The sequence below is a fragment of the Aeromonas sp. 11P genome (genome assembly GCF_051920165.1).
In the GTDB taxonomy this organism is placed as follows: Bacteria; Pseudomonadota; Gammaproteobacteria; order Enterobacterales; family Aeromonadaceae; genus Aeromonas; species Aeromonas veronii.
Window position 1 is genome coordinate 3,089,095 of sequence record NZ_JBQBDJ010000004.1, and the last position, 48,406, is coordinate 3,137,500.

The 48,406-nt window shown below is 59.4% G+C and carries 60 protein-coding genes (2 of these 60 running past the window's edge); 46 read left to right on the top strand and 14 right to left on the bottom strand.

Features of this window, described 5'->3' with window-relative positions:
• Positions 1–36, bottom strand: the start of a protein-coding gene (locus tag ACTG1P_RS14205; RefSeq protein ID WP_440001542.1) for a hypothetical protein. 1,056 nt of this gene lie to the left of the window's left edge; only the first 36 of its 1,092 coding nucleotides appear in the window; it begins with the start codon at positions 34–36; its stop codon lies off the left edge, out of view.
• Between the two features lie 167 nt (positions 37–203).
• On the opposite strand from ACTG1P_RS14205, the gene ACTG1P_RS14210 reads away from it, so the two are divergent.
• From ACTG1P_RS14210 to dtd, 5 genes are all read left to right on the top strand, one after another.
• On the top strand, positions 204–1,637 hold the full coding sequence (locus ACTG1P_RS14210; protein WP_110304285.1) for a DUF2867 domain-containing protein: 1,434 nt from the start codon (positions 204–206) through the stop codon (positions 1,635–1,637).
• Positions 1,638–1,805: 168 nt separating this feature from the next.
• Positions 1,806–3,032, top strand: a complete 1,227-nt coding sequence (locus ACTG1P_RS14215; protein ID WP_440001543.1) for an aromatic amino acid transporter — start codon at positions 1,806–1,808, stop codon at positions 3,030–3,032.
• A gap of 254 nt (positions 3,033–3,286) precedes the next feature.
• Positions 3,287–4,528 (top strand): malic enzyme-like NAD(P)-binding protein, encoded by a 1,242-nt coding sequence (locus ACTG1P_RS14220; RefSeq protein ID WP_201902619.1) that lies wholly within the window; start codon positions 3,287–3,289, stop codon positions 4,526–4,528.
• A 176-nt stretch (positions 4,529–4,704) separates the two neighbouring features.
• The gene (locus ACTG1P_RS14225) at positions 4,705–5,577 is read left to right on the top strand and encodes a virulence factor BrkB family protein (protein ID WP_041209731.1); all 873 of its coding nucleotides are present in this window, start codon (positions 4,705–4,707) and stop codon (positions 5,575–5,577) included.
• 92 nt (positions 5,578–5,669) lie between these two features.
• The gene (dtd, locus tag ACTG1P_RS14230; RefSeq protein ID WP_440001544.1) at positions 5,670–6,107 is read left to right on the top strand and encodes a D-aminoacyl-tRNA deacylase; all 438 of its coding nucleotides are present in this window, start codon (positions 5,670–5,672) and stop codon (positions 6,105–6,107) included.
• Here dtd and ACTG1P_RS14235 read toward each other — a convergent pair.
• The gene (locus tag ACTG1P_RS14235; protein ID WP_440002308.1) at positions 6,096–6,776 is read right to left on the bottom strand and encodes a spermidine synthase; all 681 of its coding nucleotides are present in this window, start codon (positions 6,774–6,776) and stop codon (positions 6,096–6,098) included. The genes dtd and ACTG1P_RS14235 overlap by 12 nt on opposite strands.
• Before the next feature lie 51 nt (positions 6,777–6,827).
• On the opposite strand from ACTG1P_RS14235, the gene ACTG1P_RS14240 reads away from it, so the two are divergent.
• Positions 6,828–7,736 (top strand): bifunctional GNAT family N-acetyltransferase/hotdog fold thioesterase, encoded by a 909-nt coding sequence (locus tag ACTG1P_RS14240; RefSeq protein ID WP_440001545.1) that lies wholly within the window; start codon positions 6,828–6,830, stop codon positions 7,734–7,736.
• Positions 7,737–7,790: 54 nt separating this feature from the next.
• Here the strand turns inward: ACTG1P_RS14240 and ACTG1P_RS14245 are convergent, their stop codons facing one another.
• The 4 genes from ACTG1P_RS14245 to gntU form a co-directional block, all read right to left on the bottom strand.
• Entirely contained in the window at positions 7,791–9,908 is a 2,118-nt protein-coding gene (locus tag ACTG1P_RS14245) for an AsmA family protein (RefSeq protein ID WP_440001546.1), read from the bottom strand.
• Between the two features lie 142 nt (positions 9,909–10,050).
• Positions 10,051–12,120, bottom strand: a complete 2,070-nt coding sequence (recG, locus tag ACTG1P_RS14250) for an ATP-dependent DNA helicase RecG (RefSeq protein WP_440001547.1) — start codon at positions 12,118–12,120, stop codon at positions 10,051–10,053.
• Between the two features lie 190 nt (positions 12,121–12,310).
• Positions 12,311–13,660 carry a CDP-diacylglycerol--serine O-phosphatidyltransferase gene (gene pssA / locus ACTG1P_RS14255; protein WP_021230775.1) on the bottom strand — a complete coding sequence of 450 codons (1,350 nt, stop codon included), beginning with the start codon at positions 13,658–13,660 and terminating at the stop codon, positions 12,311–12,313.
• A gap of 150 nt (positions 13,661–13,810) precedes the next feature.
• Positions 13,811–15,151, bottom strand: coding sequence for a gluconate transporter (gntU, locus tag ACTG1P_RS14260; protein ID WP_069527617.1), 1,341 nt, complete (start codon positions 15,149–15,151; stop codon positions 13,811–13,813).
• A gap of 245 nt (positions 15,152–15,396) precedes the next feature.
• Here gntU and ACTG1P_RS14265 point away from each other — a divergent pair, with 245 nt between their 5' ends.
• The 3 genes from ACTG1P_RS14265 to ACTG1P_RS14275 are packed head-to-tail and all read left to right on the top strand — an operon-like array spanning position 15,397 to position 18,350.
• The gene (locus tag ACTG1P_RS14265; RefSeq protein ID WP_005340649.1) at positions 15,397–15,906 is read left to right on the top strand and encodes a gluconokinase; all 510 of its coding nucleotides are present in this window, start codon (positions 15,397–15,399) and stop codon (positions 15,904–15,906) included.
• The gene (gene edd, locus ACTG1P_RS14270; protein ID WP_440001548.1) at positions 15,903–17,699 is read left to right on the top strand and encodes a phosphogluconate dehydratase; all 1,797 of its coding nucleotides are present in this window, start codon (positions 15,903–15,905) and stop codon (positions 17,697–17,699) included. The genes ACTG1P_RS14265 and edd overlap by 4 nt, the downstream gene beginning before the upstream one ends.
• Positions 17,700–17,708: 9 nt before the next feature.
• Entirely contained in the window at positions 17,709–18,350 is a 642-nt protein-coding gene (locus ACTG1P_RS14275) for a bifunctional 4-hydroxy-2-oxoglutarate aldolase/2-dehydro-3-deoxy-phosphogluconate aldolase (RefSeq protein WP_440001549.1), read from the top strand.
• A gap of 84 nt (positions 18,351–18,434) precedes the next feature.
• Here ACTG1P_RS14275 and ACTG1P_RS14280 read toward each other — a convergent pair whose 3' ends face one another.
• The gene (locus ACTG1P_RS14280) at positions 18,435–19,442 is read right to left on the bottom strand and encodes a substrate-binding domain-containing protein (RefSeq protein ID WP_440001550.1); all 1,008 of its coding nucleotides are present in this window, start codon (positions 19,440–19,442) and stop codon (positions 18,435–18,437) included.
• An 89-nt stretch (positions 19,443–19,531) separates the two neighbouring features.
• Between ACTG1P_RS14280 and ACTG1P_RS14285 the strand changes: the two genes are divergently transcribed.
• Positions 19,532–20,182, top strand: a complete 651-nt coding sequence (locus ACTG1P_RS14285; RefSeq protein WP_440001551.1) for a Qnr family pentapeptide repeat protein — start codon at positions 19,532–19,534, stop codon at positions 20,180–20,182.
• A gap of 132 nt (positions 20,183–20,314) precedes the next feature.
• Here ACTG1P_RS14285 and envC read toward each other — a convergent pair whose 3' ends face one another.
• Together envC and gpmM are read right to left on the bottom strand one after the other, a co-directional pair.
• The gene (envC, locus tag ACTG1P_RS14290) at positions 20,315–21,667 is read right to left on the bottom strand and encodes a murein hydrolase activator EnvC (protein WP_440001552.1); all 1,353 of its coding nucleotides are present in this window, start codon (positions 21,665–21,667) and stop codon (positions 20,315–20,317) included.
• Between the two features lie 9 nt (positions 21,668–21,676).
• Complete coding sequence (gene gpmM, locus ACTG1P_RS14295; protein WP_440001553.1) at positions 21,677–23,206, bottom strand: 2,3-bisphosphoglycerate-independent phosphoglycerate mutase; 1,530 nt, start codon at positions 23,204–23,206, stop codon at positions 21,677–21,679.
• Between the two features lie 246 nt (positions 23,207–23,452).
• On the opposite strand from gpmM, the gene ACTG1P_RS14300 reads away from it, so the two are divergent.
• From ACTG1P_RS14300 to gpsA, 3 genes are read left to right on the top strand one after another with little or no spacing between them, the layout of a single operon-like run.
• A complete protein-coding gene (locus ACTG1P_RS14300; RefSeq protein WP_005340640.1) occupies positions 23,453–23,884 on the top strand; it encodes a rhodanese-like domain-containing protein in 432 nt (143 codons plus the stop codon).
• Positions 23,885–23,934: 50 nt separating this feature from the next.
• The gene (gene secB, locus ACTG1P_RS14305; protein ID WP_042054222.1) at positions 23,935–24,405 is read left to right on the top strand and encodes a protein-export chaperone SecB; all 471 of its coding nucleotides are present in this window, start codon (positions 23,935–23,937) and stop codon (positions 24,403–24,405) included.
• 2 nt (positions 24,406–24,407) lie between these two features.
• The gene (gene gpsA / locus ACTG1P_RS14310; protein WP_440001554.1) at positions 24,408–25,412 is read left to right on the top strand and encodes an NAD(P)H-dependent glycerol-3-phosphate dehydrogenase; all 1,005 of its coding nucleotides are present in this window, start codon (positions 24,408–24,410) and stop codon (positions 25,410–25,412) included.
• 69 nt (positions 25,413–25,481) lie between these two features.
• Here the strand turns inward: gpsA and nfuA are convergent, their stop codons facing one another.
• Together nfuA and ACTG1P_RS14320 are read right to left on the bottom strand one after the other, a co-directional pair.
• Positions 25,482–26,060: a Fe-S biogenesis protein NfuA gene (gene nfuA / locus ACTG1P_RS14315; protein ID WP_005340636.1), complete on the bottom strand. Its 579-nt coding sequence runs from the start codon at positions 26,058–26,060 to the stop codon at positions 25,482–25,484.
• Between the two features lie 80 nt (positions 26,061–26,140).
• On the bottom strand, positions 26,141–26,869 hold the full coding sequence (locus ACTG1P_RS14320; RefSeq protein WP_440001555.1) for a ComF family protein: 729 nt from the start codon (positions 26,867–26,869) through the stop codon (positions 26,141–26,143).
• 38 nt (positions 26,870–26,907) lie between these two features.
• Between ACTG1P_RS14320 and bioH the strand changes: the two genes are divergently transcribed.
• The 4 genes from bioH to ACTG1P_RS14340 all read left to right on the top strand — a co-directional run bounded on the left by bioH (position 26,908) and on the right by ACTG1P_RS14340 (position 29,110).
• Positions 26,908–27,672 carry a pimeloyl-ACP methyl ester esterase BioH gene (gene bioH, locus ACTG1P_RS14325; RefSeq protein ID WP_440001556.1) on the top strand — a complete coding sequence of 255 codons (765 nt, stop codon included), beginning with the start codon at positions 26,908–26,910 and terminating at the stop codon, positions 27,670–27,672.
• 71 nt (positions 27,673–27,743) lie between these two features.
• On the top strand, positions 27,744–27,977 hold the full coding sequence (locus tag ACTG1P_RS14330) for a flagellar basal body rod C-terminal domain-containing protein (protein ID WP_005340632.1): 234 nt from the start codon (positions 27,744–27,746) through the stop codon (positions 27,975–27,977).
• A 1-nt stretch (position 27,978) separates the two neighbouring features.
• On the top strand, positions 27,979–28,746 hold the full coding sequence (locus ACTG1P_RS14335) for a putative metalloprotease CJM1_0395 family protein (protein WP_201909257.1): 768 nt from the start codon (positions 27,979–27,981) through the stop codon (positions 28,744–28,746).
• Positions 28,747–28,831: 85 nt separating this feature from the next.
• On the top strand, positions 28,832–29,110 hold the full coding sequence (locus tag ACTG1P_RS14340) for a hypothetical protein (protein WP_005355353.1): 279 nt from the start codon (positions 28,832–28,834) through the stop codon (positions 29,108–29,110).
• A 70-nt stretch (positions 29,111–29,180) separates the two neighbouring features.
• Here ACTG1P_RS14340 and ACTG1P_RS14345 read toward each other — a convergent pair whose 3' ends face one another.
• Together ACTG1P_RS14345 and greB are read right to left on the bottom strand one after the other, a co-directional pair.
• Positions 29,181–31,490, bottom strand: a complete 2,310-nt coding sequence (locus ACTG1P_RS14345; RefSeq protein WP_440001557.1) for a Tex family protein — start codon at positions 31,488–31,490, stop codon at positions 29,181–29,183.
• Positions 31,491–31,692: 202 nt separating this feature from the next.
• Positions 31,693–32,166 (bottom strand): transcription elongation factor GreB, encoded by a 474-nt coding sequence (gene greB / locus ACTG1P_RS14350; RefSeq protein ID WP_139733563.1) that lies wholly within the window; start codon positions 32,164–32,166, stop codon positions 31,693–31,695.
• Between the two features lie 249 nt (positions 32,167–32,415).
• Here greB and ompR point away from each other — a divergent pair, with 249 nt between their 5' ends.
• Positions 32,416–33,138 (top strand): osmolarity response regulator transcription factor OmpR, encoded by a 723-nt coding sequence (gene ompR / locus ACTG1P_RS14355; protein ID WP_005340625.1) that lies wholly within the window; start codon positions 32,416–32,418, stop codon positions 33,136–33,138.
• Positions 33,135–34,445, top strand: a complete 1,311-nt coding sequence (gene envZ / locus ACTG1P_RS14360; protein WP_440001558.1) for a two-component system sensor histidine kinase EnvZ — start codon at positions 33,135–33,137, stop codon at positions 34,443–34,445. The genes ompR and envZ overlap by 4 nt, the downstream gene beginning before the upstream one ends.
• Positions 34,446–34,482: 37 nt before the next feature.
• On the opposite strand, the gene ACTG1P_RS14365 is transcribed toward envZ, so the two are convergent.
• Entirely contained in the window at positions 34,483–35,397 is a 915-nt protein-coding gene (locus tag ACTG1P_RS14365; RefSeq protein WP_440001559.1) for a DMT family transporter, read from the bottom strand.
• A gap of 356 nt (positions 35,398–35,753) precedes the next feature.
• Here ACTG1P_RS14365 and rpsJ point away from each other — a divergent pair, with 356 nt between their 5' ends.
• The 27 genes from rpsJ to ACTG1P_RS14500 all read left to right on the top strand — a co-directional run.
• Positions 35,754–36,065 carry a 30S ribosomal protein S10 gene (gene rpsJ, locus ACTG1P_RS14370; protein WP_005307944.1) on the top strand — a complete coding sequence of 104 codons (312 nt, stop codon included), beginning with the start codon at positions 35,754–35,756 and terminating at the stop codon, positions 36,063–36,065.
• Positions 36,066–36,087: 22 nt separating this feature from the next.
• Positions 36,088–36,720, top strand: a complete 633-nt coding sequence (rplC, locus tag ACTG1P_RS14375; protein WP_005340620.1) for a 50S ribosomal protein L3 — start codon at positions 36,088–36,090, stop codon at positions 36,718–36,720.
• Positions 36,721–36,737: 17 nt separating this feature from the next.
• Complete coding sequence (rplD, locus tag ACTG1P_RS14380) at positions 36,738–37,343, top strand: 50S ribosomal protein L4 (RefSeq protein ID WP_005340616.1); 606 nt, start codon at positions 36,738–36,740, stop codon at positions 37,341–37,343.
• A complete protein-coding gene (gene rplW, locus ACTG1P_RS14385) occupies positions 37,340–37,642 on the top strand; it encodes a 50S ribosomal protein L23 (protein ID WP_005307955.1) in 303 nt (100 codons plus the stop codon). Before rplD ends, rplW begins: the two co-directional genes overlap by 4 nt.
• Positions 37,643–37,657: 15 nt before the next feature.
• The gene (gene rplB / locus ACTG1P_RS14390; protein WP_005340614.1) at positions 37,658–38,479 is read left to right on the top strand and encodes a 50S ribosomal protein L2; all 822 of its coding nucleotides are present in this window, start codon (positions 37,658–37,660) and stop codon (positions 38,477–38,479) included.
• A gap of 22 nt (positions 38,480–38,501) precedes the next feature.
• Positions 38,502–38,780 carry a 30S ribosomal protein S19 gene (gene rpsS, locus ACTG1P_RS14395; protein WP_005307960.1) on the top strand — a complete coding sequence of 93 codons (279 nt, stop codon included), beginning with the start codon at positions 38,502–38,504 and terminating at the stop codon, positions 38,778–38,780.
• A gap of 10 nt (positions 38,781–38,790) precedes the next feature.
• Complete coding sequence (gene rplV / locus ACTG1P_RS14400; protein WP_005319741.1) at positions 38,791–39,135, top strand: 50S ribosomal protein L22; 345 nt, start codon at positions 38,791–38,793, stop codon at positions 39,133–39,135.
• A 3-nt stretch (positions 39,136–39,138) separates the two neighbouring features.
• Positions 39,139–39,852, top strand: coding sequence for a 30S ribosomal protein S3 (rpsC, locus tag ACTG1P_RS14405; RefSeq protein ID WP_005307962.1), 714 nt, complete (start codon positions 39,139–39,141; stop codon positions 39,850–39,852).
• 13 nt (positions 39,853–39,865) lie between these two features.
• The gene (gene rplP, locus ACTG1P_RS14410) at positions 39,866–40,279 is read left to right on the top strand and encodes a 50S ribosomal protein L16 (RefSeq protein WP_005340612.1); all 414 of its coding nucleotides are present in this window, start codon (positions 39,866–39,868) and stop codon (positions 40,277–40,279) included.
• The gene (gene rpmC / locus ACTG1P_RS14415; protein WP_005307965.1) at positions 40,279–40,470 is read left to right on the top strand and encodes a 50S ribosomal protein L29; all 192 of its coding nucleotides are present in this window, start codon (positions 40,279–40,281) and stop codon (positions 40,468–40,470) included. Before rplP ends, rpmC begins: the two co-directional genes overlap by 1 nt.
• Positions 40,470–40,718, top strand: coding sequence for a 30S ribosomal protein S17 (gene rpsQ, locus ACTG1P_RS14420; protein WP_005307966.1), 249 nt, complete (start codon positions 40,470–40,472; stop codon positions 40,716–40,718). Before rpmC ends, rpsQ begins: the two co-directional genes overlap by 1 nt.
• Positions 40,719–40,865: 147 nt before the next feature.
• Positions 40,866–41,234: a 50S ribosomal protein L14 gene (gene rplN / locus ACTG1P_RS14425; RefSeq protein ID WP_005307975.1), complete on the top strand. Its 369-nt coding sequence runs from the start codon at positions 40,866–40,868 to the stop codon at positions 41,232–41,234.
• Between the two features lie 11 nt (positions 41,235–41,245).
• Positions 41,246–41,563 (top strand): 50S ribosomal protein L24, encoded by a 318-nt coding sequence (gene rplX / locus ACTG1P_RS14430; protein ID WP_005307977.1) that lies wholly within the window; start codon positions 41,246–41,248, stop codon positions 41,561–41,563.
• A gap of 13 nt (positions 41,564–41,576) precedes the next feature.
• Complete coding sequence (gene rplE / locus ACTG1P_RS14435; protein ID WP_005331162.1) at positions 41,577–42,116, top strand: 50S ribosomal protein L5; 540 nt, start codon at positions 41,577–41,579, stop codon at positions 42,114–42,116.
• A 10-nt stretch (positions 42,117–42,126) separates the two neighbouring features.
• Positions 42,127–42,432 carry a 30S ribosomal protein S14 gene (gene rpsN, locus ACTG1P_RS14440; RefSeq protein ID WP_005340609.1) on the top strand — a complete coding sequence of 102 codons (306 nt, stop codon included), beginning with the start codon at positions 42,127–42,129 and terminating at the stop codon, positions 42,430–42,432.
• 21 nt (positions 42,433–42,453) lie between these two features.
• A complete protein-coding gene (gene rpsH / locus ACTG1P_RS14445; protein ID WP_005307980.1) occupies positions 42,454–42,846 on the top strand; it encodes a 30S ribosomal protein S8 in 393 nt (130 codons plus the stop codon).
• 13 nt (positions 42,847–42,859) lie between these two features.
• A complete protein-coding gene (gene rplF / locus ACTG1P_RS14450; RefSeq protein WP_005340607.1) occupies positions 42,860–43,393 on the top strand; it encodes a 50S ribosomal protein L6 in 534 nt (177 codons plus the stop codon).
• Positions 43,394–43,402: 9 nt separating this feature from the next.
• A complete protein-coding gene (gene rplR / locus ACTG1P_RS14455; RefSeq protein ID WP_005340606.1) occupies positions 43,403–43,756 on the top strand; it encodes a 50S ribosomal protein L18 in 354 nt (117 codons plus the stop codon).
• Positions 43,757–43,770: 14 nt separating this feature from the next.
• Positions 43,771–44,271, top strand: a complete 501-nt coding sequence (gene rpsE / locus ACTG1P_RS14460) for a 30S ribosomal protein S5 (protein ID WP_005340605.1) — start codon at positions 43,771–43,773, stop codon at positions 44,269–44,271.
• Positions 44,272–44,277: 6 nt separating this feature from the next.
• Positions 44,278–44,457, top strand: coding sequence for a 50S ribosomal protein L30 (gene rpmD / locus ACTG1P_RS14465; protein WP_005307985.1), 180 nt, complete (start codon positions 44,278–44,280; stop codon positions 44,455–44,457).
• Between the two features lie 2 nt (positions 44,458–44,459).
• A complete protein-coding gene (gene rplO / locus ACTG1P_RS14470) occupies positions 44,460–44,897 on the top strand; it encodes a 50S ribosomal protein L15 (protein WP_005340604.1) in 438 nt (145 codons plus the stop codon).
• Positions 44,898–44,905: 8 nt separating this feature from the next.
• Complete coding sequence (gene secY, locus ACTG1P_RS14475) at positions 44,906–46,234, top strand: preprotein translocase subunit SecY (RefSeq protein WP_005340602.1); 1,329 nt, start codon at positions 44,906–44,908, stop codon at positions 46,232–46,234.
• A gap of 27 nt (positions 46,235–46,261) precedes the next feature.
• A complete protein-coding gene (gene rpmJ, locus ACTG1P_RS14480) occupies positions 46,262–46,375 on the top strand; it encodes a 50S ribosomal protein L36 (protein WP_005319705.1) in 114 nt (37 codons plus the stop codon).
• Positions 46,376–46,514: 139 nt separating this feature from the next.
• Positions 46,515–46,871 (top strand): 30S ribosomal protein S13, encoded by a 357-nt coding sequence (gene rpsM, locus ACTG1P_RS14485; protein ID WP_005307991.1) that lies wholly within the window; start codon positions 46,515–46,517, stop codon positions 46,869–46,871.
• Positions 46,872–46,885: 14 nt separating this feature from the next.
• Positions 46,886–47,275 (top strand): 30S ribosomal protein S11, encoded by a 390-nt coding sequence (rpsK, locus tag ACTG1P_RS14490; protein ID WP_005307993.1) that lies wholly within the window; start codon positions 46,886–46,888, stop codon positions 47,273–47,275.
• 39 nt (positions 47,276–47,314) lie between these two features.
• Positions 47,315–47,935 (top strand): 30S ribosomal protein S4, encoded by a 621-nt coding sequence (gene rpsD / locus ACTG1P_RS14495; protein ID WP_005340600.1) that lies wholly within the window; start codon positions 47,315–47,317, stop codon positions 47,933–47,935.
• Positions 47,936–47,960: 25 nt separating this feature from the next.
• Positions 47,961–48,406, top strand: partial view of a DNA-directed RNA polymerase subunit alpha gene (locus tag ACTG1P_RS14500; protein ID WP_005307997.1) — the beginning only. The gene runs 544 nt beyond the window's last position; 446 of the gene's 990 nt are visible here — the first part of the coding sequence; it begins with the start codon at positions 47,961–47,963; the stop codon falls past the right edge of the window.

The window sequence follows — 48,406 nt, forward strand, 5'->3', positions numbered from 1 at the left end:
ATCGATGCGCATACGTTCGCCCTCGGCGCTATACATCTGGTCAGTTATCGACCAGGAAGTAAGCTGGGCTTAACACCAAATCGGACTAATCAGGGAGGTGGTTAGTACTAGGTTACAAGGTGGTGGCGTGGCAGGATGATGGGCATGCGGGGGCTAGCCCGTTTGCCCAAGCGCAGGGCGCAACATGTGAAGAGGAAGAGAGGATGAGAAATTGTCTGGTGATGGGGGCTGCGGGCTATATAGGCTCCTATCTGGTGCCTCACCTGCAAACGCTGGGCTACAGGGTGATTGCCGGGGCGCGCCGTCCCTGCCGCTTGCCTGAGGGGGTCGAGTTTCGCCTCGCCGACAGCCTCAAGCCCATCACCCTGCTGCCTGCGCTGGCGGGCATAGATACCGTCTTCTATCTGGTGCATGCCATGGGGGCGGGGGCCGATTTTCACCGGCTGGAGCAGCAGGGGGTGAAGAACTTCGCGGCCGCTGCCCGCGCCGCCGGGGTGCGCCGCATCATCTATCTGGGGGCGATCCAGCCCGAGCAGTGCAACAGCCGCCATCTCAACTCCCGCCGCCACTGTGGCGAGCTGTTTCGCGAATCTGGCGTGCCGACGGTTGAGCTACGTGCCGGCATCATCATCGGGCCCGGTTCGGCGGCGTTCGAGGTGATGCGGGATCTGGTATTCAACCTGCCAATGATGGTGACGCCGAAATGGGTGCGCTCGCGCACGCCGCCGATTGCGCTCTCCAACCTGCTGCACTATCTGGGCGGGCTGGTAGAGGCCGATGAGGTGGATGGCCGCATCTTCAATGCGGTCGGCCCCGAGCTGCTCAGCTATCAGCAGCAGTTGCAGAAGTTCGCCGCCCATATCGGCAAGCGCTGCCCCATCATTCCCATCCCGTTTCTGAGTCCGCGCCTCTCTGCCTGGTGGCTGCAGTTTGTCACCTCGGTGCCGCAGCCGGTGGCCAAGGCGCTGGTGGGGGGTCTCAAGCACGACATTCCAGCCGATGACGGCCCGCTGCGCGCCCTGCTGCCCCAGACCCTGCTCAGCTTCGACGAGGCGCTGGCGGAAAGTCTGGCGCTGGAGCAGAAGCTGGGTGCCGAACAGCAGGGGCAGGAGACCCCCCTCGGCCTGCGCTGGCGCCATCCCGAATATGGTTTTTACGATCGCACCGCCAGCGGCGAGGCCATCTGCCTCGCCTCTCCCGAGGTGGTGTGGCAGGTGTTGCAGCAGTTGGGGGGTGAGCAGCGCTACTTCTACATGAACGAGCTGTGGGTGGTGCGCGAATGGATGGATCATCTGATCGGCGGCCCGGCCCGCACCCGTGGCCGCACCAATCCGGATCGTTTCGTGAAGGGGGATATGCTCGACTCCTGGCAGATCCTCGGGGTGGATGAGGGGCGCAGGCTCGATCTCTTGTTCAACATGAAGGCCCCGGGCGTCGGGCGGCTGGAGTTCAACATCCTGCCGGAGGAGTCCGGGTTGACCCGCATCCGGGTCACCGCTCACTGGCACCCGCAGGGCGCTTGGGGGCTGGCCTACTGGCTCGCCATGCTGCCGTTCCACCTCTTTATCTTTCAGGGGATGACCGAGGCCATCGCCCGTCAGGCCGAGGCGAGGGCAGGTATCCCGGTGATGGATTAACCCTCTTCACATCATTCCCGCTGATAGAGTGCCCCGTTCGGGGCACTTTTTATGCGGCGGCCATGCCCGGTTATGGCAGATAGTGGTAGGCGTCTCATGGCAAAGGCTGGCATCATGCCGCGGTCTTGTTTACCGCGGATAGATAATCAGTCAGAAAAAGAAGGGATTATGAAGAAAAAACCGTCAATTTTGGGGGGCGCCTGCATCATTGCCAGCGTCTGCGTGGGAGCCGGCATGCTCGGTCTGCCGAGTTCGGGGGCGGGGGCGTGGACCCTCTGGTCGGTGCTGGCACTGACCGTCACCATGGTGATGATGACCCTCTCCGGCTGGATGCTGCTGGAATCCTTCCAGCACCACGACATGCGGGTCTCCTTCAATACCGTGACCCGCGAGCTGCTGGGGGAGAAGCTCAATCTCCTCAACAACCTCTCGGTCTACTTTGTTGGCGGCATTCTGCTCTACGCCTATATCACCTCCTCCGGTGCCATCCTGCAGGGGATTCTGGGGATCGACAGCAAGCTCGCGTCCGTGCTGTTCGTGGCACTCTTCTCTGCGGTGGTGTGGCACTCGACTCGCGCCGTTGACCGCATCTCTGTGGTGCTGATCGCCTTCATGATCCTCAGTTTCGCCCTCGGTGTGGCCGGTCTGCTCGGCAGTATCAAGCTGCCGACCCTGCTCGATCTGGCGGGCAGCGAGAGTCGCTATGCCCCTTATGCCATGGCGATGCTGCCGGTGGCGCTCACCTCGTTTGGTTATCACCACTCTGTTGCTTCCCTGCGTGCCTACTACCAGAACGAGCAGCAGGCCAGATGGGCCATTCTGGGGGGAACCCTGATCGCGCTGGCGCTCTACGTGCTCTGGCTGCTGGGGATCTTCGGCAACCTGCCTCGTCAGGATTTTGCTCCCGTGATTGCCAAGGGAGGTGACGTGAGTGTGCTGCTCTCCGCGCTTTCAGGGGTGATCGAATCGGAGAAGGTGGCCAGCGCCATTAACGGTTTCTCCATGGCGGCCATCCTCTCCTCCTTTATCGGGGTGGGGCTCGGGGTGTTCGACTATCTGGCTGATCTGTTCAAGTTCGATAACAGCCGCGCCGGTCGCTGCAAGACCTGGGCGGTCACCTTCCTGCCGCCGCTGCTGCTCTCCCTGCTCTTCCCGTTTGGCTTCCTGCTGGCCATCGGCTATGCCGGTGCCGCTGCCACCATCTGGACCTGCATCATCCCGGCACTGCTGGTGCTGCGCACCCGGGCGCGGGCCGAGCGGGGCGAAGTGACACCCCACTTCGTCACCCCGGGTGGCAAGCTGGTGGCCTGGTTGCTGATCCTGTTCGGATTGGCGACCGCGCTGTTCCACTTCCTGTCGATGGCAAATCTGTTGCCGGTCTATCTGGGCAACTGAGTCAGGTCTACAGCTCTGACAGAAAGGGCGGCAAGGCCAACTTGCCGCCTTTTTTGCGCCATTTTTACCCCACGCAGCAGGATCTATAACTAAAGTGGTAGGTATGGGCGGGGTAAGGTGCTGAGATAACTGGTCTGATCTGGCTGACGGCAGCATGATCTGCTGGGCATGCCCGCCGCTTTCTTTTATGATCCCCGCCCTTCTGCGTGCCCCCTGCCGGCACCTCATTTGCACCAACCACATCGGGGTCCCCCATGTCCGATCTGCGTCAAGAAGCACTCGATTACCACGCCCAGCCCGTACCGGGCAAAATTGCCATCGCCCTGACCAAGCCCGCCGAAACCGCCCGCGATCTGGCGCTGGCCTACAGCCCGGGTGTCGCCGAGCCGGTACGCGAGATCGCTGCCAATCCGGCCGATGCCTACCGCTATACCGGCAAAGGCAATCTGGTGGCCGTCATCTCCAACGGCACCGCCATTCTGGGTCTGGGCAATCTGGGGCCGCTCGCTTCCAAGCCGGTGATGGAGGGCAAGGCCCTGCTGTTCAAGCGCTTCGCCGGCATCGATGCTATCGACATCGAGGTGAAGCACGAGACCAGCCAGCAGTTCATCGACACGGTCGCAGCCATCGCCGATACCTTCGGCGGCATCAATCTGGAAGATATCAAGGCACCTGAGTGTTTCGAGATCGAGCAGGCGCTGATCGAGCGCTGCGATATTCCGGTGTTCCATGATGACCAGCACGGTACCGCCATCGTCACCGCTGCCGGTCTGCTCAATGCGCTGGAAGTGCAGGGCAAGCTCATCAGCGACAGCCGCATCGTCTGCATGGGGGCGGGGGCTGCCGCCACCGCCTGCATGGACCTGCTGATCAAGTGTGGCGCCAGAGCGCACAACATCTTCATGCTGGATCGTCAGGGCGTTATCCACACCGGCCGCAGCGATCTCAACAAGTACAAGCAGCGCTTCGCCAACGAGACCCCGCTGCGTACCCTGATGGATGTCATCGAAGGGGCGGATGTGTTTGTCGGTGTTTCCGGCCCCGATGTGCTGCCCGCCGAAGCGGTCGCCCTGATGGCGCCCAATCCGGTGATCTTCGCCTGTTCCAACCCGGATCCGGAGATCAAGCCGGCGCTGGCCCACGGGGTGCGCAGCGACCTAATCATGGGCACAGGTCGCTCCGACTACCCGAACCAGATCAACAACGTGCTCTGCTTCCCCTTCATCTTCCGCGGTGCCCTGGATGCCCGTGCCAGCCGCATCAACGATGCCATGAAGATTGCCGCGGTCGAGGCGATCCGTGCGCTGGCCAAGGAGCCGGTGCCGGCCGAGGTGCTGACCGCCGCCGGGGTCAGCGAGCTCGCCTTTGGCAAGGATTATGTCATTCCCAAGCCGATGGATGCCCGTCTGCTGCCGCGCGTAGCCCGCGCCGTAGCGCTGGCGGCGGTGGCCTCCGGCGTCGCCCGCATCGAGCTTCCTGCGGACTACATGCTGTAATCCGGCGTTGCAAATGGCCCCATAGCGGGGCCGTTTTTATCTCTGCTTCTGGCGACAGCCAGAGACGCCAGCCGGGTGACAGGTCGGGGGAGATGGGGGCAAATCGGGTTCAAAGGTGGTCAAACAGCGCTCTCCTCTGACACAATATTGCCACTATGACGCTAACGAGAATCAAGATGCAGCAGCCTGTCAGCGGCCGTTTGGCCCACGCCCTCTCCTTCTTGCGCCATGATGGTCGCCACTTTGCCCAGTTTGTCTGGGGCCGTTTCCAGCAGGACAGATTGACGGTCACTGCCGGTTATCTGGCCTATGTCACTCTGCTTTCACTGGTGCCGATGATCGCCGTGGTCTTTGGCATGATGTCAGCCTTCCCGGTTTTCCAGAGCCTCAAACAGGCGATGGAGCAGTTCGTCTACCACAACTTCGTACCGACGGCGGGAGAGGTGCTCAAGGAGTACATCGACGGCTTCGTCGCCAATGCCACCAACACCACTGCGGTGGGGATCGGGGCGCTGGTGGTGGTGGCGCTGATGCTGATCTCCGCCATCGACAAGAACCTCAACTACATCTGGCGTTCGACCCAGGGCCGCCCGCTGGCGCAGGCGTTTGCCATGTACTGGATGATCCTCACCCTGGGGCCCGTGCTTATCGGGGCCAGTATCGCCATCTCCTCCTACATCTTCTCGCTGCGGCTGTTTGGCGCCGAGAGCCTGTTCGGCATCGGCTATCTGCTGCTGCGCGGCTTGCCGTTCCTCTTCTCGGTGCTCACCTTCCTGCTGGTCTATACCGTGGTACCGAACTGCAAGGTGCGTCTGGCCCACGCCTTTATCGGCGCGCTGGTGGCGGCGACCCTGTTCGAGCTGGCCAAGCGCGGCTTTGCCATCTACATCACCAGCTTCCCATCCTATCAGGCCATCTACGGCGCGCTGGCCACCATCCCGATCCTGTTTGTCTGGGTCTATTTGAGTTGGCTGGTGGTGCTGCTTGGTGCGGAGACTACCGCCTGCCTCGGCGAGTACGAGAAGCCGGCGAGCGAGGAGCTTGGCTAAGCCATCGCCTTGGCCACCGGTTTATTGGTAGCATCGACGACCGCCCCTGCAATCGAGCTGGGGCGGTCGTTCTGTTTTGAGAGGAGAGGGATGTGATTGCACTGATTCAGCGGGTCAGCGAGGCCTGCGTGACCGTCGAGGGGGAGGTGACCGGCGCCATCGGTCAGGGGGTGTTGGTGCTGCTCGGGGTGGAGCAGGGGGATGATGAGGCCAAGGCCGACAAGCTGCTGCACAAGGTGAGCGGCTATCGGGTCTTCAGTGACGAGAATGGCAAGATGAACCTCAATGTCAGCCAGATCGGCGGCAGTCTGCTGGTGGTCTCACAGTTTACCCTGGCGGCCGACACCAAGAGCGGGATGCGCCCGAGCTTCTCCTGCGGTGCCCACCCGAGCGAGGCCGAACGCCTCTATGACTACTTCGTGGCCAAGGCCGCCGCCAGCGGCATCCCGACCGCAACCGGGCGTTTTGCCGCCGACATGAAGGTGGCGCTGGTCAACGACGGCCCGGTTACCTTCTGGCTACAGGTCTGAGAATGCCTGATCCCGCGGTATGACGTGGACAATCACGTTGATGAGCCCTGTGACCGGATAGGGGGTGGCTGGGCCAATCCACTGTTCTATCAGTGTCAGGGCGTGGGTTAGCTCAAGCGCGGTGCGCGGCAGCAGGTTGATCACCAGGGTGCCGCTGAGGCGGGGAGCCAGCGCTCGGTAGAGCCGCTCCTGAAACAGCAGCAGCGGGTTGCCATCCTGACTGAAGAGATCGAGCAGGATGAGATCGTACTGCTGTTCGCTCTGCTCCAGAAAGGCGAGGGCATCGGCCTGATGGAGTGCCGGAGCGGCGCGTTCATCGCTCTCCTGATGCTGGAAAAACTGCTGATAAACGGTCAGCACCTCTTCGTCGAGGTCGACGCATTCGTGGCGAGCATCGGGCCAGCGTTGGCAGAGATGGCGAGTGAGATCGCCGCCACCCAGACCCAGTTCTAGGATCCGGGTGGCCTGCTCCGGCAGCAGGCAGGCGATGACCCGTTGATGGGGCAGACAGAGGGCGGCGGGGTCGGCGAGCAACATGGCGGATTGCACCACGCCGTCTATCTCCAGCCAGCGGTGCTGGTCATTTTCCTGTACCGTGAGGCGGCGCTGGGGTTTGACGCTGAGGTGCAACAAGTGATCGGCTTGGTACGCTTGCAGATTGAAGTCCATGAATTTGCACGGCAAGATGGTTTCCGACCAGTGTAACTCAAGGATGAAACTATGTACCGGGTAGTCACCCCTCAGACAGTCGCCGAGCTGGATGCCTACTACCAGTTGCGCTGGGAACTTCTGCGTAAGCCCTTCAATCTGCCCGTCGGTTCCGAGCGGGACGAGTACGACACCGTCGCCATTCACCGGCTGATGCTGGCACCCGATGGCACTCCCATCGCGGTGGGCCGCCTCTTTATCGGCGGTGACGAGGCGCAGATCCGCTTTATGGCGCTGCGTCCCGAATATCGCGGTCAAGGGCTGGGCGCCAAAATGGTAGAGGATCTCGAGGAGCTGGCCCGCAGCGAGAAGGTGAAACGGCTGGTGATGAATGCCCGTCAGGAGGCGGTGGAGTTCTATCGCAAGTGCGGCTTTCTTGAAGTGGGGGGCGGCCCCGTCTCCTTCGGCCGGATTCCCCATCGCCAGATGATCAAATCCCTGAGCCCGTTGCAGACTATCCAGTACCGGCCGGAGTGGTGTCAGGATCTCACCACCCGCTGGTCGCGCGGGGTACCCATCAGCGAGAAGATGGGGATGCACATCAGCCACTACGATGGCCAGACTTTCCACCTCAAGGCCAATCTGGCGGCCAACTTCAACGTGCATGGCAGCATGTTCGCCGGCAGTGTCTACAGCCAGTGCGTGCTGGCGGGCTGGGGGCTGATCTGGCTGCAGCTTAAAGAGGAGGGGCTGGTGGGCGAGCCGGTGCTGACCGAGAGCACCATCAAATATCATGGCCCGGTCGATGAGGAGCCGGAGGCGCGGGTAGCCCGTGAGGGGATGCCCGCCGTGCTGCAGCCGCTCAAACGGGGGGAGCCTGCCACCTTCAGCCTCAAGATCCAGCTGTTCAGCGGCAGCAAGCTGGCGGTGGAGTTCTGCGGCCACTACGTGGTGCTGCCGCCGCGCCGTCCGGGCCAGTAACCGCGTCGTTTCCCCATCAAACAACAAGGCCTCATCATGAGGCCTTGTCTGTTTTTACCCTTGCTGACTGTCGCTTGTCTGCCCGGCTTGGGTCTGCACTTGGGCCTGGTTTTGGGCTTTCGGTGCGGGAGCCGGTCGCCAGAGCGGGGCGCTGTTGCCTTGCGGCGGATAGCGTACTCCCACTTCCCAGCCGCAGGCGTCCTGCTTCTGCGGGAAGCTCCAGGCCAACGTGGGTTCCGTCAGCGGTCCACGCCACTGGCCGAGCAGCTCGGCGCAGCGGTTGCCATTGAGCACCCCCAGATCGATCTGCCACTGCTCGTTGACCAGATCGATCCCCCCTTGCAGTGCCAGCAGATGGGTGATGGTGGAAGCGCCAGCCTGTTCGATCTGCAGTTGCCCCTTGTCGATCTTGCCCTGCAGCTTGATGCGGTAGAAGGGGGTGTCACCCTCCTGCATCGCCTGCCACAGCTGATCCGGCGTCAGGGTGGGCGGGGTCGCCCCCTTGAACCACTCATCCAGCAGCGGATCTATCTTCACCTTGTCCCAGAACGGCTCGTCGGCATCGAGGGCAAAGCTGCCCTGCAGGGTCTGGCGCCACTCGCCCGCCGTTTTGCCCTGTTCGGCTTGCAGATCGGCGCTCACGTCCGCCTTGCCAGCGAACGAGACCGGGGAGTGGAATATCTTGCCCCATTGCTGCAGATCCAGCTTGGTCGCCTGCAGTTGGAGGCGGCTGCTCTGGCCTGGTTCGCGGCCCCACTGGCCACTCAGACTGAGGGTGCCCTCATCCGGCAGCGAGCTGGTGAGTTTGCCCAGTTGCCAGGAGCTGGGGGTCAGCTCCCCATCCAGCTCGCCGTTACGGGCGCTGAGGCCATCCCACACCAGCTCGAACCACTTGCTCTCGATGCGGGCACGGCCGAGCAGCGGGCCGGGCTGGTTATCGCGCAGGGCGAGATCGCTCAGATAGAGCTGCCAGCCGGTCAGCGACAGGGGCAGGGTATCGTCGAAGGAGAGCACCTTGAGCTTGTCGAACGCCAGCTTGCGGATATCGACCTGCTGCGGGCGCCAGCTCTGCCAATCCTGCCACCACCCTTGTGGCAGGCTGATATCCATGCCGCTCAGCGCCACGTCTTTCAGGGTCAGCTTCTGCTGCTGGGTATCGAGGGAGAGCTCGACATTGAACGCCCCTTCATAGGCCTTGCCCTGCAGTTCGCCGTCAATCTGCTGGGGCGAGAAGGCGAGCTTGCCCTTGATCTCCTCCAGTTGGAACAGGCCGCGGCCCATGTCCCCCAGGGTGCCGCTCAGATAGCCGGTGGGCTGGTTGCCCGCCTGCCAGTTGAAGGCGGTGAGCTGGCCGCTGAAGTTGTTGAAGGAGAGCTCCTGATTGATGTCGTTGAGGCTGACGCCGTCCAGCTGGCCGCGATCCAGCGACACCCTTTGCAACGGGAAGCGCTGCGGGAAGCCTTGTTGTGTCAGATCCCCCAGCTCCACCCGCATGCCGCGTGCCTTGAGGTCATGCAGTTGCAGGGTGCGGGCGGGCCAGTCCAGCACCATGCCGGTCTCCAGCAGACCGTCGAACAGGTTGGTCACCAGCTTGTCGGTGTGCAGCACTTCCCCCTCCAGCCGTCCTTGCAGGTTGAGGCGGGCGAAGGTGAATTGCGGGGTCTCCAGCTGACCGATATTGAGGCTCAGGTTGGCCTGTGGTTGCCGTTTCGGGTCGATCAGCTCCCAGTCGCTCAGGGTGGCATTGAGGCCGCGCAGGGTCAGCTCGGGGCTCTCCAGACTGAGCCGGTCTATGGTGCTGTCGGCGATGGTGAGGGAGTGCACCGGCAGGCTCGGCAGCTGGTTGGGCAGCGGCAGCTTGATGGCCGGGCGGATGAGGTCGAGATGGGCGATGCGCACGTCCCGGTTCAGCCAGTCGATGCTCTCTATCTCGAGATAGATCTTGTCGAGGGTCACGGCGTTGCCGTAACTCACCTGCTCCGCCAGCAGGGTGTAGGGGTGGAGCGGGTTGAACACCAGCCGGCCTATGGTGACAGGCACGCCGGTCTGCTGGCTGAGCCAGCCGGCGATGGGCCCCTTGGCCCGCTCGGCATCGAACAGGCCAAGCCCGACCCAGACAAAGAGCAACAGGAAGGCAAGGGTGTAGAGCAGACCGCGCAGCCAGGAATTCATCAGTGCTTTCCTCCTGTTTCTGTTGCTTGGTCAGGCATTGGAGTAGTGATCCCGCAGACCGAGCCAGCGCCGTATCAAGGGTTCGACATGGTTTGGGTGCCTATCCATCAGGCAATGTGACCATCTTCTGCATCTGCCTTGGTCAAGCATTCGAGTAGTGATCCCGCAGGCCGAGCCAGCGTCGTATCAAGGGCTCGACATGGTTTGGGTGGCGGTCCATCAGGAAGCGCGCCATCTTCTGCACCTGCGGGATGAGCGATTGGTCGCGTACCAGATCGGCGATCTTGAGGTCGGCCAGACCGGTCTGGCGGGTGCCGAGCAACTCGCCCGGGCCGCGCAGCTCCAGATCGCGCTGGGCGATGAGGAAGCCGTCGTTGGTCTCCCGCAACACCCCGAGCCGGCTCTGGGCCGTCTTGGACAAGGGGGCATGATAGAGCAGCACGCAGTGAGAGGCTACCGCACCACGGCCAACCCGCCCGCGCAGCTGGTGCAGCTGGGCCAGCCCCAGTCGCTCCGGGTTCTCGATGATCATCAGGCTGGCGTTGGGCACATCCACCCCCACCTCGATGACGGTGGTAGCGACCAGCAGTTGCAGTATGCCCGCCTTGAACTCCTCCATCACCCGCTGTTTCTCCACCGGCCGCATCCGGCCGTGCACCAGCCCGATATGCAGGCCGGGCAGCAGGTTCTGCAGCTCGGCGGCGGTATCCTCGGCAGCCTGACACTCCAGCACCTCCGACTCCTCGATCAGGGTGCAGACCCAGTAGGCCTGCTTGCCCTCGGTGCAGGCGAGCTTGACCCGCTCGATCACATCGCCGCGACGGCTGTCGGGCAGCGCGACTGTGGTGATGGGGGTTCGGCCCGGCGGCAGCTCGTCGATGACCGAGGTGTCGAGATCGGCATAGGCGGTCATCGCCAGGGTGCGGGGGATGGGGGTGGCGGTCATGATGAGCTGATGGGGATGTACCCCTTCCCGCTCCCCTTTCTCGCGCAGGGCGAGGCGCTGATGCACCCCGAATCTGTGCTGTTCATCGATGATGACCAGCGCCAGACGCTGGAACACCACCTGCTCCTGAAAGATGGCGTGGGTGCCCACCACCATCTTGACGCTGCCATCTTTGATCGCGGCCAGCGCCTCCTCCCGCGCCTTGCCTTTCTGCTTACCCGCCAGCCAGCCGACTCCGATGCCGAGCGGCTCCAGCCACTTGGCGAAGTTGATGGCGTGCTGTTCCGCCAGCAGCTCGGTCGGCGCCATCAAGCCCACCTGACAGCCGTTGCCGATAGCCTGCAGGGCCGCCAGCGCTGCGACCAGCGTCTTGCCGGAGCCCACATCCCCCTGCACCAGCCGCATCATGGGGTGGCTCTGTTGCAGATCCCGGCCGATCTCCGCCACCACCCGGTTCTGGGCGCCGGTGGGGGTGAACGGTAGGGCGCCGAGCAGCTGCTCCACCAGGGCAGGTGCCGGTTTGAGGGCGCGGGCCAGCTGGGTTTGTGCCTGAGCGCGCACTTTCAAGACCGAGAGGTTGTGGGCCAGCAGCTCCTCCAGCACCAGCCGCTGCTGGGCCGGGTGCTGGCCGCTCTCGAGCAGGGCCAGCGCCACCGAGGGGGGCGGACGGTGCAGCAGCTTCAGGGCCGCGGCCAGATCGATCTGCTGGGGGTAGAGGCCGGCGGGCAGCAGCTCCTCCACGCCGTAGAGGTCGAGCTGGGCCAGCGTCTGATCGGTGAGGTTGCGCAGGGTGAGCTGGCGCAGCCCTTCGGTAGTCGGGTAGACGGGGGTGAGCGCCTCTTCGGTCTGACCCGCCTGCTCCTCGCCGAGCAGCTTGTACTCGGGGTGGGCCATCTCCAGCCCGTATTTGCCGGGGCGCACCTCGCCAAAGCAGCGGATCAGACGGCCCGCCGCCAGACTGTTCTTCTGGGCGGCGGTGAAGTTGAAGAAGCGGAGGGTGAGGGTGCCGGTACCGTCGCTGATGCGACAGACCATCATGCGGCGGCGTCCCATCACCAGCTGAGTGTCCTGGATTTCGCCCTCGACGGCGCCGTGCAGCCCGGGCGGCAGATCGCCGATGGGCCATACCTGGGTGCGGTCCTCGTAGCGCAGGGGGAGGTGGAACAGCAGATCCTGTACCGTGGCCAGCCCCAGCCGCTCGAGCTTCTCCAGCATCTTGCTGCCGACACCCTTGAGGCTATCGAGAGGAATTTTATCCAATTTCATCAATTAGATGCCCGAAAACACTGTAAATATGTCCAGATGATAGGGGTTGTTGAGGGGCCGATGCAAGCCGAGTTGCTGCTGGCAGGGCCGTCAAGGCGGGGGAAACGGCGGATATAACAAAGACCTGCCGAAAACGGGAGGCCTTTGTGTGGCTGCCAACAGGCAAGGTGCGGGCGCATGGCGCCTGGGGTCAGATGATGCGCTTGAGCAGCAGATGGGCCTTGACCCGGTGGATCCGTCCTAGCAGCTTGCGCACCTGTTCCGGGTAGTCCTGAATCTGTTCCACCTGATCGAAGTGGCTGATCCGCTTGGTGTTGGTCAGGATGTTCTCCCGCTCCGCGTTGAACTGGGGACGCAGCAGGTGGCGACGATCGTGCACCAGCAGGCCGTTCTCCAGATCCAGCGCCCAGGCGCGGGGGTTGAGGTTGTTGCCGGTGAGCAGGGCCCACTCGTCATCCACGAAGATCCCCTTGAGATGGTAGGAGTTGCGCTCGCAACACCAGAGCATCAGGTTGAGGCGACCGTCGTCGATGTGACGCTGGTTGCGCTCGGCAAACTTGCGCAGGTTGGTCTCGTAGAGATAGGGCAGGCCACCTATGGTCGAGAACTTCTCTTCCGGTGGAATGAAGAAGTCGTTGGCGGTCTTGTCGCCCACTACGATGGTCACCTTGCAACCGCGCTGCAGCAGATCCTCGATATCCTTGCTCAACTCCTTGGGGGGGTTGAAGTAAGGGGTGCAGATGAAGATCTCCCGCTCGGTGGCGCGCACCAGATTGCGGATCATCAGGTTGAGCTGATTGTTGCGCTTGCCCAGACCCACCATGGGGGTGACGGCCACTTCCTGAGTGTTGACCGGCATGGTGCTGAAACGGTACTGGCTCTGGCGCAGGCTCTGCTTGAAGCGGCGGATAGGCCCCTTCAGCTGTTTGGCGCTGGGGATGTCGCTGTGATCCAGTCGTTGCACCGCGTCGCTCTTCACGAACAGGTCATCCACATAGTTGACCATGCTGCGGGCCAGCTCCGGGCTGGTGATCTGGTGATAGCGATCGAAGCGGTAGCGATCCTGCTGGTGCAGGTAGATATCGTTGAGGCTGGCGCCGGAGTAGAGCACCACATCATCAAAGATGAAGCCCTTGAGGTGCAGCACGCCGAGCAGCTCGCGCCCTTTGACCGGCACGCCGTAGATTTCGATCTGGTGCTCGTGTTCGGCAGCCATGGCCTGATACATCAGGTGGTTGCCGCCCTGCTTGCCTTTGCCGATCAGGCCGCGCTGGGCACGGTGGAAGTCGACGAACAGTTTGATGTCGAGGGCCGGATTGCGCTGCTTGGCGGCGTAGAGGGCGGAGAGGATCTCCCGGCCTGCTTCGTCATCCTGCAGATAGAGCGCGACCAGATAGATGCGCCGGGTGGCACTGGCGATAAGCGCAAGAATGCGGCGTTTGAAATCCTGGGCGCTGTAGAGCACTTCAAACTGATCCGCTGCGACGGCGATCTGGGGCAGGCGCGCCAGCAGTTGTCGATAATGGGCCGATGAATGCATAGATAAACCTGAAATCACGGGGTTAAGCGTTCCACTCGGAGCGATGAATAGGCGATTCTAGCAATCTCGCCCTCTCAGCCAAAGAAAGAATCATCAGAAAGATGAAAAAGGCCTCACGAGTGAGGCCTTTTTGTCAGCATTTCGCCCTTGTCAGAGGAAGCTGTAGATGATCATCGCCATCACGCCGCCGGTGGTGCCGATGATGGTCTCCATCACGGTCCAGGTCTGCAGGGTCTGCTTCTCGGTGAGGCCAAGATAACGGTTGGCCAGCCAGAAACCGGAGTCGTTGACGTGGGAGAGCACGATGGCACCGCCGCCGATGGCGATGGTGACGGCTGCCAGCTGGGCACCGTTGAGGCCGAGGGGTTCCAGCATCGGCAGCACCAGACCGCAGGCGGTCAGCATGGCGACGGTGGCGGAGCCCTGAATCACCCGTACCGCAGCGGCCAGAATGAAGGCCAGCGCGACGATGGGCAGACCGGAGTCGGCCAGCATGTTGCCAAGGGCTGCACCCACACCGGAATCAACCAGCACCTGCTTGAACACGCCACCGGCACCGGTCACCAGGATGATGACACCGGCGGGCTGGATGGCGCTGTTGCAGACGCTCATCACCTCGTCACGGGACATGCCGCGGCGAATACCCAGCAGATAGAAGGCGGCCAGACAGGCGACCATGATGGCGGTGAAGGGGTGACCGATGAACTCCAGCCAGTTGTGCAGGGTGGAGCCCGCCTCGACGAAACGACCGACGATGGTCTTGAGGCCGATCAGCAGCAGCGGCAGACCGATGAGGCCCATGGCCAGCCCGAAGGAGGGCAGGGATTTGCTGTCATCGTGGACGCTGTTCTGGGCATCGGCAGGCAGCGGCACATCGACGATCTTGCTGATGAAGTCACCGAACAGCGGGCCCGCCAGGATCAACGCCGGTACGGCGGCGATCAGGCCGAACAGGATCATATAGCCGAAGTCGGCACCCAGCTGGGAAGCCACCAGGATCGGGCCCGGCGCCGGAATAAGGAAGGCCTGGCAGGTGGCGATACCGGCCAGCAGGGCGATACCGATCTTCACCACGCTGCCGCCGCCACGACGGACGATGGCGAAGGCGACGCCGATCAGCAGCACCACGGCCACGTCAAAGAAGAGCGGCAGGGCGCAGACAAAGCCGGTCAGGGCCATGGCCCAATTGGCGCGCTTGACACCAAACTTGCCGAGCAGGGTGTGGGCTACCCGGTCGAGGGCGCCGGTCACTTCCATCACCTTGCCGAACATGGCGCCCAGCGCCACCACTACCGCGACGAAACCGAGGGTGCCACCCATCCCTTTCTGGATGGTGGCGGCGATATCGGCCGGGTTCATGCCAGCGGCGAGACCCGCCACCATGGAGACCAGGATCAGGGCTACCACGGCGTGGAGCCGGGCCTTCATCACCAGGAAGAGCAGCAGCACAATCGAGCCGGCGGCTGTCATGATCAGGGAGAGGTCAGACATTGTTATGCGTTCCTTTTTCCAAGTTCAGTCGTGACACCTTGCCGATCCGTCGGCAAACCATATCTTTATGATTTATTTAGATTTATGGCAAGGGCTCAACATCATATGCCCAGGTGACTATGGGTTTGCTCAGTCTGTGGCAGACTTCACATTTTCAATCGTTACCGGTAACATGTTACCGGTAACGTGTTAGATTAGAACCCATCAACAGCTGGTTTTTTGAAAAGTGGGACAGAGGTCAAATTATGGCGGGTAAGTGCATTATCGTGATGGGTGTGTGTGGTAGCGGCAAATCCAGCGTGGGTCTGAAAGTGGCCGAAGCGCTGGGCGCCAAGTTCATCGATGGTGATGACCTGCACCCCAAGGCCAACATCCAGAAGATGGCTGGCGGCAACCCCCTCAACGATGAGGATCGTGCCCCCTGGCTGGAGCGGATCCGCGACGCCGCCTACAGTCTCGAGCAGAAGAACGAGACCGGCATCATTGTCTGTTCCGCCCTCAAAAAGAAGTACCGCGACCAGATCCGCGAAGGCAACGAGTCGGTCAGCTTCATCTTCCTCGATGGCAGCCAGCCGCTGATCCTCGAGCGGATGCGTGCCCGCAAGGGCCACTTCATGCGTGAAAGCATGGTACAAAGTCAGTTCGATACTCTGGAGCGCCCGGATGGCGAAGCCGGTGTATTCCACATTGATATAGACGGCACCTTCGAACAGGTGGTTGACCGCGCCGTCACAGCATTGGAGCAAGCCCAATGATTCATCAGGTAATTTCCGACGTCACCGCCCGCATCCGCGAGCGCAGTGTCGCCCGTCGTCAGGCATTTCTGGCTCGCATCCAGCGTCAGGCTGAGCAGGGCAAGACCCGCGCCGCGCTGGCCTGCGGCAACCTGGCCCACGCCGTGGCCGCCTGCAGCAGTGACGAGAAGGGTCGCATTCTCGATATGACCCGCGCCAACGTCGGCATCGTCACCGCCTACAACGATATGCTGAGCGCCCATCAGCCTTATCAGGGCTATCCGGATCAGATCAAGGCGGTACTGGCCGAGCTGGGCCACAGTGCCCAGGTCGCCGGCGGCGTGCCCGCCATGTGCGACGGCGTGACCCAGGGTCAGCCGGGGATGGACATGTCCCTCTTCTCCCGCGACCTGATCGCCCAGGCGACCGCCCTGTCGCTCTCTCACAACACCTTTGATGCGACCCTGCTGCTCGGTATCTGCGACAAGATCGCTCCGGGTCAGATCATGGGGGCCCTCTCCCACGCTCACCTGCCGACTGCATTTGTTCCTGCTGGCCCGATGGCGAGCGGCATCAGCAATGACGAGAAGGTGAAGGTGCGTCAGAAGTACGCTGCCGGTGAAGTGGGTCGCGATGCCTTGCTGGAGATGGAGTGCGGCGCCTACCACGCGGCAGGCACCTGCACCTTCTACGGCACCGCCAACACCAACCAGCTGGTGTTCGAGGCCATGGGCCTGATGCTGCCGGGCTCCGCCTTTGTGCACCCGTATAGCGAGCTGCGCCGCGCCCTGACCGCCGAAGCGGCCCGCCGCATCAGCGCCATGATCCCGGGTTCCCCGGCCTATCGCCCGCTGAGCGAGGTGCTGGACGAGCGTTCGCTGGTCAACGGTCTGGTGGCCCTGCTCGCCTCCGGCGGCAGCACCAACCACAGCATCCACATGGTGGCGCTGGCTCGTGCGGCCGGTCTGGTACTGACCTGGGATGACATCAGCGATCTCTCCGACGTGGTGCCGCTCTTGGTTCGCATGTACCCGAACGGCCCGGCCGACGTCAACGCCTTCGAACAGGCGGGCGGCGTGCCCGGCCTGATGCGCCGTCTGGCCGAAGAGGGGCTGATCCATATGGATGCCACTCCGGTCTTTGGCGAGATGCAGGATTACCTCAGCCGTCCGGCTCTGGTGGATGGCCAGCTGGTATGGCAGCCGGTCGGCGAGAGCGGCGATGCGAGCGTGCTGTCGCCTTCCGGCAGCGTATTCCAGGCCACTGGCGGCACCAAGCTGCTGGCAGGCAATCTGGGCCGCGCCGTGGTCAAGGTCTCCGCCGTGGCTCCCGAGTATCGGGTGATTGAAGCGCCGGCGCGGGTCTTCTCCTCCCAGCATGCGGTGGAAGCAGCCTACAAGGCGGGCGATCTCAATCAGGACGCCGTGATCGTGGTGCGCCACAATGGCCCGGCCGCCAACGGTATGCCGGAGCTGCACAAGCTGATGCCGGTGCTCGGCAACCTGCAGAAGGCGGGTTACAAGGTGGCGCTGGTCACCGATGGCCGCCTCTCCGGCGCCTCCGGCAAGATCCCGGCCGCCATCCACGTCACTCCGGAAGCGCTGCACGGCGGGGCCATTGGCCTGCTGGCTGACGGCGACCTGCTGCGGGTTGACGCGGTAAACGGCAGCCTCGATTGCCTGACCGATTTGAGTGGCCGTACCCAGGCCGAGATTGACCTCACTCTGGAACAAGAGGGGTGGGGCCGTGAACTGTTCAGCGTGATGCGTCGCGCGGTATCGAGCGCCGAGTGTGGCGCTACCATCTTTGACTAAGGAAGAGCTATGCAGAACTGGAAAGTGACCCCGGCCGAGGTGTTTGCCGCCTCCCCGCTGGTACCCGTGATGGTTATCAACGAGCTGGATCAGGCCCTGCCGATGGCCAAGGCGCTGCTCGACGGCGGCATATCTGTCTTCGAAATCACCCTGCGCACCCCGGTGGCGCTCGATGCCATCGCCCTCATCGCCAAGGCGATGCCGGATGCCATGGTCGGTGCCGGTACCGTGCTCAACTGCGAGCAGTTTGACGCTGCCGTCGCCGCCGGTGCCCGTTTCGTCATCTCCCCGGGGATGACGCCGGCCCTGCTGGCTCACGCCGCCAAGAGCACCGCGCCGCTGCTCCCGGGTGTGGCTACTCCGTCTGAAGTGATGCAGGCGCTGGAAGCGGGCTACGACCATCTGAAGTTCTTCCCGGCCGAAGCGAACGGCGGTACCAAGGCGCTCTCCGCCATTGCCGCGCCGCTGCCCCAGGTGAAGTTCTGCCCCACCGGCGGTATCGGCCCGAAAAACGTGGCCGACTATCTGGCGCTCAAGTGCGTCGCCACCGTCGGCGGCTCCTGGATGCTGCCGGCCGATGCGGTCAAGAGCGGCAACTGGGAGGAGGTGACCCGCCTCTCCCGCGAAGCGGTTGAGCTGGTAAAACGTTAAGCGCCAGTTGTGCAGAAAACCAAACAGGCCACCCTCGGGTGGCCTGTTTGCTATCAGCGTGACTTAAGTGGGTGAGGGAAGGGATTACCCCAGACTCTCCCCGACATAGAGGGAGAAGCCGATATCCTTGCGGGTGTCGGGTTGGGATTGGCCGTTGAGACGAGCCAGCAGCATGGTGGCCGCCTCCCGGCCGATCGCTTCCCGTGGGGTGGCGATACTGGCCAGCTTGGGGGTCATGGCGTGGCCGATGTCGAGGGCGTTGCAACCGGCGATGGCGATCTGCTGGGGTACCGGGATCCACTTGGCTTGACACTGCAGCAGGGCGCCCACTGCCAGGTCATCGTTGGTGCAGAACAGGCCGTCGAGGTCGGGATAGCGTACCAGCGCCTGATCAAGCAGCTCGCCCCCCAAGGTGAAGCTGGAGGATTGTTCGGTCAGCAGATGCTGGCCGGTGAGGCCGAAGTCGGTCATCGCCTGATAGTAACCCTCCATCCGCAGCTGGGTACGCACGTCGAGCCGCGCCCCCAGATAGATTACCTTGCGACGGCCCCGGCGCAGCATCTCTGTTACCATGGCCCGGGCGGCGGCTCTATGATCCATGCCGACCACCATGTCGATGGGGGTTTGCGGCAGATCCATGGTCTCCACCACCGGAATGCCGGCGGTGGCAATCATCTTGCGAGTGCGCTCGGTGTGCTGGCTGTCGGAGAGGATCAGTCCATCCACGTGATAGGAGAGCAGGGACGCGACCTGCTCCTCCTCCCGCTCCGGGCTGTAGCCGTAGTGGGCCAGCAGGGTCTGGTAACCGGCCGGTCGGGTCACCGACTCGATGCCGTGGATCACCGCCGAGAATACCTGGTTGGAGAGGGAGGGGATCAGGATGCCGATCGCCTTGCTGGTCGCGTTGGAGAGAATGTCCGGCGCCCGGTTGGGGATATAACCCAGCTCTTCCACCACAGCCGCGATCCGCTCGCGGGTCCCCTCCGCTACGGTCTGCGGGTCGCGCAGATAGCGGCTGACAGTCATCTTGGTCACGCCGGTCTGGTCGGCGATATCTTGCAGAGTGGGGCGGCGCTTGCGGGTGGGGCTCATAGGGCTTTCCAGGGTGGATGTTACATGTAACATTACCGTTTTTGGCGGATAAAGTCAGCATATGAAGCCGTTTTTGCAGGAGTTTTCCGATGATCAGAGGCAAGCAGTTCGTGGATGTCCGGTTCGAGCAACAGGATGTGGAGGGGGAGCAGTTCTCGGAGTGCCGCTTTATCGGCTGTAATTTCTCTTGGCTGGATCTGAGCGATAGCCGCTTCATCGACTGCAGCTTCTACGATCGGGAGAGCGAACGGGGCTGCCTGTTGCAGGGTAGCGATCTGCGCGAGGCCAGCTTTCTGCGCTGCGATCTCACCATGGCCGATTGCAGCCGCAGCCAGTGTCTGGGGTTGGAGATGCGCGACTGTCAGGCGGTCGGTATCAACTTCAGCCATGCCAGCTTCGCCAACCAGATCACCGCCAAAAGCTACTTCTGCGAGGCCCATCTGACCGGCAACAACTTCAGCTACGCCAGCTTCGAGGGCTGCCTGCTGGAGAAGTGCGAGCTGACCGGCAACCGCTGGCAGGGGGCTAACCTGTTCGGTGCCTCGCTGGCGGGTTCCGATCTCAGCGGCTCCGAGTTTGGCCAGATTGACTGGACCAGCTTCAAGCTGCAGGGCTGCGATCTGCGCCAGTGCGATCTGCCGGGGCTGGATCTGCGGCGGGTCGATCTGCAAGGGGTGCAGATCAACGAGGATCAGCAGCAGACCTTGCTGGAGCAGATCGGTCTGGTTGTCTTTCCTTGAGCCGATCGAAAATTAGGTAATTTTTCATCAAATGGGAGCGACAGCGGGTTGCTGTACTCCTGAAACGACAAAAGCCTGCGTGATGCAGGCTTTTGCTAGTGAGCGTGTGACGCGCTTGTCGGCCGGGTTAACTCAACCCTTGGCCAGCCATTTTGTCGGGTTGATCGCCTCGCCCTGATAGCGGATTTCGAAGTAGAGGCCCGGTCTGTCCTGACCGCCACTGTCACCGACCAGTGCCACCGGTTCACCCTGTTCCACATTCTGGCCAACCTGACGCAGCAGCGACTGATTGTGACCGTAGAGGCTCATGTAGCCCTTACCGTGGTCGATCACCAGCAGCATGCCGAAACCGTCGAGCCAGTCGGCATAGACCACTTGCCCCGGTGCGACCGCCTTGACCTGGGTCCCTTCGCTGGCGCCGATCAGCGTGCCTTTCCACTTGAGCTGGGCGGTGCGCGGCGAACCGTAGGAGATGAGGATCGGCCCCTGTACCGGCCAGCGCAGGCTGCCATTGGTCTTGAGGCCGCTGTAGTGGCCGGCGCTGCTGATGCCCGAGCCACGCTCCGGTTTGGTGCTGGCTACCTCTTCAACCGGTTCCGCCGGTTTGACGGTTTTGTTCTGCTGGGCGGCGAGTCGTTGCTGCTCGGCGCGGCGCTGTTCGGCCAGCTTGCGCTGACGCTCCTGCTCCGCTTTCAGCTTGGCCAGCCGCTCCCGCTCGGCCCGTTCACGGCGCTCCTGCTCTTCCCGCTTGCGGCGCAGCTCTTCCAGCCGGGCTTTCAGCGCTTTCTCCGCCTTGACCAGCTTGGTGAGCTTCTGCTCGTCATCCTGCACCGACTGTTGCAACTGGTTACGCACCTTGGCGCGGCTCTGCTGGCTGGCCAGCAGGGTCTGGTGATGCTCCTGCTGTTCGGCAAGCAGGGTTTGCAGTCTGGTTTCGGTCTCTTTGGTTGCCTGCTGGTTTTTTGCCAGCTTGTCGCGGGTGGCGCGCAGGGCGTCGATGGCCTCGATGCGGGCCTTGTTGAGGTAGTCGTAGTAGTCGAGGGAGCGGCTCAGTTTGGCCGGATCCTGCTGATTGAGCAGCAGTTTGAGGTAGTCGTGGTTGCCCGCTTGAAAGGCGCTCTCCGCCTGCTTGGCCAGCAACTGCTTTTGATGTTTGGCTTGAACTTCCAGCGCCAGCTTGTCTTTTTGCAGGGTCGCCAGCGTCTGCTGGTTCTGCTTCAACTGCTGCCTGGTCTGGTTGAGTTTGGCGGCGGCGGCCGAGATGGCCTGCTCGTCAGCCTTGAGCTGGGTATTTAGCTTGGCAAGCTCCTGCTTGCTGAGCTTGATGGTCTGCTGTTGTTCCTTGATCTGGGACTGCATGGTCCCCAGCTGCTGATTGGCGGCCAAAGCCGGTTTGCTGGCGCCAAACGACAGGCAAAAAAACAGCGCGCCGGCCAACAGGCCGACGCGACTGGTTTTCTGTGAAATAACTTCGCATCCCCGCATGGGGAAGGATTATTTCAGAATCATCAGGGGCTTGCCAGTCATTTCCGGCGGCACCGGCAGACCCATCAGGGTCAGCATGGTGGGGGCCAGATCGGACAGTTTGCCACCTTCAACCACCTCGGCTTTGCGACCGAAATAGATGAGCGGAACCGGCAGATTGGTGTGGGCGGTGTGGGCCTGACCAGTCTCTTCGTCCAGCATCTTCTCGGCGTTACCGTGGTCGGCAGTGATCAGGCACTCGCCACCCACTTCGGCCAAGGCGTCGGTCACGCGACCGATGCAGTGGTCAACGGCTTCACATGCTTTGACGGCGGCATCGAACACACCGGTGTGACCAACCATGTCGCCATTCGGGTAGTTACAGATGATGACGTCGTACTTGCCGCTCTTGATGGCCGCAACCAGCTTGTCGGTCAGCTCTTCGGAGCTCATCTCCGGCTGCAGGTCATAGGTCGCCACTTTCGGGCTGGCCACGATCTCGCGATCTTCGCCAGTGAAGCAGGACTCTTCGCCACCGTTGAAGAAGAAGGTGACGTGAGCGTATTTCTCGGTTTCGGAGATCCGCAGCTGGGTCTTGCCCTGCTTGGCCAGCCACTCACCCAGGGTGTTGACCAGCGCAGTCGGCGGGTAGGCACAGGCAGTTTTGATATCGGCCGCGTATTCGGTCAGCATCACGAAGTTCAGCTTCGGCTCGACTGCACGGGCGAAGCCGGTGAAGTCGGTGTCAACGAAGGCGCGGGTGATTTCACGGGCACGGTCGGCACGGAAGTTCATGAAAATCAGCGCATCGCCATCTTCCATGGGGGCAGCTTCGCCGATGCGGGTGGCTTTGACGAACTCGTCGTTCTCGTCGCGAGCATAGGCGGCAGCCAGTGCTTCGGTGGCGCTATCGGCGGTGAACTCGCCCTTGCCCTGGGTCATCAGGTCATAGGCTTGCTGCACGCGATCCCAGCGGTTGTCACGGTCCATGGCGAAGTAACGGCCGATCATGGAGGCGAAACGACCCTTGCCCAGCTTGGCGAACAGGGCATCGAACAGCTCGATGGAGGACAGGGCGGAGCGCGGCGGAACGTCGCGGCCATCCAGGAAGGCGTGCAGGTAGATCTTCTCGGCGCCACGCTTGGCAGCCATTTCGATCATGCCCATGATGTGCTCTTCGTGGCTGTGTACGCCACCCGGGGACATCAGACCCATGATGTGAACGGCTTTGCCGTTGGTGACTGCAGCGTCAACAGCCTTGGCCAGCTCGACGTTCTGGAAGAATTCACCGTCCTGGATGTCTTTGGAGATGCGGGTCAGCTCCTGATAGACGATGCGACCGGCACCGATGTTGACGTGGCCCACTTCGGAGTTGCCCATCTGGCCATCCGGCAGACCGACGTCCAGACCGGAGCCGGAGATCAGGGTGCTGGTGTAGTCACGGGCCAGACGATCGAGGTTGGGAGTCTTGGCGGCAGCGACGGCGTTGTGCTCTTGCTTGGTGCTGTAGCCCCAACCGTCCATGATGACCAGAACCAAAGGTTTCTTAGCTGTTGACATAAGACTATGTCCTCTCGGATTGGAAAAAATGCGGGAAATGAAACTAGCGTAATATTACTACATCTGCCGAAATAGTCACCTGATAGCCAAGGGGCGCTCCTGCTGCCCCGCAAGCCACACCCTTCCTGCCATGATCGATGCCCAATGAGGATGGGAGCCTGCTCGCGCTTTGCCGCCAAGATGGCTGATCTTATCAATACCCCCATGTATACTCGGGCCCTTGTCTTGGTCCCTGGATAGTAGAAGATGCAAGAGTATTTGGATTTTGCGGCCCGTAACCCGCTGCTGACCGCAGCCTGGTTGGGTCTGGCTGGCACCCTGGTTTACACCACTGTGCGTGCCCGTTTGTCCCCGGTAAAAACCGTCAACAACCACACCGCGACCCTGCTGATCAACCGCGAGAATGCCACCGTGGTGGATATTCGCAGTCAGGAAGAGTATGCCAAGGGCCATCTGGCCGGTGCCCAGCACCTGCCGCTGACCCAGATCCAGAGCAATAATCTGGGCCCGGTTGAAAAGCATAAAGATGCCCCCATCATAGTGGTGTGCGAGTCGGGAATGACTGCGGGCGGCGCGGGCCGTCAGCTGAGCAAAGCTGGCTTCAAGCAGGTTTACGTGCTCGGCGGTGGCATGGCCCAATGGCGTGCAGAAAATCTGCCGGTAACCAAGAAACGCTGATTTAAGCAGGGCCTGAGCCCACTTATCCATATAACAAGGAATCAAACGAAATGGCTGACGAGATCAACAACCAGGAAGTACAACCGGAATTCCACATCCAGCGTGTTTACACCAAGGATGTCTCTTTCGAAGCGCCGAACACCCCGCACATCTTCCAGAAAGAGTGGCAGCCGGACGTCAAGCTGGATATGGATACCAAGACCAACATCCTGGCTGAGAGCGTGTACGAGGTTGTCCTGACCCTGACCGTAACTTGCAAACTGGAAACCGAAACCGCCTTCCTGTGCGAAGTACAGCAAGCCGGTATCTTCACCATCGGTAACCTGCCGGAGCCGCAACTGGCTCACTGCCTGGCTGCCTTCTGCCCGAACATCCTGTTCCCGTATGCCCGCGAAGCCGTGGCCAACATGGTGAGCAAGGGTTCCTTCCCGCAGCTGAACCTGGCACCGGTCAACTTCGATGCCCTGTTTGCCCAGCACATGGCGCAAGCACAGGCCCAGCAGGCGACTGCGGAAGCCTGATAATGGCTGACCAGATCGCTATCTCGGTCTTGGGGGCGGGGTCTTATGGCTCCGCCCTTGCCATTTCTCTGGCGCGCAACGGTCATCCGACCCTGCTGTGGGGTCACGACCCTGCTCATGTCGCCGAGCTGGAACAAGACCGCTGCAACAAGGCATTTTTGCCTGATGTCCCTTTTCCTGCCGATCTGCAGCTGACTGCGGATCTGCAACGTGCGGTACAGGTTGCCCCCGTGCTGCTGCTGGTCGTGCCGAGCCATGTATTTGGTGACGTACTGACCCGGATCAAACCCTTCCTGCGCCCCGATACCCGTATCGCCTGGGCCACCAAGGGTCTGGAGCCGGACAGTGGCCGTCTGCTGCAGGATGTGGCCCGCGACGTGCTGGGTGACGAGATACCGCTGGCGGTGATCTCCGGCCCCACCTTCGCCAAGGAGCTGGCTGCCGGTCTGCCGACCGCCATCTCGGTCGCCTCGACCCACGACGAGTTTGCCGACGATCTCTCCCATCTGCTGCACTGTGGCCGCTCGTTCCGGGTCTATACCAATCCGGACTTCGTCGGTCTGCAGCTGGGTGGGGCGGTGAAGAACGTCATCGCCATCGGTGCGGGTCTCTCCGACGGACTCGGGTTTGGCGCCAATGCCAGAACTGCGCTGATCACCCGGGGTCTGGTGGAGATGCAGCGTCTGGGTGCGGCGCTGGGTGCCGATGCCAAAACCTTTATGGGGATGGCGGGGCTCGGGGATCTGGTGCTCACCTGTACCGACAACCAGTCGCGCAACCGTCGCTTCGGGCTGGCCCTTGGGGCTGGCAAGGATGTGAACACCGCCATGACCGAGATCGGCCAGGTGGTGGAGGGGTATCGCAACACCAAAGAGGTGCATCTGCTGGCGGCCCGCTGTGGCGTCGAGATGCCCATCTGCGAGCAGATCTTCAAGGTGCTCTACGAGGGTAAGAACCCGAAAGAGGCGGCCATCGCTCTGCTGTCGCGAGACAAGAAGGACGAGTAATCTGCCGATTGCCCATGCAAAAGGCCCCGCCAGATGGCGGGGCCTTTTCTTTGCTGCAAGGGCTGCAAATCAGTAGTAGGAGTGGTCGCCGCGCTGGTGCTCGGTGGCGTCTTTCACGCCGTTGAGCTCACCCGGGAACTTCTCCAGCAGCTGCTTCTCGATCCCCTCTTTCAGGGTGTAATCGACCATGGAGCAACCGTTGCAACCACCGCCAAACTGCAGGATGGCCAGTTTGTCTTCAGTCAGCTCGACCAGGGTGACCTTGCCACCGTGACCGGCCAGCATGGGGTTCACTTCGGACATCAACACGTACTCGATGCGCTCGATCAGCGGCGCGTCGTCGGCCACTTTACGCATCTTGGCGTTCGGTGCTTTCAGGGTGAGCTGGGAGCCCATCTGATCGGTCACGAAGTCGATGGTGGCATCCACCAGGAAGGGGGCGCTCAGGGGATCGACCATGCAGTCGAAGCCGCTGAAGGGCAGGTGTTGATCTTCCGGGTCCACGGCATCGGGCGGGCAATACGATACGCCACACTCGGCATTCTGGGTTCCCGGATTGACCACAAACACCCGGATATTGGTGCCATCAGGCTGTTTTTCCAGCAGTTTACGGAAATGGGCCTGGGCGGCGTCGGAAATGCTGATCATCACTATCCTCATAAACCTGAGTGTACGACTAGGGTATTCATGATAACGCGGTTATTAATGCTTGGGTAGCATGCCGATGGCTACTTGCTGTGCCGCAGGGTTCGACAGATTGCCCACACTTCTACCTTTGTGATGCCGCTCTCATGGAGCAAACGGCTGAGCTGACCGGCGGTGGCGCCGGTGGTCACGACGTCATCGAGCAGGGCGACATGGCGATAGTGGTGGGGGCGGATCCGGAATGCCCCACGCAGATTGCGCCGCCGCTGCCCGGCGCTCAGGGTTGTTTGCTGCGGAGTCGCCTTGATGCGCTGCAACAGGGTGTTGTCGCAGGGAATGCCGGTGAGCTTGCCAAGGGCTTGCGCTATCTCCTCCGCCTGATTGAAACCGCGCCGCCACTGCCGCCACCAGTGCAGGGGAACCGGAATGATCGCCTCCGGCTGCTCGCGGCCATCCAGATGATCGGCTAACAGCTGAGCCAGTAGCGGCGCCAGCAGGATCTGGCCGGAATATTTGAGCCTGGGGATCAGCATGGGGTAGGGGGCCTGGTAGTCGCCGATCACCTGCAACCGTTCCCAGGGGGGAGGCCTGCGCTGGCAGCGGCCACAGACCGGTATGCTCTCTTCTATATAGTCAGCCAGTGGCGCAGCGCAGAGACGGCATCTTGGTTGTGACTGGTGCAGCGCCTGCCGACACCAGCTGCAGAGCAGGGGCTCGCTGTCGCAAGGTTGATGGCAGAGCAGGCAGCTCCCTTGCCAGTCGCCGTGGCTGCCGAGCAGCGGGCTTGCTTTAGCGAGCAGTCGCTTTAACATGCTGACCCCAAGAGAATGAACAGGGATCTTGAGTCTAGATGAGCATATCGGTAGAGCAGTTTGGCCAGGGGCCCGATCTGGTGCTGTTGCACGGTTGGGGGATGAACGGTGCGGTCTGGCATGGCATTGCCAAGCAATTGGCGTCCCATTATCGGGTTCATCTGGTGGACTTGCCCGGTTTTGGCAACAGCCCGCTGGCTGAGGGCGTCGATTATAACCTGCCATGGTTGGCGGAGCAGGTCGCCACCGTGTTGCCAGAGAAGTGCCATCTGCTTGGCTGGTCGCTCGGTGGTCTGGTGGCAAGCCAGTTGGCGCTGACGCATCCCGAGCGGTTGCACTCCCTCGTCACCGTGGCCAGCTCCCCCTGCTTCATGGCTCGCGATGAGTGGCCGGGGATCGCCCCCAAGGTTCTGACCGGTTTCAACCAAATGCTGGCGGGGGATTTTCGCCAGACCATAGAGCGCTTTCTGGCGATCCAGGCCATGGGCAGCGAACATGCCCGGGATGATATCCGTCAGTTGCGTCACTGGCTGGCCGAGCGCCCGGCGCCCCAGTTTGCCGCACTTGAGGCCGGGCTGACGCTGTTGGCCGACATTGACCTGCGCGAACCGCTGCGGGAGCTGGATCTGCCCTGGTTGCGGGTCTATGGCCGACTGGATTCATTGGTGCCCAAGGCGGCCATTCCCCTGCTGGATGATCTCTACCCTGCCAGCCGCAGCGTGACCCTCAATAAGGCCTCACACGCACCTTTTATCTCCCACCCTGACGAATTCGTTGAAATCGTTCGAGATTTTGTTGGCTAAAAAACAGCCTGCAAGCTTCATTAATCCTCTGGTCTGGCGGATAATTAAGCTGTGACCAGAGGAGTAACATCATGCGTATTGATTCTGCTTTCAACAGCGGGGTACAGGGATTTCAGCGAGCCGAGCAGATTGCCGACAAGGCATCCAATCAGATCGCCCGCCTCAACACCCCCAGCGGGGATCAGGTGCAAGTGACCGATGAACTCGTCAATCTCAAGGTGGCCGAGCAGCAGGCTGGCGCTTCCGCCAAGGTAGTGCAGACTGCCAGCGATATGATGGGAACCCTGATCGACATCCGGGTGTGAGATGAACATCAATGTCAGTCTGCCCCCTCTTATCCCGACACAGCTGCAACCCCAGGTGGAAGCGGCGAGGACGGATAATCGCCGAGCAGAGCTGATCCCGCAGGCCCGAGCGGGCCAAGCCTCCGTTGCCGAATCCGAAGTCGGCTCCCAGAAAGAGAAATCCAAAGCCGGTCAGGCCTCCAGCAATCAGACCTCCCAGAACAGCCGTGAAACCGGGCAATTAGCCCCAACGACACTGCCAGATAATCGCTTTGTCGAGGCCACCGGTGAGGATGGGCAGCGCAAGCAGCAAGATCCCAAACAGCAGGAGCAGCAACAGCGACAAGAGCAGCAGGTTCAGGATCTTGTCGAGCGTGACAAGGAGGTGCGCACTCACGAGCAGGCGCACCAGTCTGCGGGTGGAGAGTACGCCAGCTCGCCCACCTATCAGTTTACGCAAGGGCCGGATGGCAAGCGTTATGCTACGGGTGGCGAAGTCCAGATCGATACCAGTGTCGTACCCGGTGACCCTGCGGCTACCATCGCCAAGATGCAGCAGATCCGCGCTGCAGCGCTGGCGCCTGCCGAGCCTTCCGCGCAGGATTTGGCCGTTGCACGCAGCGCCGCCGCGAGTGAAGCCAAGGCGCGCAAAGAGCTGATGGCCGAGCAGAGCGCGAAATCGGGCGGTGTGCTGAGTGCCTATATGGACAAGCGCAACAGCGTCATCGCGGGCCACTATCGACAGGCTGTCAGCCCGGCTTCTACCCAGTCCCTCAGTCTGCATATCTGAATCACCCTCGCCAAACTTTCAGCTGCTTTGCCTGTTTTGCAACTAACCTGAAGATCAGGCCCATTCCAATTTCACAGGAGCTGTCATGCATTTCGATGAAGTCAAAGCGGAAGATTTCACCACCTTCTCCCGTGTACCGCCCCCCCACCTGCAGATGGAGCAGTTTCTGATGCAGCTCGGGGGAGGGGGAACTGAAGGAACCAGTTTCAAGAAGAAAGTGATGTTGGCGGCTGGCTGGAGCCATACCGGCGTCGTCTCTTACGGCAAATATCCGCAAGAGGCCTGCAAGGCATTCAACCGGTTGCGGGAGGTGCTTGCCCAGCATGGAGAGCCCGAGAGCATTCTTGCTGCCCTGACGCAGTGATCCTGGGCTTTGCGTGTAAAAAAGCCCCTTGCGGGGCTTTTTGCATTCAGAGGACTTCTGGAAGGCTTAGTTACTTTTTAGCTTTGGAGAGCGCCGCCGCGAAGGCGTTGCCCATGGCACCACCCATAGGGGGGCTTTGGCGCGGCTCATTTCTTGGTTTGGCATTGCCAGCACTGTTGTTGCGCGCTTCAGCCGGCTTGCGGGCGGGTTGCCCTGTTTTTTCGTCGAGGCGCATGGTCAGGCTGATCCGCTTGCGCGGGGCGTCCACTTCCAGCACCTTGACCCGCACAATGTCGCCCGCCTTGACCACCTCGCGGGGATCCTTGACGAAACGGTCGGTCAGGGAGGAAATGTGCACCAGGCCATCCTGATGGACCCCGATATCGACGAAGGCGCCGAAGTTGGTGACGTTGGTGACCACCCCTTCCAGTACCATCTCGGGCACCAGGTCGCTGATCTGCTCTACCCCTTCCTTGAAGGTCGCGGTTTTGAACTCGGGGCGCGGGTCGCGGCCCGGCTTGTCCAGCTCGCCGATGATGTCGGTGATGGTGGGCACGCCGAATTGCTCATCGGTGTAATCGGCCGGTTTCAGGCTGCGCAGCAGGCTGCTGTTGCCGAGCAGGCTCTCCACTGTCTGTTCCAGCCTGGCGAGGATCCGCTCCACCACCGGATAGGACTCCGGGTGCACCGCCGAGCTGTCGAGGGGATTGCTGCCGCCGCGAATGCGCAGGAAGCCGGCGCACTGTTCGAAGGCTTTGGGGCCGAGTCGGCTTACTTTCAGCAACTGCTGACGGCTCTTGAAGGCGCCGTGCTCATCCCGGTAGGCGACGATGTTCTGGGCCAGCGTCTGGGAGAGACCGGAAACCCGGTTGAGCAGGGCGACCGAGGCGGTATTCACATCCACACCGACCGCGTTCACGCAATCCTCGACCACCGCATCCAGCCGGCGGGCCAGCTGGCTCTGGCCGACGTCGTGCTGATACTGGCCCACCCCGATACTCTTGGGATCGATTTTGACCAGTTCGGCCAGCGGGTCTTGCAGGCGGCGGGCGATGGAGACGGCGCCACGGATCGAGACGTCGAGATCCGGGAACTCCTGAGAGGCAAGCTCGGAGGCGGAGTAGACAGAGGCTCCCGCTTCGCTCACTACTATTTTCTGCGCCTTGGCGGCGGGGTAGCGCTCGAACAGATCGCTCACCAGCCGGTCGGTCTCCCGCGAGGCGGTGCCGTTGCCGATGCTGATGAGCTCGACCTTGTGTTTCTGGCACAGCTCGCTCAGGGTCTTGAGGCTTTGATCAATCTGGCGTTTTGGTTCGAATGGATAGATGGTGGCGTGATCGACCAGCTTGCCGGTGGCATCCACCACGGCCACCTTGACCCCGGTACGGATGCCCGGATCCAGCCCCATGGTGCAGCGCATGCCGGCCGGGGCCGCCATCAGCAGATCCTTGAGGTTCATGGCGAATACCTTGATCGCCTCCTCCTCTGCCGATTCGCGGATGCGGCCGATCAGCTCGGTCTCCATCTGAAGCGACAACTTGATCTTCCAGGTCCAGCTCACCACCCCTTGCAGCCATTTGTCGGCCGGGCGGTTCTGCAGATTGAGCTTGAGGTGGTGGGCAATGATCCCTTCGCAGGGGCTGGCACTCTCATCGTCACCGGTGACCAGCGCCAGATTGAGGATCCCTTCATTGCGGCCGCGCAGCATGGCCAGCACCCGGTGGGAGGGGGCCTTGTGCAGAGGTTCGTCGTGCTCGAAGTAATCCTTGAACTTGGCCCCTTCCAGCTCCTTGCCTGCCACCACGCGGGCGCGCAGGGTGGCGTTTTGCCACAGGTAGTCGCGCAGCTTCTCCAGCAGGTCGGCCTGCTCGGCGAAGCGCTCCATCAGGATATAGCGGGCGCCGTCGAGGGCGGCCTTGTTGTCGGCAATGCCCAGTTCGGCATTGAGGAAGGCGGCCGCCGCTTGCTCGGGATCCTGCATCGGGTCGGTGAGCAGCAGGTTGGCCAGCGGCTCCAGCCCGGCTTCGATCGCCATCTGTCCCTTGGTGCGGCGCTTGGGCTTGTAGGGGAGGTAGAGGTCTTCCAGCCGGGTCTTGCTGTCGGCGCCATTCAATTCGCGCATCAGCTCGGGGGTCAGCTTGCCCTGCTCTTCGATGGAGCGAATGATCACCTGACGGCGATCTTCCAGTTCACGCAGATAGCCGAGGCGGCTCTCCAGAGTACGCAGTTGGCTGTCGTCCAGACCGCCGGTCACCTCTTTACGGTAACGGGCGATAAAGGGCACGGTCGAGCCTTCATCCAGCAGGCGCACCGCGGCCTGCACCTGTTCCGGGCGAGCATTGAGCTCACCGGCAATCTGTCTCTCTATGGTTTGCATCATGGTGTTGTTGAGGGCCTCTGTGGTCGAGTCCGCGCCATCAGGCGCCAAGTGTGAGCACTATATGGGGTCGTGTTGCGGGATGCTACCCTGCGCCGGGGTCTGCATCAGTCAGACTGATAAAGTCGCAGGGGAGGGCGTTTATCTTGCCATTGCACCTGTGACTCAGGATGTGCCTGTGGCAAGCAGTTCGCCAGCAGTCCGGCTATTTGGGGTAGCTGATCTCGTTGATATACCAGCAGACGTCACCAACTGGCGTACGGACGATGGCTTCATCCCCGACCTCTTTCTTGAGCAGGGCGCGGGCCATGGGGGAGTCGATGGAGATGTAATCCTTGCGCTCGAAGATCTCGTCATAGCCGACGATGCGAAAGCGTTTGGTCTCGCCCTCTTCGTTTTCCACCTCGACCCAGGCACCGAAGAACACCCTGCCCTCCTGCGCGGGGGCATAGTCGACGATCCCCAGCTCTTCGAGACATTTGCGCAGGTAGCGCACCCGCCGGTCGATCTCCCGCAGCCGCTTCTTGTTGTACTGGTAGTCGGCATTTTCGCTGCGATCCCCCAGGCTGGCGGCCCATGCCACCTTCCTGGTGACCTCGGGGCGCTCCTGACGCCAGAGGAAATCGAGCTCTTCTTTCAGCTTGTTGTAGCCTTCGCGGGTGATCAGCTTTGTCTTCATGGTGATGCGGACCTGGTCAAAGAGGGGTATTCATCGCTAACTGCTCGGGAATATTAGCTTTTGTCCTCTTGCTGTCGAGGGAAATCGTGATGGCTCGGCTGGCGCCATTCAGGGAGTAGCTGGCCAGCGCAGTGACTTGATGGCCGTCACGCTCTCGGGACGGGTAATAACCGGTAACATATTTGTGCTTTGCTCCCGCTATATCCCCCCCTAGTATTGGGGGCAGCTAAAGAATGAAGAGGCAAAGCAATGAGTCAGCAGCAATACAAGGTCCTGGTCGTGGACGATGACCTGAAATTACGTTCCCTGTTGGAACGCTATCTCACCGAGCAGGGATTCGTAGTACGCGGCGTGGCCAATGGCGAGCAGGCCGATCGCTTGCTGACTCGTGAAAACTTCAGTCTGATGGTGCTCGACCTGATGTTGCCGGGGGAAGATGGACTCTCCATCTGCCGCCGTCTGCGGGAAGCGGGCAATCAGATCCCGGTGCTGATGCTCACTGCCAAGGGGGATGAAGTCGATCGCATCGTCGGGCTCGAGATGGGGGCCGATGACTATCTGCCCAAGCCGTTCAACCCCCGCGAACTGTTGGCGCGGATCCGTGCCGTGCTGCGCCGCCATACCGTCGAGCTGCCGGGGGCACCCTCTGCTGCAGAGAAAGTGGTCAACTTCGGCGCCTTTCAACTCAATCTGGCGACCCGCGAGCTGAGCCGGGATGGCGAGCCGATGGCGCTCACCAGCGGTGAATTTGCGGTGCTCAAAGTGCTGGTCAGCCATCCGCGCGAGCCGCTCTCCCGCGACAAGCTGATGAATCTGGCCCGTGGCCGCGAATACACCGCCACCGAGCGAAGTATTGACGTACAGGTCTCTCGTCTGCGCCGCCTGCTGGAGCAGGATCCGGCCCAGCCCCGCTACCTGCAGACCGTCTGGGGTCTGGGGTATGTGTTCGTGCCAGATGGTGACGGTGCATGAAAAAAGTCGGCAGCATGTTCTCGCGCATGCTCTGGTTTCTGGCCGCCGTCCTGGTGGTCTATCAAGCGGTCTCCTACGTCACCTTCTACAATTATCTGCTGGCGCCAACCGTCAAGCAGATCAGTCACTTGCTGGCCAATCAGGTCAAGCTGATCTTTCCGGTCAACACTGAACAACTGGCGCTGAGTGAAGATGCCGAGGCGCTGGTCTATGTGACGACCGGTACCGATATCTATACCCAGAGCGAGGCGGTGCAGCATGGCTTCAACGATGCCAAGCCGTACCCCTATCTGGAGGAGAACATCAGTCGCGAACTGGGTGGCCTGGCCAAGGTGCGGGTCGAGATCCAGGATCACTACATCATCTGGATCCAGCCGCCGCAGGCCAGCAAAATCTGGGTGCGGATCCCGCTGACCGAGATTGAAGATGACGATATCGAACCCCTCATCATCTATCTGAGCGTGCTGCTGGTGATCACCCTGTTTGCGGCCTGGCGCTTTGCCCGGCAGCTGGTGCGCCCGCTCGAGGATCTCGAGGCTGGTGCCGTTGCTGTTGCCAGGGGCCATTTCCCCGAGGCGCTGGGGGAGCTGGGCTCAAGGGAGGTGCGGCGGCTGACCCGCACCTTCAACCATATGTCGCACTCCATCAAGAGCCTGATCGAAGAGCGTAACCTGATGATGGCGGGGGTTTCCCACGATCTGCGTACCCCGCTGACCCGCATCCGGCTGGCCACCGAGATGATGTCATCCGGTGACGAGTACCTCAAGGAGAGCATCAACGCCGATATCGATGAGTCCAATGCCATCATCGATCAGTTCATCGATTACATCCGCCCGGATGAGGGCCAGGATCTGGAGCCGATCGACCTGACCCAGCTGGTGCACGATACCTTGCTGATCTACTCGGAGCAGGGGCTGGAGGTCGATCTGGCGCTGCCGCAAGAGGCGGTGCGGGTGGCCTGCAATCCGGTCAGTATCCGGCGGGTGTTGAACAACCTCTCAAGCAACTCACAGCGTTATGGGGCGAGCCGCTTGCATGCCGAGTTGAAGGACGATGGACACTGGGTGCGCTTGCGCCTCTCCGATGATGGCCCCGGTATTCCGGAGCAGGACTACTCCCGGTTGCTCAAGCCGTTTACTCAGGGGAATGTGGCGCGTACCGTTGGCGGTAGTGGCTTGGGGTTGGCCATCGTGGCCAAGATAGTCGCCCAGCACCACGGCACTATCCGGCTGGGAAGCTCGGATCTCGGCGGCCTGCTGGTCGAGATGCGGCTGCCGAAACATCAGCCACAGGAGTGGATGGATTGAGAGAAGGGCGTATCCGTGGATACGCCCTTCTGCATGGTCAGCTCTTGGTTTCGACTGATGCTCGATAGCGTTTGCCGTACTTGAGCTGCTGGATCAGCAGGGCGGCAACGATGAGCGCCAACCCGATGGGGGTGGCCGGATGGATGGCTTCGCCGATCAGCAGATTGAGCAGCACCAGCGAGGCAAACGGCGAGATGAAAATGAGGTTGCTGATGGGGGCCGTGTTGGTGGCATGGCGCAGCGCCATCAGCCAGAGCACGAAACCGAAGCCCATTTCGAACAGGCCCACATAGATGGCACCAGCCCATCCCTGCCAGGCGGTCATGGCAAAATCGGAGAGCAACCAGGTCGCCACGACGATAAAAGGCAGGCTGATCATAAAGCCGAGCAACAGGCTGACGATGGGATCTCCCTGATTGCGGGTGTTGAGGATCCAGTAGCTGGCCCAGATGAGGGTCGAGACCAGCGCCAGCATCACGCCGAGGGGGCTGTCGAACTGGAGGCCGAATACATCCCCTCTGGTGGCGATCACCAGCGCGCCAAAATACCCCAGCACGATAGCGACGCCATCACGCCGACGCAGCTTCTGGCCGAGGAAGGGGACGGCCAGCAGACTGAGGGTAATGGCCCAGGTGTAGTTGAGGGTCTGTGCCTGCTGGGCAGGCAGCAGATCATAGGCTTTGAACAGCAACAGGTAATAGAGGAAGGGGTTCAGCACGCCCAGAGTCAGATAGTAGAGAGGGCGGGCCTTGATGTAGCTTCCCAGCAGCGGCAGTTTGCCCTGTTTGGCGACGACGGCTGTCAGCGTGAGAGTCGAGGTGAAGGCGGCCACAAGCAACAGTTGCACAGGTTCGAAATAGGCGAGGGAGATCTTGAAGGCTGTGGCGACCGTCGACCAGAGGGCAACGGCGCAAAGGCCATACTGATAGGCTTTCTTTTGATCTTTGAGCATGGGATGTCGTTCCACTGACAGAGGCAAGCGCACAGTCTACCAGTCTGCTTGTAACATTGTCGTTACCTGGGTGTTGGCAGCAGAGTGCGTTGCCGCAGGCGAGATCCATCTGTCACATAAAACTGCGCATAATCTGTTCGCTCTCCCTTGCGCAAATTTGAAAAATCCGTATAATCCCCTCCGCTTGCCCATGAGGTAAGCCAGACGATATGTCTGCTGCTGAGTTTCCTGTTTACAGGAGCCAGCCATACAGTCCTCCCGATATGGGGGGAAACGTGAAAAATCACACCTCTGGCGGGAGCAATCTCGGTCGGGCGGTGTTGATTTATGTTCTTTTATCTATTGGAGCTCTGTCAATGCAGAACCAAAGAATCCGTATCCGCCTGAAGGCTTTTGATCATCGCCTGATTGATCAATCCACTGCGGAAATCGTTGAAACTGCTAAGCGCACTGGCGCGCAGGTTCGCGGTCCTATTCCGCTGCCGACTCGCAAAGAGCGCTTCACCGTCCTGATCTCCCCGCACGTCAACAAAGATGCGCGTGATCAGTACGAGATCCGCACTCACAAGCGTCTGGTAGACATCGTTGAGCCGACTGACAAGACCGTAGACGCCCTGATGCGTCTGGATCTGGCAGCTGGTGTAGACGTCCAGATCAGCCTGGGTTAATTACGGAAAGAGGTTGATAACAATGACAATCGGTCTTGTAGGTCGCAAAGTGGGTATGACTCGCATCTTCACTGAAGATGGCGTTTCTATCCCGGTGACTGTTATCGAAGTTGAAGCTAACCGTGTAACTCAGGTCAAATCTGTAGAAACCGACGGCTACAACGCTATTCAGGTTACCACTGGCGCCAAAAAAGCCAGCCGTGTGACCAAGCCGGAAGCTGGCCACTTCGCCAAAGCTGGTGTAGAAGCCGGTCGCGGTCTGTGGGAATTCCGCCTGAACAACGGTGAAACTTTCACTGTTGGTAGCGAGCTGAAAGTAGATCTTCTCGCTGACGTTAAGCTGGTAGACGTTACCGGCACATCCAAAGGTAAGGGCTTTGCTGGTACTGTTAAGCGCCACAACTTCCGCACCCAGGATATGACCCACGGTAACTCCTTGTCTCACCGCGTTCCGGGTTCTATCGGTCAGAACCAGACTCCGGGTCGTGTATTCAAGGGCAAAAAGATGGCTGGTCACATGGGTGCTGAGCGTGTAACGACTCAGAACCTGGAACTGGTTCGTGTTGACGCTGAACGCAACCTGCTGCTCATCAAAGGTGCAGTACCGGGTGCAACCAACGGCAACGTGATCGTCAAACCTGCCGTCAAAGCGTAACGTCTGAGGAGATAGTAATGGAATTGGTAATGAAAGACGCCAAGAGCGCTCTTGAAGTTTCCGAGACTACCTTCGGGCGCGAATTCAACGAAGCTCTGGTTCACCAGGTCGTCGTTGCATATGCCGCTGGTGCCCGTCAGGGTACTCGTGCGCAGCTGACTCGCTCTGAAGTGTCTGGTGGCGGCAAAAAGCCGTGGCGTCAGAAGGGTACTGGTCGTGCCCGTGCTGGCTCCATCCGTTCGCCCATCTGGCGTTCCGGTGGTGTGACTTTTGCTGCTAAGCCGCAAGATCACAGCCAGAAAGTAAACAAGAAGATGTACCGCGGCGCTATCCGTAGCATTCTGTCCGAGCTGGTACGTCAAGAGCGCCTGATCGTTGTTGAGAAGTTCGGCATCGAAGCTCCGAAGACCAAAGAACTGATCGCCAAGCTGAAAGAAATGGAACTGACTGACGTTCTGATCGTGACTGCTGAAGTCGATGAGAACCTGTTCCTGGCTGCTCGCAACCTGTACAAAGTTGACGTGCGTGACGTTGCCGGTATCGACCCGGTCAGCCTGATCGCTTTCGACAAGGTTCTGATGACTGCTGATGCAGTTAAGCAAATCGAGGAGATGCTGGCATGATCCGTGAAGAGCGTCTGCTGAAAGTTCTGAAGGCTCCGCACATCTCTGAAAAGAGCACCATGGTTGCAGAAAAGCAGAACACTATCGTGTTCAAAGTTGCTGTTGATGCTACCAAGGCGGAAGTCAAAGCTGCAGTTGCGAAACTGTTCGAGGTCGAAGTTGAGACCGTCCGTACCCTGAACATGAAGGGTAAGACCAAGCGCGCAGGTGCACGCGTAGGCCGTCGTTCCGATTGGAAAAAGGCTTATGTGACCCTGAAAGCTGGTCAGGACATCGACTTCATGGGCGCAGCCGAGTAAGAGGAGTTCTCAAAAATGGCAATCGTTAAGTGCAAGCCTACTTCTCCGGGCCGCCGCCACGTCGTCAAGATCGTCAATCAAGAGCTGTACAAGGGCAAGCCCTTCGCCGCTCTGCTGGACAGCAAAAGCAAGTCCGGTGGTCGTAACAACAACGGCCGTATCACTACCCGTCATATCGGTGGTGGTCACAAGCAGCACTACCGTATCGTCGACTTCAAGCGCGACAAAGACGGTATCCCGGCTAAAGTAGAGCGCCTGGAATACGATCCGAACCGTACCGCTAACATCGCTCTGGTGTTGTATGCAGACGGTGAGCGTCGTTACATCCTGGCTCCGAAAGGCCTGAAAGCTGGTGACGCGATCGCTTCTGGTGCTGATGCAGCCATCAAGGTAGGTAACGCCCTGCCGATGCGCAACATCCCGGTTGGTTCTACCGTTCACGCTGTAGAGATGAAGCCTGGTAAAGGTGCCCAGCTGGCTCGTTCCGCTGGTACTTTCATCCAGATCCTGGCTCGTGAAGGTAACTATGTAACTCTGCGTCTGCGTTCCGGCGAAGTACGTAAAGTTCTGGCCGAGTGCCGCGCTACCATCGGTGAAGTCGGTAACTCCGAGCACATGTTGCGTCAACTGGGTAAAGCCGGTGCAAACCGCTGGCGTGGTATTCGTCCGACCGTTCGCGGTATGGCGATGAACCCGGTTGACCACCCGCACGGTGGTGGTGAGGGTCGTAACAAGGGCATGCAGCCTGTGTCCCCATGGGGCCAGAAGGCTAAAGGCTTCAAGACCCGTAAGAACAAGCGTACCGACAAGTACATCGTACGTCGTCGTAACAAGTAATTGTTAACATAGAGGAATCACCATGCCACGTTCTCTCAAGAAGGGTCCATTTATTGACCTGCACTTGCTGAAGAAGGTAGAGAAAGCGGTGGAAAGCGGGGATAAAAAGCCGGTTAAAACCTGGTCCCGTCGTTCAATGATCATCCCGAACATGATCGGTTTGACCATCGCTGTCCATAATGGTCGTCAGCACGTTCCGGTTTTCGTTACCGAAGAAATGATCGGTCACAAACTGGGTGAATTCGCACCGACTCGTACTTATCGCGGCCATGCTGCTGATAAGAAGGCTAAGAAGCGCTAAGGGATAAATGATGGAAGCTATCGCTAAACACCGTTATGCCCGTACTTCTGCCCAGAAAGCTCGTCTGGTAGCCGATCAAGTACGTGGTCTGTCCGTAGACAAGGCTCTGAATATCCTGACCTTCAGCCCGAAAAAGGCTGCAGTGCTGGTTAAGAAAGTGCTGGAATCTGCCATTGCAAACGCTGAGCACAACGAAGGCGCCGATATCGACGCGCTGCGTGTTGCTACTATCATGGTCGACGAAGGTCCCTCCATGAAGCGCATCCGTCCGCGTGCCAAAGGTCGTGCGGATCGTATCCTCAAGCGTACCGCTCACATCACTGTAGTGGTATCCGACGCTAAGGCTGGGAGATAAGCAATGGGTCAGAAAGTACATCCTAATGGCATTCGCCTGGGTATTACCAAGCCTTGGAATTCTACCTGGTTCGCGAACACCAAAGACTTCGCTGACAACCTGTACAGCGATTTTCAAGTACGCCAGTTCCTGACCAAGGAACTGAAAAACGCGTCCTTGTCCAAGATCACCATTGAGCGTCCGGCCAAGAGCATCCGTGTGACCATTCACACCGCTCGTCCGGGTGTTGTAATCGGTAAGAAAGGCGAAGACGTTGAGAAGCTGCGCAAAGCTGTAGCCACTATTGCTGGCGTGCCTGCTCAGATCAACATTTCCGAAGTCCGCAAGCCGGAGCTGGATGGCAAACTCGTTGCCGACAGCATCACTTCCCAGCTGGAGCGTCGTGTAATGTTCCGTCGTGCTATGAAGCGCGCCGTACAGAACGCAATGCGCCTGGGTGCCAAGGGCATCAAAGTGGAAGTTTCCGGTCGTCTGGGCGGCGCTGAAATCGCGCGTACCGAATGGTACCGTGAAGGTCGTGTGCCGTTGCACACCCTGCGTGCCGACATCGACTACGCAACTTCTGAAGCCCACACCACTTACGGTGTGATCGGCGTTAAAGTTTGGATCTTCAAGGGCGAAGTTCTGGGCGGTCTGGCTGCTGTTAACGCTGCCGCTGCTCAAGAGCAAGCTCCTGCAAAGCCCAAGCGTGACAACAAGCGCCGCGCTGCTAAGTAAGGAGATTCGGTAAATGTTGCAACCTAAGCGTACTAAATTCCGCAAGACCCACAAGGGTCGTAACCGCGGTCTGGCCACCTCTGGTAACGAAGTATCCTTCGGTACCTTTGGCCTGAAGGCGACATCCCGTGGTCAACTGACTGCTCGTCAAATCGAAGCAGCCCGTCGTGCCATGACCCGTCACGTTAAGCGTCAAGGTAAGATCTGGATCCGTGTGTTCCCGGACAAGCCCATCACCGAAAAGCCCCTCGAAGTTCGTATGGGTAAAGGTAAGGGTAACGTGGAATACTGGGTTTGCCCGATCCAGCCTGGCAAGGTTCTGTACGAGATGGACGGTGTACCTGAGGCTCTGGCGCGTGAAGCGTTTGCCCTGGCCGCAGCTAAGCTGTCTGTTCAGACCACTTTCGTAATTAAGACGGTGATGTGATGAAAGCCCAAGATCTGCGTCAAAAGAGCGTCGAAGAACTGAACCAGGAGCTGCTGGGCCTGCTGCGTGAGCAATTCAACATGCGCATGCAAGCGTCCACCGGCCAGCTGGCTCAGACTCACACTCTGAAACAAGTGCGTCGTGACGTCGCACGTATCAAGACTGTACTGACTGAGAAGGCAGGTGCGTAATGACTGACAAGATCCGTACTCTGCAAGGTCGTGTAATCAGCGACAAGATGGACAAGTCCATCACTGTTGCTATCGAGCGCAAGGTAAAGCACCCGATCTACGGTAAGATCATCAAGCGCACTACCAAGCTGCACGTGCATGACGAAAACAACGAGTGCAAAGCTGGTGACCTCGTGGAAATCCGCGAATGCCGCCCGCTGTCCAAGACCAAGTCCTGGACCCTGGTTGCCGTTGTAGAAAAGGCCTAATCGGTACTTTGTAGTCCAAGCGGCCCCTTTCAGGGGCCGTTTGTTTTTTAGGCTACCTTTTCTGAAAATCCTGTGTTATAGTTTCGCGCCTTTTGAAGGCAGCCAGATCCCATTAGGGATAAGAAGTAAACAAAGCGGAGCACTAAGATGATCCAGATGCAAAGTATGCTGGGTGTTGCCGACAACTCCGGCGCTCGCAGTGTAATGTGTATTAAGGTTCTGGGTGGCTCGCACCGCCGTTACGCCGGCATCGGCGACATCATCAAGGTTTCCATCAAGGAAGCCATTCCTCGCGGTAAAGTGAAGAAAGGTGATGTGTATAACGCGGTGGTCGTACGCACCCGTAAAGGCGTTCGTCGTCCGGACGGCTCTGTCATCCGTTTCGACAACAATGCGGCTGTGTTGCTTAACAACAACCAACAGCCAATCGGTACTCGTATTTTTGGCCCGGTGACCCGTGAACTGCGTAATGAGAAGTTCATGAAGATTGTGTCCCTGGCACCCGAAGTACTGTAAGGAGTCGAACGATGGCAGCTAAAATCCGTCGCGAAGACGAAGTGATTGTTCTTACCGGCAAAGACAAGGGCAAGCGTGGCAAAGTCACTCAAGTCCTGATTGCAAAAGGTAAGGTAATCGTGGAAGGCATCAATCAGGTGAAGAAACACCAGAAGCCGGTACCCGCACTGGGTCAGGCTGGCGGTATCGTCACCAAAGAAGCCCCCATCGATGTATCAAACGTAGCGCTGTTCAACTCTGCCACTGGCAAAGCTGACCGCGTTGGTTTCCGGATTGAAGACGGCAAAAAAGTCCGTTTCTTCAAATCCACCGGCGAACTTGTGAAGTAATTGGAGTTTAACGATGGCGAAACTGCATGATTACTACAAATCCGATGTAGTAAATGAACTGTCCAAGCAGTTCGGTTACAAGACTATCATGCAAGTCCCTCGGATCGAGAAAATCACCCTGAACATGGGTGTTGGTGAAGCGATCTCTGACAAGAAATTGCTGGAAAATGCTGCTGCCGATATGGCTGCCATTTCCGGTCAGAAGCCGCTGATCACCAAAGCTCGCAAATCTGTTGCGGGCTTCAAGATTCGTGAAGGCTACCCGATAGGTTGTAAAGTAACCCTGCGTGGCGAGCGTATGTGGGAGTTCCTGGAACGGCTGATCTGCATCTCCGTACCGCGTATCCGTGACTTCCGTGGCCTGAACGCTAAAGCGTTCGACGGTCGTGGTAACTACTCCATGGGCGTGCGTGAGCAGATCATCTTCCCGGAAATCGACTATGACAAAGTCGATCGCGTCCGTGGTCTGGATATCACCATCACCACTTCCGCGAATACCGATGAAGAAGGCCGTGCTCTGCTGGCTGCCTTTAACTTCCCATTCCGCAAGTAAGGTTAGGGTTATGGCTAAAACATCCATGAAAGCGCGCGAAGCAAAGCGTGCCAAGCTGGTAGCCAAGTACGCGACCAAGCGTGCCGAGCTGAAAGCTATCATCGTTGACATGAACGCTTCTGAAGAAGCGCGTTGGGATGCTGTACTGCAACTGCAACAGCTGCCCCGTGATTCCAGTCCGTCCCGCCAGCGTAACCGTTGCAATATTACTGGTCGTCCGCACGGTTTCCTGCGCAAGTTTGGCCTGTCTCGCATCAAGGTGCGTGAGCATGCCATGAAGGGCGAAATTCCGGGCCTGAAGAAGGCTTCTTGGTAACGAATCTCGGGAGTTAGACTTATGAGCATGCAAGATCCGATCGCGGATATGCTGACCCGCATCCGTAACGGTCAGGCGGCGAGCAAAGTTGCGGTTTCCATGCCTTCTTCCAAGCTGAAAGTGGCTATCGCCAAAGTGCTGAAAGAAGAAGGTTACATCGCTGGCTACTCCGTAGCTGGTGACGTGAAGCCGGAACTGGAAATTGAACTGAAATATTTCCAGGGCAAGCCAGTTGTAGAACTGATCCAACGCGTAAGCCGTCCAGGCCTGCGTATTTACAAGCGCACTACTGATCTGCCGAAAGTTATGGGCGGTCTCGGTGTTGCTATCGTGTCCACGTCTAAAGGTGTGATGACTGACCGTGCTGCTCGCAAAGCAAGCATGGGCGGTGAGATCATCTGCTACGTCGCTTAATAGGAGGTAGGAAATGTCTCGTGTTGCTAAGGCACCCGTCACTATTCCTGCTGGCGTAGAGGTGACTCTGAACGGCCAGGAACTGACCATCAAAGGTGGTAAAGGTTCTCTGGTTCGCTCTATTCACGCCGGTGTAGAAGTGACCAAAGAAGACAATGTACTGAAGTTCGCCCCGCGCGGCAGCATCGCTGGTGCTGACGCTCAGGCCGGTACTGCCCGTGCATTGGTCAACAACATGGTAATCGGTGTTACCCAAGGCTTCGAGCGCAAGCTGCAGCTGGTTGGTGTAGGTTATAAAGCCTCCATCAAGGGCAATGCTGTTGCGCTGGCTCTGGGCTTCTCTCACCCGGTAGAGCATGCGCTGCCGGCTGGTGTGACCGCTGAGTGCCCGACTGCTACAGAAATCGTTCTGCGTGGCGTCGACAAGCAGCTGGTTGGCCAAGTCGCCGCCGATATCCGTGCTTACCGCGCTCCGGAGCCCTACAAGGGCAAGGGTGTACGCTATGCCAACGAGCAAGTGCGTACTAAAGAAGCTAAGAAGAAGTAAGGTAACACTATGGACAAGAAAGCAGCTCGTCTCCGTCGTGCTACTCGTGCTCGGAAAAAGATGCAGGAACTGGGAGCTACCCGTCTGGTTGTTCACCGTACCCCGCGTCATATCTATGCGCAGGTTATTGCAGCCAACGGTTCCGAAGTTCTGGCCTCTGCTTCCACAGTAGAGAAAGCCATCAGTGAAGCTCTGAAATACACCGGTAACGCAGATGCTGCTACCGCTGTAGGTAAAGCTATCGCTGAGCGTGCTATTGCCAAAGGCGTTCAGAACGTATCTTTCGATCGTTCCGGTTTCAAGTATCACGGTCGCATCGCTGCCCTGGCAGCTGCCGCACGTGACGCTGGTCTTCAGTTCTAAGCTAGGAGTCGAAGATGGCTAAAGTCGAATCTCAAGCCGGCGAACTGCAAGAAAAGCTCATTGCAGTAAACCGTGTTTCGAAAACTGTTAAAGGTGGTCGTATCATGTCCTTCACCGCGTTGACCGTGGTGGGTGATGGTAACGGCCGTGTAGGTTACGGTTACGGTAAAGCCCGTGAAGTTCCGGCTGCTATTCAAAAAGCAATGGAACAGGCTAAGCGTAACCTGAACAAGGTTGAGCTGAACAACGGCACTCTGCACCACCCGGTGCGTGGTGTTCACTCTGGCTCCACCGTGTTCATGAAGCCGGCCTCCCAAGGTACTGGTATCATTGCAGGCGGCGCCATGCGTGCTGTTCTGGAAGTTGCTGGTATCCACAACGTGCTGGCCAAGACCTACGGTTCCACCAACCCAATCAACGTTGTTCGCGCTACTGTAGACGCTCTGGTTCACGGTCAATCACCGGAACAGATCGCTGCCAAGCGTGGTCTGCGCGTTGAAGAAATTCTGGGGTAATGCGACATGGCTAACACTGTAAAAGTAACTCAAACTCGCAGCTCTATCGGCCGTCTGCCAAAGCACAAGGCGACTCTGCGTGGTCTGGGTCTGCGTCGCATTGGTCACACCGTTGAGCTGGAAGATACTCCTTGCGTACGCGGCATGATCAACCAGGTTTATTACATGGTTAAGGTGGAGGGCTAAGCATGCGTCTGAACACTCTGTCTCCGGCCGCTGGTTCCAAGCCTGAAAAACAACGTCGTGGTCGTGGTATCGGCTCCGGCCTGGGCAAGACTGGTGGTCGTGGTGTTAAAGGCCAGACCTCTCGTTCCGGTGGCGGTAAAGTCCGCAACGGTTTCGAAGGCGGCCAGATGCCTTTGAAAATCCGTCTGCCGAAGTTCGGTTTCTTCTCTCGCAAATCTTTGGTTTCTGCCGAAGTGCGTCTGAACGAAATCGCCTTGGTAGAAGGTGATGTGGTCGACCTGAGCACTCTGAAGCAAGCCGGTGTTGTTACTAAGAACATCGTGTTCGCTAAAGTTGTTCTGTCAGGCAACATTGACCGTGCTGTGACCGTTCGTGGTCTGTCCGTCACCAAAGGTGCACGCGCAGCCATCGAGGCCGCTGGCGGTAAAATCGAGGAATAATCAGTACAATGGCTAAGAAACCAGGATTGGATGTTAAAGCACAGGGTGGTCTGAGTGAACTGAAGAGCCGTCTGCTCTTCGTTCTCGGGGCGATTATCGTTTTCCGTGCAGGCTCTTATGTGCCGATTCCTGGTATTGACGCCGCCGTACTGGCCGAGTTGTTCCAGCAACAGAAGGGCACCATCATTGAGATGTTCAACATGTTCAGTGGTGGTGCACTCTCGCGTGCTTCTATTCTTGCGTTGGGGATCATGCCGTACATTTCGGCATCGATCATTATCCAGCTGCTGACAGTGGTTCACCCCGCTCTTGCTGAACTCAAGAAAGAAGGTGAATCCGGCCGTCGCAAGATTAGCCAATATACCCGTTGGGGCACGCTGGTTTTGGGAACTTTCCAGGCCATTGGTATTGCAACCGGTCTGCCGAATATGATGCATGGACTCGTGACTAATCCGGGTCTGGGCTTCTATTTCACAGCGGTTGTGAGTCTGGTCACCGGTACCATGTTTTTGATGTGGTTGGGTGAACAGATTACCGAGCGTGGGATTGGTAATGGTATCTCGTTGATTATTTTCACAGGTATTGTTGCTGGTCTGCCGCATGCCATTGGCGCTACGGCCGAACAGGCACGTCAAGGGGAATTGCACATCCTGCTGTTGTTGTTGCTGGGCTTGATTGTTTTCGCAGTGACTTACTTTGTGGTGTTCGTGGAGCGTGGTCAGCGTCGTATCGTCGTTAACTATGCCAAGCGTCAACAAGGCCGCCAGGTATTTGCCGCGCAAAGCACACACCTGCCGTTGAAAGTGAATATGGCTGGTGTGATTCCTGCGATTTTCGCATCCAGTATCATCCTCTTCCCGGGGACCATTACCTCCTGGTTTGGTCAGGGTGAGGGTAAAGTAGCTGATATCCTGCAACAGGTCTCTATGGTCCTGCAGCCGGGTCAACCGCTTTACGAGATGCTGTATGCAGCAGCCATTATCTTCTTCTGCTTCTTCTATACCGCGCTGGTGTTCAACCCCCGCGAGACAGCAGATAATCTGAAGAAGAGTGGAGCCTTTATCCCGGGGATTCGCCCGGGCGAGCAGACAGCACGTTACATCGATAAGGTTATGACTCGCCTGACATTGGCAGGTGCGCTCTATATAACCTTTATCTGTCTGGTACCCCAGTTCTTGATGACTGCCTGGAACGTACAGTTCTACTTCGGTGGCACTTCGCTGCTGATTATCGTGGTAGTTATCATGGACTTCATGGCTCAGGTACAAACCCATATGATGTCTCATCAATATGGCGACGTCCTGAGGAAGGCCAACCTGAAGGGCTACGGCCGCTAAAGGTCGGCGTAGTTACGGAGTTAAGCAATGAAAGTTCGTGCTTCCGTTAAGGCAATCTGCCGTAACTGCAAAATCATCAAGCGTCACGGTGTGGTGCGTGTGATTTGCAGCGAGCCAAAGCATAAACAGCGCCAAGGCTAATTTTTTACGGTTAGTACTTGCAACAAATAGTTGTGCTGGCTAATATAGCCAGCCAACTTTTGTTGTGTATTGGTTGACCGCCACGTATCCGCTCACGGGCTTTGTGGTGGTCGTAATCTACTATATGTAGGAGTGAATAGTGGCCCGTATCGCTGGCATTAACATTCCTGACCATAAGCATGCAGTCATCGCTTTGACTGCTATCTATGGCGTCGGTCGTACCCGCTCCAAGGCCATCTGTGCCGCAGCCGGTATCGCTGAGAATGTGAAAATTAAAGACCTGGACGAAGCTCAGATCGAGAGTCTGCGTGAACAAGTAGGTAAATTCACCGTTGAAGGTGACCTGCGTCGTCAGATTTCCATGAACATCAAGCGATTGATGGATCTGGGTTGCTACCGTGGTTTGCGTCACCGTCGTAGCCTGCCTGTTCGTGGTCAACGTACCAAGACCAACGCTCGTACCCGTAAGGGTCCGCGCAAGGCTATCAAGAAGTAACGGGAAGGTAGAAAATGGCTAAAACTCCGACTCGTGCTCGCAAGCGCGTTAAAAAGCAAGTGAGCGACGGTATTGCGCACGTTCATGCATCTTTCAACAACACAATCGTGACCATTACTGACCGTCAGGGCAATGCTCTGTCTTGGGCTACTTCTGGTGGTTCCGGTTTCCGTGGTTCTCGTAAGTCCACCCCGTTCGCTGCTCAGGTAGCTGCCGAGCGCGCTGGTGAGATGGCCAAAGAATATGGCGTCAAGAACCTGGAAGTCATGGTCAAAGGTCCGGGTCCCGGTCGTGAGTCTTCCATCCGCGCCCTGAACGCGGCTGGTTTCCGCATCACTAACATTACTGATGTGACTCCGATCCCGCACAACGGTTGTCGTCCTCCCAAGAAGCGCCGCGTATAACGCTGTAGCTACTTGGTCTAGGATTGTTGGAGAAAGAAGATGGCAAGATATATCGGTCCTAAGCTTAAGCTTAGCCGTCGTGAGGGCACCGACCTCTTCCTGAAGTCAGGTGTTCGTGCGATTGATTCTAAGTGCAAGATTGACACCGCCCCTGGTCAGCATGGTGCGCGTAAAGCGCGTCTGTCCGACTACGGTGTTCAGCTGCGCGAGAAACAAAAAGTTCGTCGTATCTACGGCGTATTGGAAAAACAGTTCCGCAACTACTACCGCGACGCTGCCCGTCAAAAGGGTAACACCGGTGAAAACCTGTTGCAGCTGCTGGAAGGTCGTTTGGACAACGTTGTTTACCGTATGGGCTTCGGCGCTACCCGTGCTGAATCTCGTCAGCTGGTGAGCCACAAGGCCATCATGGTTAACGGTCGCGTTGTGAACATTCCTTCTTTCCAGGTTTCCCCTGAGGACGTGATCTGCGTTCGTGAGAAGGCTAAGAAGCAAGCGCGTATCAAAGCTTCCCTGGAAGTTGCTGGTCAGCGTGAGAAGCCGACTTGGGTAGAGGTTGACGCCGCTAAAATGGAAGGTGCTTTCAAGCGTCTGCCAGAGCGTTCCGACCTGTCTGCCGACATTAACGAACAGCTGATCGTCGAGCTTTACTCCAAGTAAAGCTAGCTTCTAAAGAGAGGACACAATGCTGGGTTCTGTAACAGATTTTCTTAAACCGCGGCTAGTTGACATCGAGCAAGTTAGCCCGACTCATGCGAAAGTGACTCTTGAGCCACTCGAGCGTGGCTTTGGTCACACGCTGGGCAACGCCCTGCGTCGTATTTTGCTGTCATCTATGCCCGGTTGTGCAGTTACTGAAGTCGAAATTGACGGGGTACTGCATGAGTACAGCAGCAAAGAAGGTGTACAGGAAGACATTCTTGAAATCCTGCTCAACCTGAAAGGTATCGCTGTGAAGCTGGAAGGCAAGGACGAGGTAACTCTGTCCCTGACCAAGTCTGGAACAGGCCCCGTTACCGCTGGTGATATCACTCACGGTGATGAAGTCGAGATCGTAAACCCGGAGCACGTAATCTGCCATCTGACTGGTGCCAATGCTGAAATCAGCATGCGCCTGAAAGTTCAGCGCGG

Excerpts from the sequence above, each read along its gene's own strand:
- ACTG1P_RS14275 (WP_440001549.1), top strand. The coding sequence starts at position 17,709 with ATGCAGAACTGGAAAGTGACCCCGGCCGAGGTGTTTGCCGCCTCCCCG.
- rplE (WP_005331162.1), top strand. The coding sequence starts at position 41,577 with ATGGCGAAACTGCATGATTACTACAAATCCGATGTAGTAAATGAACTG.
- ACTG1P_RS14285 (WP_440001551.1), top strand. The coding sequence starts at position 19,532 with ATGATCAGAGGCAAGCAGTTCGTGGATGTCCGGTTCGAGCAACAGGAT.
- rplR (WP_005340606.1), top strand. The coding sequence starts at position 43,403 with ATGGACAAGAAAGCAGCTCGTCTCCGTCGTGCTACTCGTGCTCGGAAA.
- pssA (WP_021230775.1), bottom strand. The coding sequence starts at position 13,660 with ATGCATTCATCGGCCCATTATCGACAACTGCTGGCGCGCCTGCCCCAG.
- edd (WP_440001548.1), top strand. The coding sequence starts at position 15,903 with ATGATTCATCAGGTAATTTCCGACGTCACCGCCCGCATCCGCGAGCGC.
- rpmD (WP_005307985.1), top strand. The coding sequence starts at position 44,278 with ATGGCTAACACTGTAAAAGTAACTCAAACTCGCAGCTCTATCGGCCGT.
- nfuA (WP_005340636.1), bottom strand. The coding sequence starts at position 26,060 with ATGATCAGCATTTCCGACGCCGCCCAGGCCCATTTCCGTAAACTGCTG.
- rpsE (WP_005340605.1), top strand. The coding sequence starts at position 43,771 with ATGGCTAAAGTCGAATCTCAAGCCGGCGAACTGCAAGAAAAGCTCATT.
- ACTG1P_RS14320 (WP_440001555.1), bottom strand. The coding sequence starts at position 26,869 with ATGTTAAAGCGACTGCTCGCTAAAGCAAGCCCGCTGCTCGGCAGCCAC.
- rplV (WP_005319741.1), top strand. The coding sequence starts at position 38,791 with ATGGAAGCTATCGCTAAACACCGTTATGCCCGTACTTCTGCCCAGAAA.
- bioH (WP_440001556.1), top strand. The coding sequence starts at position 26,908 with ATGAGCATATCGGTAGAGCAGTTTGGCCAGGGGCCCGATCTGGTGCTG.
- rplW (WP_005307955.1), top strand. The coding sequence starts at position 37,340 with ATGATCCGTGAAGAGCGTCTGCTGAAAGTTCTGAAGGCTCCGCACATC.
- rpsH (WP_005307980.1), top strand. The coding sequence starts at position 42,454 with ATGAGCATGCAAGATCCGATCGCGGATATGCTGACCCGCATCCGTAAC.
- rplC (WP_005340620.1), top strand. The coding sequence starts at position 36,088 with ATGACAATCGGTCTTGTAGGTCGCAAAGTGGGTATGACTCGCATCTTC.
- rpsD (WP_005340600.1), top strand. The coding sequence starts at position 47,315 with ATGGCAAGATATATCGGTCCTAAGCTTAAGCTTAGCCGTCGTGAGGGC.
- gpmM (WP_440001553.1), bottom strand. The coding sequence starts at position 23,206 with ATGTCAACAGCTAAGAAACCTTTGGTTCTGGTCATCATGGACGGTTGG.
- rpsJ (WP_005307944.1), top strand. The coding sequence starts at position 35,754 with ATGCAGAACCAAAGAATCCGTATCCGCCTGAAGGCTTTTGATCATCGC.
- ACTG1P_RS14240 (WP_440001545.1), top strand. The coding sequence starts at position 6,828 with ATGTACCGGGTAGTCACCCCTCAGACAGTCGCCGAGCTGGATGCCTAC.
- rplO (WP_005340604.1), top strand. The coding sequence starts at position 44,460 with ATGCGTCTGAACACTCTGTCTCCGGCCGCTGGTTCCAAGCCTGAAAAA.
- rpsQ (WP_005307966.1), top strand. The coding sequence starts at position 40,470 with ATGACTGACAAGATCCGTACTCTGCAAGGTCGTGTAATCAGCGACAAG.
- rplN (WP_005307975.1), top strand. The coding sequence starts at position 40,866 with ATGATCCAGATGCAAAGTATGCTGGGTGTTGCCGACAACTCCGGCGCT.
- rplX (WP_005307977.1), top strand. The coding sequence starts at position 41,246 with ATGGCAGCTAAAATCCGTCGCGAAGACGAAGTGATTGTTCTTACCGGC.
- rplP (WP_005340612.1), top strand. The coding sequence starts at position 39,866 with ATGTTGCAACCTAAGCGTACTAAATTCCGCAAGACCCACAAGGGTCGT.
- ACTG1P_RS14365 (WP_440001559.1), bottom strand. The coding sequence starts at position 35,397 with ATGCTCAAAGATCAAAAGAAAGCCTATCAGTATGGCCTTTGCGCCGTT.
- ompR (WP_005340625.1), top strand. The coding sequence starts at position 32,416 with ATGAGTCAGCAGCAATACAAGGTCCTGGTCGTGGACGATGACCTGAAA.
- rplB (WP_005340614.1), top strand. The coding sequence starts at position 37,658 with ATGGCAATCGTTAAGTGCAAGCCTACTTCTCCGGGCCGCCGCCACGTC.
- rpsN (WP_005340609.1), top strand. The coding sequence starts at position 42,127 with ATGGCTAAAACATCCATGAAAGCGCGCGAAGCAAAGCGTGCCAAGCTG.
- envC (WP_440001552.1), bottom strand. The coding sequence starts at position 21,667 with ATGCGGGGATGCGAAGTTATTTCACAGAAAACCAGTCGCGTCGGCCTG.
- gpsA (WP_440001554.1), top strand. The coding sequence starts at position 24,408 with ATGGCTGACCAGATCGCTATCTCGGTCTTGGGGGCGGGGTCTTATGGC.
- ACTG1P_RS14330 (WP_005340632.1), top strand. The coding sequence starts at position 27,744 with ATGCGTATTGATTCTGCTTTCAACAGCGGGGTACAGGGATTTCAGCGA.
- rpsK (WP_005307993.1), top strand. The coding sequence starts at position 46,886 with ATGGCTAAAACTCCGACTCGTGCTCGCAAGCGCGTTAAAAAGCAAGTG.
- envZ (WP_440001558.1), top strand. The coding sequence starts at position 33,135 with ATGAAAAAAGTCGGCAGCATGTTCTCGCGCATGCTCTGGTTTCTGGCC.
- rplD (WP_005340616.1), top strand. The coding sequence starts at position 36,738 with ATGGAATTGGTAATGAAAGACGCCAAGAGCGCTCTTGAAGTTTCCGAG.
- ACTG1P_RS14265 (WP_005340649.1), top strand. The coding sequence starts at position 15,397 with ATGGCGGGTAAGTGCATTATCGTGATGGGTGTGTGTGGTAGCGGCAAA.
- secY (WP_005340602.1), top strand. The coding sequence starts at position 44,906 with ATGGCTAAGAAACCAGGATTGGATGTTAAAGCACAGGGTGGTCTGAGT.
- rpsC (WP_005307962.1), top strand. The coding sequence starts at position 39,139 with ATGGGTCAGAAAGTACATCCTAATGGCATTCGCCTGGGTATTACCAAG.
- ACTG1P_RS14300 (WP_005340640.1), top strand. The coding sequence starts at position 23,453 with ATGCAAGAGTATTTGGATTTTGCGGCCCGTAACCCGCTGCTGACCGCA.
- ACTG1P_RS14225 (WP_041209731.1), top strand. The coding sequence starts at position 4,705 with ATGCAGCAGCCTGTCAGCGGCCGTTTGGCCCACGCCCTCTCCTTCTTG.
- ACTG1P_RS14235 (WP_440002308.1), bottom strand. The coding sequence starts at position 6,776 with ATGGACTTCAATCTGCAAGCGTACCAAGCCGATCACTTGTTGCACCTC.
- ACTG1P_RS14345 (WP_440001557.1), bottom strand. The coding sequence starts at position 31,490 with ATGATGCAAACCATAGAGAGACAGATTGCCGGTGAGCTCAATGCTCGC.
- rplF (WP_005340607.1), top strand. The coding sequence starts at position 42,860 with ATGTCTCGTGTTGCTAAGGCACCCGTCACTATTCCTGCTGGCGTAGAG.
- recG (WP_440001547.1), bottom strand. The coding sequence starts at position 12,120 with ATGAAATTGGATAAAATTCCTCTCGATAGCCTCAAGGGTGTCGGCAGC.
- rpsS (WP_005307960.1), top strand. The coding sequence starts at position 38,502 with ATGCCACGTTCTCTCAAGAAGGGTCCATTTATTGACCTGCACTTGCTG.
- ACTG1P_RS14215 (WP_440001543.1), top strand. The coding sequence starts at position 1,806 with ATGAAGAAAAAACCGTCAATTTTGGGGGGCGCCTGCATCATTGCCAGC.
- ACTG1P_RS14220 (WP_201902619.1), top strand. The coding sequence starts at position 3,287 with ATGTCCGATCTGCGTCAAGAAGCACTCGATTACCACGCCCAGCCCGTA.
- ACTG1P_RS14210 (WP_110304285.1), top strand. The coding sequence starts at position 204 with ATGAGAAATTGTCTGGTGATGGGGGCTGCGGGCTATATAGGCTCCTAT.
- ACTG1P_RS14335 (WP_201909257.1), top strand. The coding sequence starts at position 27,979 with ATGAACATCAATGTCAGTCTGCCCCCTCTTATCCCGACACAGCTGCAA.
- gntU (WP_069527617.1), bottom strand. The coding sequence starts at position 15,151 with ATGTCTGACCTCTCCCTGATCATGACAGCCGCCGGCTCGATTGTGCTG.
- rpmC (WP_005307965.1), top strand. The coding sequence starts at position 40,279 with ATGAAAGCCCAAGATCTGCGTCAAAAGAGCGTCGAAGAACTGAACCAG.
- secB (WP_042054222.1), top strand. The coding sequence starts at position 23,935 with ATGGCTGACGAGATCAACAACCAGGAAGTACAACCGGAATTCCACATC.
- greB (WP_139733563.1), bottom strand. The coding sequence starts at position 32,166 with ATGAAGACAAAGCTGATCACCCGCGAAGGCTACAACAAGCTGAAAGAA.
- ACTG1P_RS14340 (WP_005355353.1), top strand. The coding sequence starts at position 28,832 with ATGCATTTCGATGAAGTCAAAGCGGAAGATTTCACCACCTTCTCCCGT.
- ACTG1P_RS14280 (WP_440001550.1), bottom strand. The coding sequence starts at position 19,442 with ATGAGCCCCACCCGCAAGCGCCGCCCCACTCTGCAAGATATCGCCGAC.
- ACTG1P_RS14245 (WP_440001546.1), bottom strand. The coding sequence starts at position 9,908 with ATGAATTCCTGGCTGCGCGGTCTGCTCTACACCCTTGCCTTCCTGTTG.
- rpmJ (WP_005319705.1), top strand. The coding sequence starts at position 46,262 with ATGAAAGTTCGTGCTTCCGTTAAGGCAATCTGCCGTAACTGCAAAATC.